This is a genomic window from Vibrio floridensis (assembly GCF_021852965.1).
GTDB classification, from domain to species: Bacteria; Pseudomonadota; Gammaproteobacteria; order Enterobacterales; family Vibrionaceae; genus Vibrio; species Vibrio floridensis.
Window position 1 is genome coordinate 288358 of the sequence record NZ_JAKGCY010000004.1, and the last position, 57671, is coordinate 346028.

General features: G+C 46.2%; 50 protein-coding genes, 4 tRNA genes and 1 other annotated feature (2 of these 55 only partly in view). Of the genes, 23 read left to right on the plus strand and 31 right to left on the minus strand.

The window, feature by feature from the left end:
* Positions 1–1704, plus strand: the 3' portion of a protein-coding gene (locus LZU85_RS09530) for a methyl-accepting chemotaxis protein (protein ID WP_237286950.1). Its footprint begins 309 nt before the window's first position; only the last 1704 of its 2013 coding nucleotides appear in the window; the start codon falls outside the window, past its left edge; its stop codon occupies positions 1702–1704.
* Between the two features lie 175 nt (positions 1705–1879).
* On the opposite strand, the gene LZU85_RS09535 is transcribed toward LZU85_RS09530, so the two are convergent.
* From LZU85_RS09535 to LZU85_RS09550, 4 genes are all read right to left on the minus strand, one after another.
* Positions 1880–2494: an EAL domain-containing protein gene (locus tag LZU85_RS09535; RefSeq protein WP_237286951.1), complete on the minus strand. Its 615-nt coding sequence runs from the start codon at positions 2492–2494 to the stop codon at positions 1880–1882.
* Positions 2495–2581: 87 nt separating this feature from the next.
* On the minus strand, positions 2582–2950 hold the full coding sequence (locus tag LZU85_RS09540) for a response regulator (protein ID WP_176297221.1): 369 nt from the start codon (positions 2948–2950) through the stop codon (positions 2582–2584).
* Positions 2951–3544: a hypothetical protein gene (locus LZU85_RS09545; RefSeq protein WP_237286952.1), complete on the minus strand. Its 594-nt coding sequence runs from the start codon at positions 3542–3544 to the stop codon at positions 2951–2953. It abuts the gene before it with no gap.
* A 169-nt stretch (positions 3545–3713) separates the two neighbouring features.
* Positions 3714–6203, minus strand: coding sequence for a bifunctional diguanylate cyclase/phosphodiesterase (locus LZU85_RS09550; RefSeq protein ID WP_237286953.1), 2490 nt, complete (start codon positions 6201–6203; stop codon positions 3714–3716).
* A gap of 169 nt (positions 6204–6372) precedes the next feature.
* Between LZU85_RS09550 and LZU85_RS09555 the strand changes: the two genes are divergently transcribed.
* Positions 6373–7281: a 1-aminocyclopropane-1-carboxylate deaminase/D-cysteine desulfhydrase gene (locus LZU85_RS09555; RefSeq protein ID WP_176297219.1), complete on the plus strand. Its 909-nt coding sequence runs from the start codon at positions 6373–6375 to the stop codon at positions 7279–7281.
* Between the two features lie 90 nt (positions 7282–7371).
* Positions 7372–9135 carry a SulP family inorganic anion transporter gene (locus tag LZU85_RS09560; protein WP_237286954.1) on the plus strand — a complete coding sequence of 588 codons (1764 nt, stop codon included), beginning with the start codon at positions 7372–7374 and terminating at the stop codon, positions 9133–9135.
* Positions 9136–9227: 92 nt separating this feature from the next.
* On the opposite strand, the gene LZU85_RS09565 is transcribed toward LZU85_RS09560, so the two are convergent.
* The 7 genes from LZU85_RS09565 to nrfB all read right to left on the minus strand — a co-directional run bounded on the left by LZU85_RS09565 (position 9228) and on the right by nrfB (position 14594).
* On the minus strand, positions 9228–9404 hold the full coding sequence (locus LZU85_RS09565) for a hypothetical protein (protein WP_176297217.1): 177 nt from the start codon (positions 9402–9404) through the stop codon (positions 9228–9230).
* A gap of 103 nt (positions 9405–9507) precedes the next feature.
* The gene (gene nrfF, locus LZU85_RS09570) at positions 9508–9945 is read right to left on the minus strand and encodes a heme lyase NrfEFG subunit NrfF (RefSeq protein WP_176297216.1); all 438 of its coding nucleotides are present in this window, start codon (positions 9943–9945) and stop codon (positions 9508–9510) included.
* The gene (locus LZU85_RS09575; RefSeq protein ID WP_237286955.1) at positions 9926–10447 is read right to left on the minus strand and encodes a DsbE family thiol:disulfide interchange protein; all 522 of its coding nucleotides are present in this window, start codon (positions 10445–10447) and stop codon (positions 9926–9928) included. Before LZU85_RS09575 ends, nrfF begins: the two co-directional genes overlap by 20 nt.
* Positions 10428–12347 (minus strand): heme lyase CcmF/NrfE family subunit, encoded by a 1920-nt coding sequence (locus LZU85_RS09580; protein ID WP_237286956.1) that lies wholly within the window; start codon positions 12345–12347, stop codon positions 10428–10430. The genes LZU85_RS09575 and LZU85_RS09580 overlap by 20 nt, the downstream gene beginning before the upstream one ends.
* A gap of 13 nt (positions 12348–12360) precedes the next feature.
* Positions 12361–13317, minus strand: coding sequence for a cytochrome c nitrite reductase subunit NrfD (gene nrfD, locus LZU85_RS09585; protein ID WP_176297214.1), 957 nt, complete (start codon positions 13315–13317; stop codon positions 12361–12363).
* A gap of 1 nt (position 13318) precedes the next feature.
* Positions 13319–14005: a cytochrome c nitrite reductase Fe-S protein gene (nrfC, locus tag LZU85_RS09590; protein ID WP_176297213.1), complete on the minus strand. Its 687-nt coding sequence runs from the start codon at positions 14003–14005 to the stop codon at positions 13319–13321.
* A gap of 1 nt (position 14006) precedes the next feature.
* Positions 14007–14594: a cytochrome c nitrite reductase pentaheme subunit gene (gene nrfB / locus LZU85_RS09595; RefSeq protein WP_237286957.1), complete on the minus strand. Its 588-nt coding sequence runs from the start codon at positions 14592–14594 to the stop codon at positions 14007–14009.
* A gap of 451 nt (positions 14595–15045) precedes the next feature.
* Here nrfB and nrfA point away from each other — a divergent pair, with 451 nt between their 5' ends.
* Positions 15046–16470 carry an ammonia-forming nitrite reductase cytochrome c552 subunit gene (nrfA, locus tag LZU85_RS09600; protein WP_206625157.1) on the plus strand — a complete coding sequence of 475 codons (1425 nt, stop codon included), beginning with the start codon at positions 15046–15048 and terminating at the stop codon, positions 16468–16470.
* A gap of 63 nt (positions 16471–16533) precedes the next feature.
* Here nrfA and LZU85_RS09605 read toward each other — a convergent pair whose 3' ends face one another.
* From LZU85_RS09605 to gyrA, 3 genes are all read right to left on the minus strand, one after another.
* A complete protein-coding gene (locus LZU85_RS09605; RefSeq protein WP_206625156.1) occupies positions 16534–16764 on the minus strand; it encodes an NrfF protein in 231 nt (76 codons plus the stop codon).
* A gap of 302 nt (positions 16765–17066) precedes the next feature.
* Complete coding sequence (locus LZU85_RS09610; protein WP_237286958.1) at positions 17067–17708, minus strand: TPR domain-containing protein; 642 nt, start codon at positions 17706–17708, stop codon at positions 17067–17069.
* Positions 17709–17854: 146 nt separating this feature from the next.
* Positions 17855–20566, minus strand: coding sequence for a DNA topoisomerase (ATP-hydrolyzing) subunit A (gene gyrA, locus LZU85_RS09615; RefSeq protein WP_237286959.1), 2712 nt, complete (start codon positions 20564–20566; stop codon positions 17855–17857).
* 289 nt (positions 20567–20855) lie between these two features.
* Between gyrA and ubiG the strand changes: the two genes are divergently transcribed.
* A complete protein-coding gene (gene ubiG / locus LZU85_RS09620; RefSeq protein ID WP_237286960.1) occupies positions 20856–21563 on the plus strand; it encodes a bifunctional 2-polyprenyl-6-hydroxyphenol methylase/3-demethylubiquinol 3-O-methyltransferase UbiG in 708 nt (235 codons plus the stop codon).
* A gap of 55 nt (positions 21564–21618) precedes the next feature.
* Here ubiG and LZU85_RS09625 read toward each other — a convergent pair whose 3' ends face one another.
* Positions 21619–21762 (minus strand): hypothetical protein, encoded by a 144-nt coding sequence (locus LZU85_RS09625; RefSeq protein WP_237286961.1) that lies wholly within the window; start codon positions 21760–21762, stop codon positions 21619–21621.
* A 268-nt stretch (positions 21763–22030) separates the two neighbouring features.
* Between LZU85_RS09625 and nrdA the strand changes: the two genes are divergently transcribed.
* From nrdA to yfaE, 3 genes are all read left to right on the plus strand, one after another.
* Positions 22031–24313: a class 1a ribonucleoside-diphosphate reductase subunit alpha gene (gene nrdA, locus LZU85_RS09630; RefSeq protein ID WP_176297207.1), complete on the plus strand. Its 2283-nt coding sequence runs from the start codon at positions 22031–22033 to the stop codon at positions 24311–24313.
* 80 nt (positions 24314–24393) lie between these two features.
* Positions 24394–25527, plus strand: a complete 1134-nt coding sequence (gene nrdB, locus LZU85_RS09635) for a class Ia ribonucleoside-diphosphate reductase subunit beta (RefSeq protein ID WP_011080847.1) — start codon at positions 24394–24396, stop codon at positions 25525–25527.
* Positions 25527–25805, plus strand: coding sequence for a class I ribonucleotide reductase maintenance protein YfaE (yfaE, locus tag LZU85_RS09640; RefSeq protein WP_237286962.1), 279 nt, complete (start codon positions 25527–25529; stop codon positions 25803–25805). The genes nrdB and yfaE overlap by 1 nt, the downstream gene beginning before the upstream one ends.
* A gap of 102 nt (positions 25806–25907) precedes the next feature.
* On the opposite strand, the gene LZU85_RS09645 is transcribed toward yfaE, so the two are convergent.
* Positions 25908–27143: a CinA family nicotinamide mononucleotide deamidase-related protein gene (locus tag LZU85_RS09645; RefSeq protein WP_237286963.1), complete on the minus strand. Its 1236-nt coding sequence runs from the start codon at positions 27141–27143 to the stop codon at positions 25908–25910.
* A 159-nt stretch (positions 27144–27302) separates the two neighbouring features.
* Here LZU85_RS09645 and LZU85_RS09650 point away from each other — a divergent pair, with 159 nt between their 5' ends.
* The gene (locus LZU85_RS09650; RefSeq protein WP_176297204.1) at positions 27303–28226 is read left to right on the plus strand and encodes a DUF3943 domain-containing protein; all 924 of its coding nucleotides are present in this window, start codon (positions 27303–27305) and stop codon (positions 28224–28226) included.
* Positions 28227–28417: 191 nt separating this feature from the next.
* A complete protein-coding gene (locus LZU85_RS09655) occupies positions 28418–28930 on the plus strand; it encodes a glycine cleavage system transcriptional repressor (RefSeq protein ID WP_176297203.1) in 513 nt (170 codons plus the stop codon).
* A 60-nt stretch (positions 28931–28990) separates the two neighbouring features.
* Here LZU85_RS09655 and nspC read toward each other — a convergent pair whose 3' ends face one another.
* The 10 genes from nspC to uvrY form a co-directional block, all read right to left on the minus strand.
* Entirely contained in the window at positions 28991–30124 is a 1134-nt protein-coding gene (gene nspC / locus LZU85_RS09660) for a carboxynorspermidine decarboxylase (RefSeq protein WP_237286964.1), read from the minus strand.
* Between the two features lie 78 nt (positions 30125–30202).
* Positions 30203–31447, minus strand: coding sequence for a carboxynorspermidine synthase (locus tag LZU85_RS09665; RefSeq protein WP_011080853.1), 1245 nt, complete (start codon positions 31445–31447; stop codon positions 30203–30205).
* 15 nt (positions 31448–31462) lie between these two features.
* Positions 31463–34342, minus strand: coding sequence for a pyridoxal phosphate-dependent class III aminotransferase (locus tag LZU85_RS09670; RefSeq protein ID WP_176297201.1), 2880 nt, complete (start codon positions 34340–34342; stop codon positions 31463–31465).
* Between the two features lie 591 nt (positions 34343–34933).
* Positions 34934–35009 (minus strand) — tRNA-Gly (locus tag LZU85_RS09675).
* Between the two features lie 25 nt (positions 35010–35034).
* Positions 35035–35121, minus strand: a tRNA-Leu gene (locus LZU85_RS09680).
* A gap of 60 nt (positions 35122–35181) precedes the next feature.
* Positions 35182–35257 (minus strand) — tRNA-Gly (locus LZU85_RS09685).
* 3 nt (positions 35258–35260) lie between these two features.
* Positions 35261–35334, minus strand: a tRNA-Cys gene (locus LZU85_RS09690).
* A gap of 266 nt (positions 35335–35600) precedes the next feature.
* On the minus strand, positions 35601–36158 hold the full coding sequence (gene pgsA, locus LZU85_RS09695; RefSeq protein WP_176297554.1) for a CDP-diacylglycerol--glycerol-3-phosphate 3-phosphatidyltransferase: 558 nt from the start codon (positions 36156–36158) through the stop codon (positions 35601–35603).
* A gap of 46 nt (positions 36159–36204) precedes the next feature.
* On the minus strand, positions 36205–38037 hold the full coding sequence (gene uvrC, locus LZU85_RS09700) for an excinuclease ABC subunit UvrC (protein WP_225485959.1): 1833 nt from the start codon (positions 38035–38037) through the stop codon (positions 36205–36207).
* Between the two features lies 1 nt (position 38038).
* Entirely contained in the window at positions 38039–38683 is a 645-nt protein-coding gene (uvrY, locus tag LZU85_RS09705; protein WP_011080857.1) for a UvrY/SirA/GacA family response regulator transcription factor, read from the minus strand.
* A 356-nt stretch (positions 38684–39039) separates the two neighbouring features.
* Here uvrY and LZU85_RS09710 point away from each other — a divergent pair, with 356 nt between their 5' ends.
* Positions 39040–41409, plus strand: coding sequence for a DNA polymerase II (locus LZU85_RS09710; protein ID WP_237286965.1), 2370 nt, complete (start codon positions 39040–39042; stop codon positions 41407–41409).
* A gap of 21 nt (positions 41410–41430) precedes the next feature.
* On the opposite strand, the gene LZU85_RS09715 is transcribed toward LZU85_RS09710, so the two are convergent.
* Positions 41431–43533, minus strand: a complete 2103-nt coding sequence (locus LZU85_RS09715; protein WP_237286966.1) for a PTS sugar transporter subunit IIC/EAL domain-containing protein — start codon at positions 43531–43533, stop codon at positions 41431–41433.
* Positions 43534–43682: 149 nt separating this feature from the next.
* Positions 43683–44450: a nucleotidyltransferase family protein gene (locus LZU85_RS09720; protein WP_176297550.1), complete on the minus strand. Its 768-nt coding sequence runs from the start codon at positions 44448–44450 to the stop codon at positions 43683–43685.
* A 233-nt stretch (positions 44451–44683) separates the two neighbouring features.
* Between LZU85_RS09720 and efpL the strand changes: the two genes are divergently transcribed.
* Positions 44684–45250, plus strand: a complete 567-nt coding sequence (efpL, locus tag LZU85_RS09725) for an elongation factor P-like protein EfpL (protein WP_176297549.1) — start codon at positions 44684–44686, stop codon at positions 45248–45250.
* Between the two features lie 3 nt (positions 45251–45253).
* A complete protein-coding gene (locus tag LZU85_RS09730) occupies positions 45254–45574 on the plus strand; it encodes an HI1450 family dsDNA-mimic protein (protein WP_176297548.1) in 321 nt (106 codons plus the stop codon).
* A gap of 47 nt (positions 45575–45621) precedes the next feature.
* On the opposite strand, the gene rluB is transcribed toward LZU85_RS09730, so the two are convergent.
* The 3 genes from rluB to rnm form a co-directional block, all read right to left on the minus strand.
* Positions 45622–46602: a 23S rRNA pseudouridine(2605) synthase RluB gene (rluB, locus tag LZU85_RS09735; RefSeq protein WP_176297547.1), complete on the minus strand. Its 981-nt coding sequence runs from the start codon at positions 46600–46602 to the stop codon at positions 45622–45624.
* A 166-nt stretch (positions 46603–46768) separates the two neighbouring features.
* Entirely contained in the window at positions 46769–47389 is a 621-nt protein-coding gene (locus LZU85_RS09740) for an L-threonylcarbamoyladenylate synthase (protein ID WP_176297546.1), read from the minus strand.
* 30 nt (positions 47390–47419) lie between these two features.
* Complete coding sequence (gene rnm, locus LZU85_RS09745) at positions 47420–48301, minus strand: RNase RNM (RefSeq protein ID WP_237286967.1); 882 nt, start codon at positions 48299–48301, stop codon at positions 47420–47422.
* A gap of 85 nt (positions 48302–48386) precedes the next feature.
* Here rnm and trpL2 point away from each other — a divergent pair, with 85 nt between their 5' ends.
* The 10 genes from trpL2 to LZU85_RS09795 all read left to right on the plus strand — a co-directional run.
* Positions 48387–48512, plus strand: coding sequence for a tryptophan operon leader peptide (trpL2, locus tag LZU85_RS09750; protein WP_237286968.1), 126 nt, complete (start codon positions 48387–48389; stop codon positions 48510–48512).
* Positions 48459–48561, plus strand: a sequence feature (Trp leader region). (Overlaps the previous gene by 54 nt.)
* A 128-nt stretch (positions 48562–48689) precedes the next feature.
* Entirely contained in the window at positions 48690–50255 is a 1566-nt protein-coding gene (locus LZU85_RS09755) for an anthranilate synthase component 1 (RefSeq protein ID WP_237286969.1), read from the plus strand.
* 2 nt (positions 50256–50257) lie between these two features.
* On the plus strand, positions 50258–50836 hold the full coding sequence (locus LZU85_RS09760) for an aminodeoxychorismate/anthranilate synthase component II (RefSeq protein ID WP_038940268.1): 579 nt from the start codon (positions 50258–50260) through the stop codon (positions 50834–50836).
* A gap of 18 nt (positions 50837–50854) precedes the next feature.
* Positions 50855–51853 carry an anthranilate phosphoribosyltransferase gene (gene trpD, locus LZU85_RS09765; RefSeq protein WP_176297542.1) on the plus strand — a complete coding sequence of 333 codons (999 nt, stop codon included), beginning with the start codon at positions 50855–50857 and terminating at the stop codon, positions 51851–51853.
* Positions 51854–51858: 5 nt separating this feature from the next.
* Complete coding sequence (gene trpCF, locus LZU85_RS09770) at positions 51859–53289, plus strand: bifunctional indole-3-glycerol-phosphate synthase TrpC/phosphoribosylanthranilate isomerase TrpF (protein ID WP_419795966.1); 1431 nt, start codon at positions 51859–51861, stop codon at positions 53287–53289.
* A 75-nt stretch (positions 53290–53364) separates the two neighbouring features.
* Entirely contained in the window at positions 53365–54555 is a 1191-nt protein-coding gene (gene trpB / locus LZU85_RS09775; RefSeq protein WP_237286971.1) for a tryptophan synthase subunit beta, read from the plus strand.
* The gene (gene trpA, locus LZU85_RS09780) at positions 54555–55361 is read left to right on the plus strand and encodes a tryptophan synthase subunit alpha (RefSeq protein ID WP_237286972.1); all 807 of its coding nucleotides are present in this window, start codon (positions 54555–54557) and stop codon (positions 55359–55361) included. Before trpB ends, trpA begins: the two co-directional genes overlap by 1 nt.
* Before the next feature lie 339 nt (positions 55362–55700).
* Positions 55701–56963 (plus strand): dicarboxylate/amino acid:cation symporter, encoded by a 1263-nt coding sequence (locus LZU85_RS09785; RefSeq protein WP_013572100.1) that lies wholly within the window; start codon positions 55701–55703, stop codon positions 56961–56963.
* Between the two features lie 184 nt (positions 56964–57147).
* Complete coding sequence (locus tag LZU85_RS09790; RefSeq protein ID WP_026130799.1) at positions 57148–57390, plus strand: hypothetical protein; 243 nt, start codon at positions 57148–57150, stop codon at positions 57388–57390.
* A gap of 130 nt (positions 57391–57520) precedes the next feature.
* Positions 57521–57671, plus strand: the start of a protein-coding gene (locus tag LZU85_RS09795; RefSeq protein ID WP_237286973.1) for a septation protein A. Its footprint extends 413 nt past the window's final position; the window shows 151 of its 564 coding nt (coding positions 1–151); its start codon is at positions 57521–57523; its stop codon lies beyond the right edge, outside the window.

Consider the following 57671-nt stretch of genomic DNA (forward strand, 5'->3'; position numbering starts at 1 on the left):
GACATCGAGAAGATGGATAAAATTTTATCATTAACGAATGACTATGTTGCTCAGGTCACAACCAATGTCTTCGGTAAATACTCTCCAGACCAAGAAAGAATGGCGAGAGATAAAATTGCCATGCTAAACAGAAATGTCGGAGCGCCTTTAGAAACCTTACTCGATACCGCAAAAGAACAAGAGTTTTCCGATGCCTACAACACCACCGATTTAGCGGAATCACTCAACGATGACTTACCCGGCGTGCGCTACTACCTTGAGTTAATCGATGAAGCGGGTGATATGCTTGCCTCACTCAACAGCTATATGATGGGCGAACCTGATGCACAAGCCGCATTTGCCAAGGATGCAAAGTCATTTTCCGAGTATTTGCAAGCACTCAAGCCATTAGAGCAGAAACCCAATGAACTAAGAGATATTAACCAAATAGAACAATACTATTTGGAAATCGTTAAAGTGGCTCAAGAGGTGTTCGATGGTTACAAACCAAGTGATAAGTTTGCAGCAATCGACTTACTAGGGCAATTGAAAAAATCACATATCAATGTCCTTGAAGATATTCTCGATGGCTCTTCTCAAGAAGAAAAAGATGACGCCGTATGGGCACTTGGTGTTTTAAATGACAACATGAATACGATCATAGTCTGGTTAAGTATTAATGTTGTCAGTGTAGTGATCATCGGTGCGTTTGTTGCTTGGTGGCTAACCAACAGCGTCAAAAAGCGGATCAATTTACTCGTGACGAAAGCAAGAGCGATTGCAGCAGGAAATTTATCCACTTCAGCGATTGCAGACAATAACGAAGACGAGTTAGGTGATCTCGCAAGCGCGATTGATGAAATGCAGATTTCGCTGCGCAATGTGATGTCTGATATAGCGTCTGTAGCAACAGAGGTCGCGAGCAACACACAAACCGTTGATGCCATGAGCCGAGAAGTAGCAAGTGGTATTCAAGAGCAAGCAGATAAAGCCACGTTGATCGCAAGTGCCGTTGAAGAGATGACGGTAACGGTTAAACAAGTCGCCGATCAAAGCCAAGAGGCCGCGGCAAGCGCTCGAGTCGCCGGAGAGGAAGCAACCAATGGTGGAAAATTGATGCAAGAAACGGTCAATGGCATGAATAGGATTTCCTCTGTGGTCAACGAAACGGCCGAAACCGTGGATAGCTTAGGTAAACGTGGGGAAGAAATTGGCAATGTGATTAAAGTGATTAACGACATTGCTGAACAAACTAACTTACTCGCGCTGAATGCAGCCATTGAAGCAGCAAGGGCGGGAGATCTTGGCCGCGGGTTTGCAGTCGTGGCGGATGAAGTGCGAGGCCTTGCTGAGCGCACCTCGAAAGCAACCGAAGAAGTGGGTGGTTTAATTACCTCGATTCAACATGAAACGCGCCAAGCGGTGGAACGGATGAGCGAAGGCACGCAACTTGTTGCCGAGGGAGTAAATCTTTCTAACTCTGCCGGGCAGGCTCTCACACAAATCGTTTCTCGAGCACAAGATGTCAACCACATGATTGAAATGATTGCCAACGCGGGCAACGAGCAAGCTACTGCCACCGCAGAAATGTCCCGCGATATCAGCACCATTAGCCAAATCGCAGACAACTCGGTCCGTTCCACTCAGGATGGTGCCAAAGCGGTCAACTTGTTGTACAAAAAAGTCGAAGAGCTTGAAGCCGTGGTTGCGCGCTTTAAACTCTGATTCTGGTTCACGCTAACTAAAAAGGATAAAGGCGCATCCGCGCCTTTATCTTTTTCGTTGTGCCGGTAACTAGTAACTAAATGTTGACCACATTGGGTGTTCGGTTAACGCAATCCACAGTGTGACTACCAGTCTATCCCTGCGGATCTCGTCAATGGAGTCAGGATAGGATTGATCAGTCCATTTGATGCTGCAGCACGTAGGCAATAAAATCGTCTTCAGTCAGTGGCTTGCTGAAGTAGAAGCCTTGAATGCAATCCACTTTTTTTGCTCGTGCATAAGCCAGCTGTTCACGGGTTTCTACCCCTTCGGCAACCACCGGCTTGTTAAGGTTCAACGCCAACGAGACTATCGAGTTAAACACCGTCTGCAGACGACTATCGTTGACCACTTCCGCCACAAATGCGCGATCAATTTTAATTTCATCAAAGCTCAGACGACAAAGATAACTCAAACTGGAAAAGCCGGTGCCAAAGTCATCTATGGAAATACGAAAGCCTAGTGTTTGCAGCTGCTCAAGCACTTGATTGACATAGTTGAAGTTATCTATCAAGGCAGACTCTGTTAACTCCAATTTAATCTGTGCTGGCGAGAGCCCCACTTTATTAATCTCTTGCTGAATTTCGTCAACAAAATCGACATTGAGAATCTCCACCACACTGATGTTGAGGGCAAACACCATCTTCAACGTATCGATACCTTGCTTTTCTAACGTTTTCACCACGCGGCTTAAACGTGACACGTTGAAGCGCGTTAACTGTTCAATCATGCGATTGAACGAGTTCTTCATAAATCTGCGTTACTTCGTAAATGGTGATGCAGTCAGGTAAAACAAATCTCTTCAGCGCCATCAAGCGACTCCCTGCATCTTGATTTCTTAGTCCATTAAAAAGCGCGATACGACGGACAACATCTGTTCTGGACGAAATGGCTTCACCAGCCACGCTTTTGCCCCCGCTTTCTTACATTCTTCCATCAGATATTGCTGCGTCTCGGTAGTGAGCATCACGATGGGCGTAAAACGGTACTTGGTGTGCTGCTTGACTTGTTTGATGAAGTCGATGCCGTTCATGTTTGGCATGTTGACGTCACTAATGATCAGATGGATTCGCTCGCCGTTTAAACGTTCCACCCCTTGCACGCCATCTTTTGCTTCAATGACGCTAAACCCAGCTCCCGTTAGCGCAATACTCACCACTTGTCTGAGTGACTCCGAATCATCGACGATTAAAATGTTTTTCTTCATTTATTTGCCCTGCTCATGAAACACAATGACCTCCCCTCCTTCTGCCCATGCAGAGGATGCGTTTTCGGTTCGATTCGCGATGTCATTGAGACGCTGTTGTAACTCAACGCAGTGTTGCTGCCATTGCTGTTCATTCAATGTCGGTGAAGCGTGTTGATATTGTTCTGAAAGGTCGAGCACCCCTTGCTGGAGTTGATGACAGGTGTCAGCAAACTGCAGCAAGGTAATCAGACGGTTTTGATGTGCTTGTATTTCGTCAATCTGTGTAGGATTTAATGAATAAGGTGGATTTAGCGAAACCAGCGGTGACGTACATTGATTAATTGTTGTTAGTAGCTCAGCCACTGCAATTTCAGAGAGATCGATCGAACGTTTAAGCTGCTGTTGTTGAAATGGGATCATCGAATGCCGTAACCACTGCAGCTGTTTTCCTTCTACGTCATGTTCTTTCCTATCCTGAGCAATCAGTACTGTGATGACCATCGAAGCGATAAGCGCACTCATCGCAGAAAGCAGGTTGAACCCAACCATCAGAGATATCACCAACCAATTTGCCAACGCTATCTTTGCCAACAATTTGAGATGCGCGGTCATAGTCCACCATTAAATTGATATGCTTATAAATAGCCTAGCGTATAAAAACTAGAGTGGCAGAAAATTTGCCTGCGGTGTCGATGGATGAGATGGTTAGGGAGTGCAATAAAGAAAGACTGCGAGATCAACTTAGATGCAAGAGACCTAGCAGCCTTGTCATTGGCGAAAATCAAACCGGTGTGTCGACTGTCGATAATTCCGCGAGTGCGCTTAAGGTTAGTGGCTTGTGGAAAAGGTAGCCCTGCAGACGATCGCAGCCTAACTGATGAAGACGAATCTGTTGTTCCACCGTTTCTACCCCTTCTGCCACCACCGCGATACGATTGGAATGGCCAATCGCCACGATGGTTTTAACCAAGCTTTCGCTTTGCTCGCTACTGAGCATGTTATTGACAAAAGAGCGATCAATTTTGATTTCACTGATAGGTAGAGCGTTGAGATAGCTGAGTGACGAGAAACCTGTGCCGAAATCATCAAGAGAAATGTGAAATCCCAAATGACGGAGTTCCTCTATGATGGGTTTGACATTATCTAGCTCTTCGATAAACACGTTTTCGGTCACTTCTAAGGTGATCAAACGACTATCCATATTAAATTCGCGCGTTACGCAATAGACGTCATTAACAAAGCCTTTCTGAATAAGCTGCTTCGGCGATATGTTAATTGACACCGGCAAGGTCCTACCTGTCATTTTCGATAACCACTTCATGTCAGAACAGGCTTTTCTCAACACAAAATCACCAATAGTCAATATTTGTCCTGAAAGCTCAGCAATACGGATAAACTTCAATGGCGAAACCGAACCTAAATAACCATTTGTCCAACGACACAATGCTTCAACGCTTTCTATTTCCCCAGTTCTAGGGTTCACTTGTGGCTGATAGTAAAGTTCAAGCTCTTCTCGCTCAATCGCGTACTTAAGCTCATCTTCCAACAAGAAATCATACTGAACCTGTTCATTGATGCTCTGGTCATAAAACATCACCTGTCCCTTGTGATGCATCTTCGAGCGGAACAAGACAATATCTGCATTGCCGATCAACTGCTCCGCATTGTCGCCATCTCTTGGATACATGGCGACACCGATACTGCATGAGGTGGACACTAATGCACCGTGCAAAATAAAATGTTCCCTTAACGAACTACGCACGCTTTCCGCCAGAACTTCCGCTTGTTGATGGTTCTCGATATCACCAAAGCAGAAAACAAATTCATCACCACCAAAACGGGCAACACTGTCGGTTGGACGCAATAGGCTACTAAACTTCTCCGCAACTTTAAGTAACAGCTCATCCCCCACTTTATGACCGTGTTGGTCATTGACCTTCTTAAAGTTATCGAGATCGACAAACATGACCGCAAGGTGCTTGCCCGTTTGCTGGCAACGCTTCATCCCCGTGACGATTTGTTCTTCCAGCAATGAACGATTTGGCAATTTGGTGAGTGAATCATGTTTCGCTTGGTACGAAAGCAGCTTCTGACTCTGTTCTAGTTTTTTGAAATCATGACGAATACGCTTCTGATATTGATTAAAACGTTTACCAATGTAGTGACTAACCGCGAGCGAAAGCGAGGCTAGGATAAATGCTAAAAGTAGACACAACGTTAAGATTTTAAACAACTCAGAACGGTTACGTTCTTTTAGTTCTCGAGCCTGTTTCGCTATAAACTTTTCAATTTCTGACAAATAGAGACCACCACCAATCACCCATCCCCATTCAGGCATGAGCTTGACGTAACTCATTTTCTCTCCATCAGCAACCTCTCTAGGAACATAGGCCGAGGTATAACGGACAAAGGCAGCGTTTGGCTGGTCGGTTTGACTCAGTTCATTGAGAAATAGCTGAACGAGATCTGGTTGATTGATGTTGACTAGACTCCGATCGATATGGGCGATCGTTTCCCCCTCTAAATTGAGGACAAAAATATAACCATTGCGATCAAAACGGAACTCAGACAGCCATTGGAGCATGCGTTTTTGAATGTAGGCTTCTACATCAACAACGTATTCCCCTGTACCGATAAACCAATCGTAGGGAGCAAAATGTTTCGCGTAGCCGACTTTTTGAAATTCCTCTTTGCCATAACCTGGCTTTTGAAACCACCAACTTAGGAAGGTCCCGCCATCCGTTGAGGCGCGTATCTTTTTAATCATATCTTGGGCGACAAAACTACCTTGGGCATCTTGCATTCCCAACACGGATGTTTGCTCTAACTCTGGACGTAAAGGGTGCATGATTGCGGTGCCATCCATCCGATAGATGAAATAATAACCTCGCCCTTCGTTGAAACGAACATCCCTTAGTGCGTCCATCACCAGTTGGATAACGTCACTTTGCGGAAGGTCGATGTTGGCATTGTAAATGCTTTGAACAATCTGATACGCCTCCAGAGTCCTCGCTTTGACAGACTCTTTAAGAAGAGGGAGGGCTTGACTACGCTCATATTCAAGCTGTTGGTAAACACTTTCTACTTGCCTAGCCACATCCGCTTTTTGACTGTCGGTAAAGTCCTGTCGCAGAATGTCCACCAGTTGATGTGTTCTAGTATTGTTGCCACTCACAACCATCACCACCAGCACCAACATAAAAATCGTGACAATACCTAGCGGAATGATGCGTATAAGCCGCAGTATTTTTTGATCTGAAATCGAATGCACGTTTCCTAACGCTCCAGCCTTAACGTTGTATGCAATAAGCCGATGAAGTATCCCTATCTCTTTCGTCTTAGTGTTGAGACTTTTTTCTCTAACGCTTAAAATCGCATCGGTTTATTTTCCAACTTATATTTTTTAGTTATTTTCTTTTAAGTCAATAACATCACACGTTATGAATATTGATAACAGTCCTATTACTCAACATTGCTACGCGGGTCATACCTTTTATCTAAAACGCGATGACTTGTTGCATTCTCATTTCACGGGTAATAAGGCCCGAAAATTCATGCAGTTATTATGCATGGATTTACCTCATGTCAATACATTGATCAGTTACGGCTCTGCCCAAGCCAACTCCCTGTATTCCCTCGCAGCACTCGCTCGCATTAAAAAGTGGCAACTCGAGTTTTATGTTGATCATCTTCCTGAATGGCTCATAGAACGCCCACAAGGCAACTATCGCGGTGCATTGGAGCTGGGTGCTAAGATCATCGAAGTCTCTAAGCTTGCGCCAACGTTTCATCCTCGCGACTACATTGATCATGTTCGTAAGCCTGATCCACACTGTTACGTTGTGCCTGAAGGTGGGCGCTTTGCGTTGGCAGAGGAAGGCATTAAACAACTTGCCCTTGAGCTGTTGGCTTGGTCTCGCTTTGAACCCAAGCAACAATTTGCCGTAGCATTACCCTCAGGTACGGGTACGACCGCCTTGTATCTGCACAAGTACCTCAAACCGCATAACATCGATGTTGTCACCTGTGCGTGTGTCGGTGGCGACGAGTACTTAACGTCACAATTTGCCGAACTCGGTGAACCAGATCATCCCACTATTCTTACACCAACAAACAAGCACCATTTTGGAAAACTCTACCAAGCAGACTATGAGATCTGGCAATCGCTGCTCAAGCAGACAGATATCGAATTTGATCTGCTTTATGATCCATTAATGTGGCGCTGCCTTTTGCCTTGGTTAGAACAACATCCAGATAAAACGTTACTCTATGTCCATCAAGGCGGATTGCTTGGCAATGAATCGATGCTGCCTCGTTATCAACGTAAATTCCCACCAAACGGTAATTAAACAGAGATGCCCCTCAAATTACTCACAAATGTTACAAAAATACGCTGTATACTTTACAGCAACTTAACCCCATCTCATTAGGGCATCTCGTTGGCAAAAATATTATTTTCGCAGTGGTTTCCTGGATTTGTCTCACTGAAACAGTACCAGAAAGAGTGGCTAGTCGATGACATTCGCTCAGCCTTTTCCGTTGTTGCCGTCGCGCTTCCCGTTGCGATCGCTTACGCACAATTAACAGGCGTCTCTGCTATTGTGGGACTTTACTCCTGTGTTCTACCTATGCTGGTTTACGCTTTGATGGGCACGTCTAAACAGCTCATTGTCGGCCCTGACGCTGCCACTTGTGCGGTGATTGCAGCGGTGGTGACACCTCTCGCTGCTGGTGACCCGACGAAACACTGGCAATTGGTTATGACCATGACGGCGATGACGGGAATTTGGTGTGTTTTGGCCAGCCGTCTGAAACTTGGCATCCTCGCGGACTTTCTCTCTCGCCCCATTTTGCTCGGCCTGCTCAACGGTGTCGCCTTAACCATTATTGTTGGCCAGTTTGCGAAAGTCGTCGGCTGGAAATATGAGCAGCGTTACCTACTGGAGCGTTTATGGGAAGCGCCCCAGCGTCTCGCAGATTTGCATTGGCCAACGTTACTCCTCAGCCTTGCAACTGTGGTGGTCTACTTACTGACCAAAAAATTCAAGCCAGCATGGCCTGCTGCTATGTTGGCAATTTTGGTTACCACGGCATCAGTATGGTTACTGCGTCTACAAGAAATAGGCGTATCAGTGGTGGGGATCACCCAAGGTGGATTTCCTAACTTTCAAACACCCGAGTTCGATCTCGGCGTCACGCGTGAGTTGGTCGTACCTGCGCTCAACCTCGCCATGGTCAGCTTTGTGAGTATGATGTTGACAGCACGAAGTTTCGCCGCCAAGAATGGCTATGATATCGATGCCGATAAAGAGTTTCGCGCGTTGGGGTTTGCCAATCTCGCTTCCGCATTTTCACAAGGTTTTGCCATCAGTGGCGCGGATTCTCGTACTGCAGTGAACGACGCAAACGGCGGTAAGTCTCAGTTGGTGTCAATCATTGCAGCGATTACCATTGCGATCATCGCAGTGTTTATCTATCAGCCGTTGCAGTTCATTCCTATAGCTTCACTCGGCGTTGTTTTGATTATCGCTTCGCTATCCCTACTGGATTTGAAAGGTATTTGGACGTTACGGAAACGTGATAAAGACGCTTTTTACCTCGCGGCGATCACCTTTGTTTCAGTGTTGGTGGTTGGCGTGATTCCCGGCATTACTTTGGCAGTGCTATTGGGTCTCTTCCAATTTTTGCGTATCGTTATGCGCCCGAGCGATCAACTCCTTGGCCTTGATGAAGAAGGCACCATTCGAACAGTAGACAGCACAGGAAAAGCCTCTCCAATTCCCGGAATGGTGATATATCGTTTCAACTCGCCACTCACCTACTTTAACGCCCCCTATTTCAAGCGTCGTCTTCTTGAGCACACCGAGCACAGCAAAGATATCGGGTGTGTTGTTGTAGACGCGGTATCGAGCTTTACCCACTTGGATTTAAGTGTGATGGCCACACTCTCGGACGTTCATGAAACTTTGAAAAAGCGAGGCATACGTTTAATACTCGCCGGCCGAAAACGAAGCCTTCGTCAATGGTGTGAGGTGTCCGGGATCAGTACCACTGAAGGGGGTATTTTACTGCGTGCCGATATGTACCTTGCGATAAAACTCAGTGGCTGCTATCTCAGTGCTGTAGGTGAAGGACAAGTTCCAAACGTGCAAAGAGAACCCGATCTGGAAGAACCACCTAAACCTATTCCGGAAGTCGCTTAATACAAAGACAAGACTTCCGATTTAACTCACCTTGGCACACAAATGAAAAACCCCAAACACAGTTTGGGGTTCCAGATAAATCGCTATATCAATCAATGCGTTTGGCTTTTCTTCCACACGACGAGCTCTATCCAAATCGCTTCTAGCTCGCTGATTTCCTCTTCAGTCAAAAGCGCCAAGGTTGACGTGGTGTGAGACGCTGCACTTGATTGCAGTGAATAAATTTGCGAATAAAAATCCTTTTTTAATTGCGTCTTAATTGTATCCACTCTGATTACCTATCAGTATCTCGCGATTAATTCATATAATTTTCAAAAATGATAACAGCTTGCATGATAATTGCACAATTAATTGCTTATTATGGAATAATTGTCACATTCTTTTTGTGTGAATATTTCGGATCGAAATAACAAAGAAAATGATCAAAATAACGACAGGAAAGATCCAAAGTAATAATGTACTGCTATTTATTGGCGGATTATATAACACCATATTGCCATATCGGCTGGTCATAAAGTCCACCACTTCTTGATCGCTTTTCCCATCATTTATTTGGCGATACACAATAAAACGCAGATCTCGCGCCACTTGCGCATTCGACTCAAGCAGATTCTGATTCTGGCATTGGGGGCAGCGCAATTCCTTGGATAAACGTATTGCTCTCTCTTGCAGCTCGACACTATGAAACTGAAACAAATCAACGTGATTAGAGCTTGTATTCTCGTTCTGTGCCTGACTAGAGAAAGAGACAAAAGCAATGAATAAGACAATCCATGTCGATAATAACGTTCTATTTAAAATACGTAGCAAAATGTTTATTCCACTGTTTTTGATCTAATTTACCTCGAAATTTGATCATTATTTCCCCATTAGGGTTTATTAAGTAGGTTTCCGGAGTGCCAATCACGCCAAAATCGATTGAGACGATCCCGTTTGGATCATAAATCACCTTGGAATAAGGGTTACCTTCACTTTCCAAATAGTCCAACGCTTCTCGCTTATTATCACGATAATTTAAGCCAATCACGTCAATACCCTGCTGTTTAAGCGACATAATAAACCTATGCTCATCTCGACAAATCCCACACCAAGATGCCCAAACGTTCATCACACGGTATTTTTCGGAAATAAGATCTTGCGTTGTGATCGTATTCGCCGAAAAAAGATCTTTTGCGTCAATATTGGGCAAGGGAATCACAGTGGCAGGCGTTGTGTGACCAGCATTTTGTCGTTCAATGCCCAATACGGCGGTAAACGTAACGATACCGACAATGCTCACCAATACAAGCAACTTAATAACTTTGTTGTTCACAGTAGCGCTCCACCCTAACGCGTTGCTGAACTGGCTGCAATGCAGTGGCCACCGCAGCAACAACCATCAAACCGCCTAGCCAGATCCACCAAATGTAAGCACGGTATTGGATCTTCAACGCATAGGCTTTGGGCCCGACTTTCTCACCCAGAGTCAGGTAGTAATCTCCATGCCAAAAAGACTTGATAGCGGGCTCTGTCATGTTCATAACCCTCACCGGATAATGCCGTCTTTCAGGCAACAATTGAAATTGCCTATCGGCAAGGATGAGTGAGACCGACGCTCGCTCTGCGGTATAGTTTGGTCCAATGGACCAGTCAATACCCTGATAACGAATGGAAAAGCCATCGAACTGATGGTACGAGTTAGGTTCCACACGAACATTTCGTTCAAACGAATGTTGGGCATTCATCATCGCGCCCAGGCACACCAATGCAATACCAATATGAGCAAGCACCATTGGCAGTTTTTGTCGCCTCTTCGTTGGTGGCATAACAAACAATAACCGAAAGTGGCTGGCAATCACCCAGGTCGTAACACACCAGAACAACAAAGTCATTGGCACCCATACCTGCACTTGCAGCACATAGAGCATGGCACCGAGTACAGCGGAGACCACAAACTCCGTCAAAACGCGTTTGCGGCGCTGAAACAGGCCTTGCTGCCATTTTAGTAGCGGCCCCCACCCCATTGCTAGCAGCCCTAAGAGGCTTAATGGCGCAATCATCGTATTGAAATACGGAGCGCCCACTGAGATGCTCCCAAGCCGCAGCAGCTCATAAATCATTGGGTAGAAGGTGCCAAGGAACACGGTACTGGTTGCGATCAGTAACAATCCCATCGCCACCAGCGTAAGGTATTGGCGACTTAGCCAATGGGTAATGCCTTTAGCGCGAATGCGATCACTTTTGAGGATCAATAACGCAAAAGTGAGTAAAAAAATGAACGCCATGACCAGCAAAAGAACAATACCTTTGGTTGGATCCACGGCAAACGCATGTACCGATGTCAAAATCCCCGAGCGGACAATAAAAGTACCGAGAACACTGAAACCGAAGGTCAAAAACGCGAGCATATAGCTGGATTTATTGACCCCACCTTGCCGCTTTGATTGAACAAGTGTGTGTAACAAGGCGGTTGCTGTTAACCAAGGTAGCAAAGAGGCATTTTCAACCGGATCCCAGAACCACCAACCTCCCCAGCCTAGTTCATTGTATGCCCACCAAGAGCCGACAATAATGCCTAAGGTGAGAAAGCCCCACGCAACCATCGCCCAGTCACGGCCTGCCTGAAACCAATGATGGATGGCCGATGGCTGTAACAACGCCGCTACGCCCAACGCTAGGATAGAAGCGAAACCGACATAACCAAGGTACAGTAGAGGAGGATGCAAAATGAGCCCAACATCTTGCAACATTGGGTTGAGATCGCGTCCATCACTGGCCAGTGATGGCGCGTACTCGAATGGGTTCGAGGTTAACAGAGTAAACCAGGCGAAAATGGCGGTAAGCACGAGCATTACCGCAATATAATCCGCTTTATACTGCGATGAGAACTCATCACGAGATCGAATCAAGCAAGCCCACAAACTTAAGGTGACGACCCAAAACAGCATCGAGCCTTGATGTCCTCCCCAACTTGCCGCAATTTTAAAGATCACGGGTAATTGGCTGTTGGAATGGCTTGCCACATAAGCCAATGCGAAATCATCGGCAACAAAAGCAAGAATCAGATACAACAAGGAAAAAGCAGAGCTGAGCGCCACTAAATACCCACAACCCAACATTAATGCGAGGGGTGTTTGCTTCGATAACAGTCGATTCATGGCATGCAATATCACTGCGAAGCTACTGCCGACTGCCGCAAAAATCAGGCAAATTAGGCCCAGTTCTGCCTCCATCTATACTCCTTAATTAGACAACCGTCATCTGGCCAGCGTACAAAATAAACGTACGCAGCATCAAAACGCCAACCATGCTAAGTGTCGTGACCACAAAAATATAAGCATGTTTATGCCTCACTTCGGCTGGTACTAACCAGTTGAGTGTCAGCGGTAGCAACATACCAATCAGCACCACACCAACCCAAAACCACTGCGCCCAAAATCCACCAGAGATAGCATTCCAAGCCGCCATTTCTGCTTGTCCACCCGCAAAGATCAACCCAGTAAAGAAGGTGACCAATACAAACAACTCAAACAAGACCACAGGACGCTCAAAACCATGTACCCAACTGACACTTGGATCTTTCACTGACTCTTTAAACACCAAAATACCGAACATCAAACACGCGGCAGCGCCTGAAGACAAACTGGAGAAAAGAAACAGCAGTGGCAACACCGGATTATTGAGCATCGGATAGGTTTTCAATGCAGACAGGAGGAAACCCGTATAAGCTGCGAGCACTAACGCCAAAAAGGCTAAGAACCACTCGATGCTGTTTTCAAAACGCTTGAACCAGGTCAACAAGCCATCAACAAAGGTCAACTTATCACCGAGAAAATCAACGATCGTTTTCTGAAAGATAATCCCAATCCAAACAAACAACACAGCCATGTACACTTGGAAGAGAATAACCCCCATCGACATAACGGAAGTTGGATTGTAGAAAATCATGATCTTCCAAAACTCAAGAGGTTTGGTTAAGTGGAAAATCAAGATCGTTAAACCCGAAATGATGCCAAACGGCGCCAGCCAAGCCATCGCTTTCATGATGCCATTTTGTGCTGGATCGCCGACAATCACCTTGCGTTTTAAGTACACAGTGATCATCACCGCTCCTGCAGACATACCGGCAAGGAAAAGATAGATCGCAATGATCCAGTCCCAGACCAGAGAATCAAAGTGGAATGCAGATTCAAATCCGTTCATGCTACACCTCCCCTTTTTGATGTGGGATTTTGAATAATTTGGGTTTCGTGCCTAAGTGCACTTTATCTCGGTAATAGACCTTGTCAGTCAATACTCGATTCACGTCACTTTGCGGATCATTTAAATCACCAAAAATCAGTGCCTTAGTTGGACAAGATTCCACACAGGCGGGTAGTTTGCCTTGAGCCAAATTGGTGTCACGACAGAAATTGCATTTGTCGGCCGAGTGATCCACTGGGTTAAAGAAGCGCACTTGATAGGGACACGCGGCAAGGCAATAGCCGCAACCGACACATTTTTCTTTGTGTACATCCACGATGCCGGTTTTTTCATCTTTGTACGCCGCACCGGTAGGACACACGTAAACACAAGGTGGGTTTTCACAGTGTTGGCAAGATTTACGGGTGAAACGGTAATCGACATTCGGGTACTCACCGTGCGGCTCACTGCGTATGATCTCCAATCGACTCACACCTTCAGGAACCTTATTCACTTCTCGGCAGGCATCGGTACAAGCCGTACATCCGATACAGGCGGTCTCGTCGTGGATCATGCCATAACGAGTTGCTTGGCCCTTATCCTCTTCCGCAAATGCTAAGCGCCCAGTCACCATAGAAGTGCCAGCAATGCCCGTTGTCATGATCAACGCGCCACCACCAGCAAGGAAATTTCGTCTTGAACAACTCATATTACCTCTCCTCTTCTTTCTGGTTAAAGTCAGAGTGGCAATCCACACACATCTTAATTTTCTCTTTACGCTCCAAACCCAACACTTTGGCTTTATTGGCATGAACATCATGACAATTCGAGCAAGTTAGATTTTTCGCGTGCACATCATGGGTCCAGCTATCTGCTTGTAGATACTGAGGTTGGTGACAGTCGGTACAAGCGCTGTTGGCTTTCAGAATAGCACTGGTGTCCATGAACACTTTTTCCGTACCTTGTTTAGATTGCGCAGAAGAGTATTTAGTAACAAGGGGGGCGCCCTCTCGATGGTCTGGTCCAATGTTGTTGTGACACTCCGTACAATTCACTTCTCGGCCGAGTATTTTATGCGCATCTTCACCATGAGAACCGGACAACGTTTCCTTCGAGTCCTTATGACATTGAACGCATTTGTAATCAGGGTCACGGATCAGTTCGACTTGGAATCGCGACGAGTCAGTGGCTTCTGTGGCTACAGAAGTGTCTGCTATCGCTGAGAATGAATAGCCATAGAAAGAGAATGCGAGAATAGATTTCAGCATTATGACTATGGCCAATTTTATATTGCCCATTTTATCCTTTCCTTATCCAAATAATAATTGAGAATCATTTTCAATTATTTCTCTGGTGATAAATTAATTCCTTCGAAATAACAAAATTATTCCAAATGACATCAATTCTTATTTCGGAAAAGCCACAACGCTATACCTAAAGATAATCATACAACTACTACTCTTTAGTAGTACCTAATATTTGCTTAAAAAGAGATATTAATCACCCTATTTACTCTTTGTTGTTAAGCTAACTGTTTGAGTTAAAAAACAATAGAACTACCCCTTTAGGGGTATATTGAATTTATCGTGACAGCGGTCACCTGCCTAAATTGATCTAAGACAATGAATATATTTTCGCCAATTCTTTTCTAAATGTTACTGACCTAATATAAATATCAGATCTCCAATTCTTATTTGGATATAGCAAACTCACAACGCTGCTAATTAAAACGAATATGGAGATAACACCGTGAGCATAAAACACTGGATGGCTTCCTCAGTCTCAGTGACTGCCCTTGTGATGACAGCATTGCTGAATATCACTGCAGTCTCTGCAGAAGAAAAAGGACTGGTTGATCCGCGTAACGACGCGTTTGAACAAAATCACCCCGATCAATATCACAGCTGGAAACAAACTTCCGAAAGCGTTGAAATCGAAGATGCCTTAGCAGAAGACCCGAATATGGTGATTCTTTGGGCAGGCTATGGCTTTGCCAAAGATTACAATAAGGCTCGTGGTCACTATTACGCGCTCGATGATGTAAGACAAACGCTTCGTACTGGCGCACCACAAGATGCAAACTCAGGCCCAATGCCGATGGCTTGCTGGAGCTGTAAGAGCCCAGATGTTGCCCGTGTGATCGACGAACGTGGTGAAGATGGCTACTTCGAAGGCAAATGGGCTCGTTTAGGTACTGAAATTGCTAACCCTATTGGCTGTGCTGACTGTCACGATACCCGTAGCGAAAAGTTCAAAAATGGCGAACCCGAGCTAGCGCTGACACGCCCTTATGTAGAACGCGCTTTCCAAGCGATCAACAAACCGTTTGAGCAGCAATCTCGCTTAGATAAACAAGCATCAGTTTGTGCTCAGTGCCACGTTGAATACTACTTCACTGGCCCAACCAAAGCCGTCAAATTCCCTTGGGATATGGGTACTGGCGTACAACAAATGGAAGAGTATTATGACGCTCTAGGCTTTGCTGACTGGACGCATGCGGTTTCTAAAGCACCCATGTTAAAAGCGCAGCACCCCGGTTTTGAAACCTGGCGGGACGGTATTCATGGCAAAAATAAAGTGGTTTGTGTTGATTGCCATATGCCAAAAGTGAAGAAAGAAGATGGCACCGTCTACACTGATCACAAAGTCGGTAATCCTTTCGATCGTTTCGAAGATACTTGTGCGCAGTGCCATACCCAGAGCAAAGATCAGCTGCGTGAGATTGTCTCTACCCGCAAAGCACAAGTACTAAACATGAAGTTGACTGCTGAAAAACAAATCGTTGCGGCTCACTTTGAAGCGGGAGCAGCGTGGAAAGCTGGCGCTACTGAAGAAGAAATGAAGCCGATTTTGCAAGATATTCGTCATGCTCAATGGCGTTGGGACTATGCAATCGCATCACACGGCGTCCATATGCACGCACCTGAAGTAGCACTTGAAGTGTTAGGTACAGCAGTGGATCGCGCAGCAGATGCCAGAACCAAACTTGTTCGTCTCCTTGCCAAAAAAGGCATCACCGAACCAGTTCAAATTCCAGACATTTCCAGCAAAGCCGCGGCACAAAAAGCGCTCGGTATGGATATGGAGAAAATGAACGCCGAGAAACAACACTTCTTAAAAACCGTTGTGCCTGACTGGGATAAAGCCGCAGCAGAACGTGAGTCTAAATACTAGCCAAAGTACAATTAACCAAAAACGTCAGCCTGAAGGCTGACGTTTTTATTTATCGATTGTTGCTTATTCTGGTTTGAACATTTCAAGCAACCCTGCGGCGTAAAAAGTTTCTGTCTGGATATGCGCAATCATGAAAATCAAAAGAATCAACGAAAATCCATAGTTAAAACGATTGGTTACTTTGACTTTCGTAACCTCACATCCGTTACTGGCTGCTTTTAATCCAACTAAAACAAACGGATAAGCAATGAGCATTGCCATAATGATCGTAAGATAGGTTGAGAGTAATTCCATCCTGGTCACCTCCCTATAAGAATACTTCCATATATACCTTAAACAGTACCCTAGCAGCTTAGCGTTACAGTTCGCGTTCAGGCCATCTGTTTAAACACAGCAAACTCTTTGCTTAGAGTGAGTAAGCCAAACAACAACGTTTCTGACGCTTGTGCCAAGGAGTTACCTGAGGAGGATAGCAGAGTTGGTTAGGAAAATGGTCATATGGCAGCACTCAGTTTCAAAAATACCGAAACGCATCCCATGTTTGGCAACATTTACTTGAACAACGCTAATTAATGTATTGCTTAGCCACAATACGCTTAACGAGTTGAAGTTTGCATCAATGCCTTGGCTTGATCAATGGAACGGATAACCGATTCTCTGTCCAATTTAGGATCATTAGAATCCAGCAAATAGGTCCATGTATCAATCGCTTGCTGAAAACGAAAAGAGATAAAATGATCATTCGCGAGCAGCGATAAGGCGGCTTCATTGTAAGGTTCAAGTTGTAAGGCTTGCTCAAGCAAAAGGCTTACCTCACCACTCATTTGCTGAGATCCAAGGTAGTACAATGCGGTTGCTTTTGCCGCAAGTTGAGTAGAGGAAGGGTGCTCGGTCAGCTGTATTGCATAGTCGAAACAGATCAAAGCAGCATCCAACTCTTTATTGAGCAGATACCCTTGCCCAAGTTGAAACCACAACCCCGCATCATTCGGATTCTCTTTTAATTGAACTTGCAGTTGCGCCATCAAATCCTCTGCCGTCATGCTCTTGAACATCGCATTTTCTGGCTTTGGTTCAGGACGGGGGCTCTGCAGTACACCATAGGTAATTACAGCGCCGATCATCGTTAATAAGCTAAGTAAATACCATTGTTTCGCTGCCCATTTCGCGGCCGCCATCCAGATACTGATCAAAAAAAACAGCATCATAATTATCGCGATAATTAACCAGCTATCCATATGATTATCCTTTAGAAAATGAGCGGTCAGCTTAGCAAACTTTTTAAGCAACTGCTTTGACCCATTGCCAACTTCCTATCGACAAAAATGAAAAAAAGCCAGATAGTTTGCACTATCTGGCTTTGTTATGTCGTTGCTAAGCAAGATTACTCTTGCTCGGCTGCGTCATCGTTGTCTGCTTGAGGATCTTGTGCCTGAGATACTTGCTCAGTCGCTTCCGTTGCGTCCGCTTCTTCGCCTTCTGGCAACTCAGTTTCTTCAACTTCATCAATGCGCTGTAAGCCCACAACCGATTCGTCTTCTGCAGTACGGATCAGGGTGACACCTTGAGTGTTACGACCCACTTGGCTCACTTCCGCCACACGAGTACGTACTAGTGTACCAGCGTCCGTGATCATCATGAATTCGTCACCGTCTTCAACTTGAACCGCGCCAACAACACTACCGTTACGCTCAGAAACCTTAATAGACACAACACCCTGAGTGCCGCGGCCTTTGGTTGGGTACTCTGAAAGCACAGTACGTTTACCGTAACCGTTTTCAGTCACAGTAAGGACATCGCCGTCATTCTTCGGTACGATCAGTGACACAACTTGATCGCCATCAGCGAGTTTCATACCACGAACACCTGCCGCGGTACGGCCCATAGGACGCACGCCTTTGAACTTGATCTCTGGCTGACCGTTCTCATCAAGAACTGGGTTACCATTTTCATCCAGTACTGGGCTCTCTTCTGCTTCTTTGAAGCGCACCACTTTACCAAATTTAGAGAACAGCATGATTTCGCTTTCGCCGTCAGTGATATCAACACCAATCAGCGAATCTTCATCACGTAGGTTCACAGCGATAAGACCATTTGCACGAACGTTGGAGAATTGATCAAGTGAGGTCTTCTTCACCGTACCATCGCCAGTTGCCATGAAGATAAACTTGTCAGCACTGAACTCTGTTACCGGTAGAATAGCCGTAATACGTTCGTTTTCTTCCAGCGGTAGTAGGTTCACAATTGGCTTACCACGAGCCGTGCGGCTTGCGAGAGGCAATTGGTATACTTTCATGCGGTAAGTCTTACCACGCGTTGAGAACAACAAAATGTTGTCGTGCGTGTTCGCGACCAATAGACGTTCGATGTAATCTTCATCTTTCATCTTGGTTGCGCTCTTACCCTTACCACCACGACGCTGTGCTTCGTAGTCGCTTAGAATTTGATACTTAACATAACCTTCGTGAGACAGTGTAACAACGACGTCTTCACGAGCGATCAACTCTTCCAAATCGATATCGTGAGTCGCAGCGGTGATCTCTGTACGACGTACATCGCCAAAGGTATCACGAACTGATTGAAGCTCTTCACGAATCACTTCCATCAAACGTTCAGTGCTTGCAAGGATATGCATCAACTCTTTGATTTCGTCTAATAGCGCTTTGTACTCGTCTAGGATCTTCTCGTGCTCTAGACCTGTCAGTTTATGTAGGCGTAGATCAAGGATCGCTTGCGCTTGGGTTTCCGTTAGGAAGTACTGACCATCACGGATGCCATATTGAGGTTCAAGCCAATCTGGACGAGCAGCATCTGTACCCGCACTTTCAAGCATGGCAGCCACGTTGCCAAGATCCCAACCACGAGCCACTAAGCCCGCTTTCGCTTCTGCCGGGGTCGCTGCGTTGCGGATCAGTTCGATGATTTCATCGATGTTCGCAAGAGCCAGCGCCAACGCTTCAAGGATATGGGCACGATCGCGAGCTTTCTTCAGTTCGAAGATAGTACGACGAGTGACCACTTCACGACGGTGATCAACGAAGCACTTCAACATCTCTTTCAAGTTGAATAACTTTGGCTGGCCATTATCAAGCGCAACCATGTTGATGCCGAAAGTCGTTTGCAGCTGAGTTTGGGCGTAAAGGTTGTTTAGAACCACTTCACCCACTGCGTCGCGCTTACATTCAATCACAATGCGCATACCGTCTTTGTCCGACTCGTCGCGCAGTGCACTGATGCCTTCTACTTTCTTATCTTTCACTAGCTCAGCGATCTTTTCGATCAAACGAGCTTTGTTCACTTGATATGGGATCTCAGTAACGATGATGGTTTCTTTGCCATTCTTCTCGACTTCGATTTCCGCTTTTGAACGCATGTAGATTTTGCCGCGACCAGTTTTGTACGCGTCAATAATGCCTTTACGTCCGCTAATCAAAGCAGCCGTAGGGAAATCTGGACCAGGAATGTAATCCATCAGCTCATCAATCGTGATGGCTTCGTTATTGATGTATGCAAGGCAGCCATCAATCACTTCCGTCAAGTTGTGCGGAGGAATGTTGGTCGCCATACCTACTGCGATACCGGAAGAACCGTTGACCAGCAGGTTTGGAATTTTCGTAGGAAGAACCGCAGGGATCTGTTCTGTACCGTCATAGTTTGGTACATAATCCACGGTTTCTTTATCTAGGTCAGCCAAAAGCTCGTGGGCGATTTTCGCCATGCGAACTTCGGTATAACGCATTGCTGCCGCGGAGTCACCATCGATCGAACCAAAGTTACCTTGGCCATCGACCAGCATGTAACGTAGCGAGAACGGTTGTGCCATACGTACGATGGTGTCGTATACCGCACTATCACCATGAGGGTGATATTTACCGATTACGTCGCCGACGACACGGGCAGATTTTTTATATGGTTTATTCCAGTCGTTGCCTAGTACATTCATCGCGTAAAGCACGCGGCGGTGTACTGGTTTTAGGCCATCACGCACATCCGGAAGAGCACGACCCACGATTACGGACATCGCGTAGTCAAGGTAAGAACCTCTTAGCTCATCTTCAATGTTTACGGGCGTGATCTCTTTAGCTAGATCGCTCATAGAGCCATTATCCCTCTATTTTCTGATCGTATGTACAATACGTGTAAGGTGCAAAAATATAACACACAATTCCCTAGTTCGGCATCACTTTCCCCGCCCTTTTATCAGGTTGTGACCTCGGTTGAGAATCAATCGCAGAGAAATTGCACATTTTTTGTCTATGCTGCTGATAAAGGGTGTAATTTTGACCAGTTCAGCACAAAAAGTCGTTTCTCTATGGAGGAAAAAAGTGAAGGCGTTATAATGCCGTCCTATTTTCAAGGAAGCAGAATCATCCAGAGCAGCGCTTATGACTAAAACACAAAACGTTGACCCAAACGAAATCAAAAAATTCGAAGACATGGCTTCTCGCTGGTGGGACTTGGAAGGTGAGTTTAAGCCACTTCACCAAATCAACCCGTTGCGTCTGGATTACGTACTGTCAAAAGCAGATGGTTTATTTGGCAAGAAAGTGCTCGATGTCGGCTGCGGCGGTGGCATCTTAGCCGAAAGCATGGCAAAAGAAGGCGCTATTGTAACGGGATTGGACATGGGCAAAGAACCCCTTGAGGTTGCTCGCCTGCATGCGCTTGAAACGGGTACCAAACTCACGTACATCCAAAGCACCATTGAAGATCACGCTGCTGAAAATGGGCAAATGTATGATGTTGTGACATGCATGGAAATGCTAGAGCACGTTCCCGACCCACTGTCTGTGATTCGTTCTTGTGCCGCACTGGTTAAGCCTGGTGGTCACGTGTTCTTTTCTACCTTAAATCGCAATATCAAATCGTATCTGTTTGCGATTGTTGGCGCCGAGAAACTCCTGAAAATCGTTCCCGAAGGGACACACGACCATAACAAGTTTATCCGTCCTTCTGAACTGATTAAGATGATCGACCAAACCGATTTGTGTGAACAAGGCATCACTGGGTTGCACTACAACCCTCTGAGCGACACCTACAAATTAGGGCACAATGTTGATGTCAATTACATCGTTCACACTCAGAAGTTTTAAAGTAAAGTGAATGTTATTTTTAAAGGCAGTAGCACAAAACTACTGCCTTTTTTAGCTAAAGCATGCACGTTTTTTGTGCTGGCGATTCCATTTTAATCACGCCGTTTTTCGCATACAAAAGCGCATAAAGATCAAGAAAAATATTTTCGTTTGCGGTTAAGAATAAACCAATCCAAAAAACACACTTTTCTTCATCCAAGTGTGCTCTTTTCTCATCGGTAAGTGTCTACTTACAGTTTTTTGTAATTTTGCAAGTTATCCACAAGTCATCCAGAGACTGTGCCTTGAAAACCGATGCCAATAGCACTATCTTGTAACCCGAAAACAATAGTACCCCTATATGTTGTGTTTGAACTACAATATGTAGATAGACTTTGATCACAAAGCCACGAAGAAATTTACAGTCGTTTCAATAGAAACACTCAAAAATAAGGCTTTTATCAGTTTTGTTAGGGAAAGAAAGCAGAATGAACCAACAACTTACCGTCACTAAGCGTGATGGCCGTAAAGAAAACATCGACCTAGAGAAGCTCCATCGAGTAATTACTTGGGCTGCCGAAGGCCTAAATAACGTCTCCGTTTCACAAGTAGAACTGCGCGCTCACATTCAGTTTTATGACGGCATCACGACAAGCGATATCCACGAGACTATCATCAAATCTGCTGCTGACTTGATTTCTGAAGAGACGCCAGATTACCAATATTTGGCGGCTCGTCTTGCGGTCTTCCACTTGCGTAAAAAAGCATATGGTCAATATGAGCCACCAACGCTGTACGATCACGTTGCACGCCTCGTTGATATGGGCAAATACGACAAGCATATCCTTGAAGATTACACCAAAGCAGAGCTCGATGAACTGGATGCGTACCTTGATCACAAACGTGATCTCGATTTCTCTTATGCGGCAGTAAAGCAGCTGGAAGGTAAGTATTTCGTACAAAACCGCGTAAGTGGCCAAATCTACGAAAGTGCACAGTTCCTGTACATTTTGGTAGCTGCTTGCCTATTTGCAAAATACTCAAAAGAGACGCGTCTAGATTACGTTAAGCGCTTCTATGATGCGACATCGACCTTTAAGATTTCGCTACCAACGCCAATCATGTCTGGTGTGCGTACACCGACTCGTCAGTTCAGCTCATGCGTTCTGATTGAATGTGGTGACAGCTTGGATTCGATTAATGCGACAGCAAGCTCTATCGTACGTTACGTTTCTCAACGTGCGGGTATCGGTATCAACGCTGGTCGTATTCGTGCTTTGGGGTCTGAAATTCGCGGTGGTGAAGCGTTCCACACGGGTTGTATTCCGTTCTACAAGTACTTCCAAACTGCCGTAAAATGCTGTTCTCAAGGTGGCGTCCGTGGCGGTGCAGCAACGGTGTTCTACCCAATGTGGCACGGCGAAGCTCGCTCACTCATGGTACTGAAAAACAACCGTGGCGTTGAAGAAAACCGTGTCCGCCACATGGATTACGGTGTTCAGTTGAACAAACTGATGTACCAACGTCTGGTTGAAGGCGGTAACATCACGCTGTTCTCTCCGTCAGATGTACCTGGGCTTTACGATGCGTTCTTCGAGAACCAAGCGGAATTTGAACGTCTGTATGTGAAATACGAAAACGATCCGTCAATTAAGAAAGAGACGGTAAAAGCGCTAGAGATGTTTACCTTGCTCATGCAAGAGCGTGCGTCTACTGGCCGTATTTACATTCAGAACGTGGACCACTGTAATACACACAGCCCGTTTGATGCGGAAGTGGCACCAGTTCGCCAATCAAACTTGTGTCTGGAAATTGCGCTGCCAACCAAACCGCTTGCGAACGTTGAAGATGATTCAGGCGAAATCGCGCTCTGTACCTTGTCTGCTTTCAACCTTGGTGCAATCAACACACTTGACGATCTAAAAGAGTTGTCGGAATTGGTGGTGCGTGCTCTGGATGCACTGCTTGATTATCAAGATTACCCACTACCAGCGGCGTACAAATCAACGATGAACCGTCGTACTTTGGGTGTGGGTGTGATCAACTACGCTTACTACCTTGCCAAACACGGTGTGAAATACTCAGATGGCAGTGCCAATGGTTTGACTCACCGTACGTTTGAAGCGATTCAGTACTACCTATTGAAAGCGTCGGTTGAATTGGCGAAAGAACAAGGTAAGTGCCCACTGTTCCACGAAACCAACTATGCAAAAGGCTTAATGCCGATCGACACGTACAAGAAAGACATCGATTTGATCTGTGATGAACCCCTTCATTACGACTGGGATGCACTGCGTGCTGAGATCATGGAACATGGTCTACGTAACTCGACACTCACCGCGCTAATGCCTTCTGAGACCTCTTCTCAGATTTCTAACGCGACGAACGGTATCGAGCCACCACGTGGTTATGTGTCGGTCAAAGCATCGAAAGACGGTATTTTGAAGCAGGTTGTGCCTGACTTCATCGAGTTGAAGAACAACTATGAGCTGTTGTGGAACATCGGCTCAAACGATGGCTACCTACATCTTGTTGGTATTATGCAGAAGTTCGTTGACCAAGCCATTTCGGCAAACACGAACTATGATCCTGCTCGTTATGAGAGCGGCAAAGTACCAATGAAGAAGCTGCTTCAAGATTTGCTCACCGCGTACAAGTTTGGCGTAAAAACGCTTTACTACCATAACACCCGTGATGGCGCGAAAGATGAGCAAAAAGACGCAGTTCAACCACAAGATGACGATTGTGCAGGCGGCGGTTGTAAGATTTAATCTTCCCCACTCATAATCGAAACCAATACAGACTATCGAATGCCTCCCCTGTAGGGGAGGTTAAAAGGAATTGAGGCATCATGGCTTACAGTACTTTTAACCAAACTAAAAATGACCAGCTCAAAGAACCGATGTTCTTGGGCCAATCGGTTAACGTTGCACGTTACGACCAGCAAAAGTTCGAGATCTTTGAAAAGCTGATCGAGAAACAATTGTCTTTCTTCTGGCGCCCAGAAGAAGTCGACGTGTCAAGCGATCGCATTGACTACAACAAACTGCCTGATCATGAGAAGCACATCTTCATCTCAAACTTGAAGTACCAAACGCTGCTTGATTCGATCCAAGGCCGTAGCCCGAACGTGGCACTGCTTCCGTTAGTTTCTCTTCCTGAGCTAGAGACATGGATTGAAACTTGGTCTTTCTCTGAAACGATTCACTCTCGTTCTTACACGCACATCATTCGTAATATCGTCAATGATCCAAGTGTCGTGTTTGATGACATCGTCGAAAACGAACACATTCTTAAGCGTGCGAAAGACATCGCGCACTACTACGATGATTTGATTCAATTGACCAACGACTACCACCGCTTTGGCGAAGGTGAGCACGTGGTGAATGGCGAAACCATTAAAGTTAGCCTGTATGAACTGAAGAAAAAACTCTACTTGTGCCTGATGTCCGTTAACGCGCTCGAAGCCATTCGCTTCTACGTGAGCTTTGCATGTTCATTTGCTTTCGCAGAGCGTGAGCTTATGGAAGGCAACGCAAAAATCATCAAGCTGATCGCTCGTGATGAGGCCCTGCACCTTAACGGCACTCAGCACATGATCAACCTACTGCGCAATGGTCAAGATGACTTCTCCTTCATGCAAATTGCAGAAGAAGCGAAGCAACAGTGTTTTGATCTGTTCAAAGAAGCGGCTGAGCAAGAGAAGGAATGGGCAGAATACCTATTCAAAGATGGCTCAATGATTGGCCTGAATAAAGACATTCTTTGTCAGTACGTTGAATACATTACCAACATTCGTATGCAAGCTGTTGGCCTTCCAGTGGCGTATCCGAATGCAACCTCGAATCCAATTCCTTGGATCAATGCTTGGTTGTCTTCTGACAACGTGCAAGTGGCACCACAAGAAGCGGAAATTTCCTCTTACTTGGTAGGCCAAATTGACAACGAAGTTCACTCTGACGATTTTGAGGGCTTTGAACTCTAATGTCAAAAATCCGCATCAACAAACTACGCAGCATTGAATCCAATCGATCCAACACCATTTTGGAAACGATGGAACAAGCAGGGTTGCAACCAGAATATAACTGTCGTGACGGGCACTGTGGTGCATGTCGTTGCAAGCTTGAGTCTGGCGAAGTGGAGTATGTGGGTTTTGCCATGGCCTATACGCAGGGCAATGAGATTTTGCCGTGTATCTGCCGCGCGAAAACAGATGTGGTATTGAGTGACGTCAATTATGTCCTAAAAGAAAAACGTGCTTAGTCTTTTTTGACCAAGAAACAAAGAGCCAGCAAAAATATGCTGGCTCTTTTTCTTTCTGTGTGGACGTGTGAACAAAAACAAATCGCGCTTAACTCACCATATTTATTTCACTAGACTGCTCGGTACAAACATTTCTTTGACTTTCGTGACGGAAAAATAGTCCCCAAACATGGGTTTCTTCTCTAAATAACGACGCAATACATCCACCGCGACCGTGCTGATCACCTTATTCGCTTCCTTTCGCGCATACTCACGATTTAACTCTAGCACCATCCCCCACTCACCACCGTGCGATGATAAAGCCACAGAGAATTGTTTTCCGTTGAGTTTACCGGTCACCAAAGCAAGGTCTGTCGCGCATTTTTCACGCGTCGCACCCGCTAAAGCAAAAGCTGCAGCAAGCGGATTACTGTGATCGATGGTCTCACTGCCTTTGGCCGAAAGCACCCAGCCATGACCACTCTGCTCCGCAATATTCTGCTCAGATTGCAGCCAACTGGTTAAGTAACCATAGCTGCTCTGCTCTGCCGTCGCTAAAGTTAAGTCTTTCTCTTTCAACATATGGCCAATGTGTTCTAGCATCGGCTCGTCCACGCTCACTACGTTACTTTCCAGTAATTTGTAGATCAATTGCATCACTTTGACGCGCTCATCAAGGGCATCTTTTGGTCCAAACAATTTCACTTCAATAAATGGCAAACTTGAGCGGTAACCTAACTCGTAGCCTTGTGGCAATTTCAGTGCGTCTAACTTGTCAGAAATTCCCGACTCAGACAGCCCAAACGTATACAACCGGCTACATTGATACGCTTCATTGTTTGGCCACTGGACTTTGAGATCCGGCAAAATCTGCGTTTCCACCATGACTTTAAATTCACGTGGAACACCCGGCGTGAAATAGAACAGGGCATCATTGATGTGCATCTTGAAGCCGCAAGCCGTACCGATCGGGTTGTCTACAATTTCGGCTGTTTCAGGCAACATGGCTTGCTTGAGGTTGCTGTCTGGCATAGGGCGATTGCGCTCACGGTACATCTCTTCCATGCGAGTTAACCACGCTTTAAACAGCACAATTTTGCATTCGGCGGCTTTGGCTGCCGCTGCCGCACTCATATCATCCGTGGTTGGCCCTAAGCCACCATTAACGATGACCACATCATTGTTAAAGCTCAGCATAAGTAGCTCTTCGACCAAGGCATTCATTTGATCCCCGACCGTCGAACGCTTAGTCAGGGCAAAACCTTGCTCATACATCACGCTTGAAAGCCAAGCAGCATTGGTATCGACAATGTCACCGTGAAGGACTTCTTCACCCGTACTCAACATAGCAATTTTCACGAATCAAGTTCCTTAAAATATGTAGCCTTACTCTCTCTTGGAGCAGTTCAGCTTGAGTTAGACCGAACTTATATGCCAATTGTTTCGGCTAAATGACGGATTACTGTTCCCATATCCCCGACTTTAAGGGATAATTGTGAACTTGATCATCTAACCACAATGTGGAGACCCTTTGTGTCAAAGCAAATCTTAAAAACTACAGTTTTAAGCGGACTCATCCTGAGCGCTTCTGCATCTGCTTCCGAACAATATGACTTCAGTAAGCACATAGATTTTTCTTACACCACAAACTGTCTTCAAGAGTACTGCGCTAACGACAACCTGTATAGTTACAAGTCTACTCCGATGCTATCTTTAGATGAATCGAACAACGAGTTGAATCTAGACGCAGGTAAGCAACCTAAGCACTACATTGTCCCGCAAGATAAAGACTGGGACTATTTGATGGGCCAAACTTACACAATCCTTGGTCTGAGTGTCGCGACAGTTGGTCTGATGACCTTACTGCCTGAGAGTATCACCAAGTGGGATGACGAAGCGCGCAACCTTAGCAATTTAGGTTCAAAATGGAAAGACAATGTATCAGATGGCCCTATTTGGGACAGAGACGAGCATTTCTTAAACTATGTCATGCACCCATATTTTGGTGGTGTCTACTACACTGCTGCACGCCACGCCGGATACAATGAGTTCGAATCGTTTCTCTACTCTTCTGTTATGTCTGCCTTTTTTTGGGAATATGGCGTCGAAGCGTTTGCCGAAATTCCATCTTGGCAGGACCTTTTCATCACACCATTCTTCGGTGCGGTAGTCGGTGAAATCATGCTCGAAACTGAGCAGAACATTATCGCCAATGGTGGTGAAGTGCTCGGCTCAGCGACCATGGGTGATGTTTCCTTGTTTTTCCTCAACCCTGTAGGCCATATTCATTATTGGGTCACTGATGCGTGGGGAGGAAGTGCCGAAGTGAATTTCGTCTCTAACCCTTGGTTTGGCAATCAAGATGCCGCAAAGTTTGCTTTAGACTCAGGCTACGCATACGACAATCAGTTCTACGGATTTGATTTCAAAGTCACATTTTAAGCCACTTCTTACATAGAGCGACCATCCGGTCGCTTTTTTGTGTCCGAGGATTGAATTTGTCACTCCACTTTAAGGATTAATTAAAAAACTTGACCTTAGTCAAACCTAGCCAGCATCGATAGCTTCTACACTGAACACAGAAAGATTATTTCTTTGAATCAACAAGTTGCTTGATGTGCTAGGGGGAAGTTATGAACAGTCTATTCATCGTTAATTTCGTTGGCAGAGCCTCGCCAACAACAATCAAACAGTTAGCGGCGATCACTCATGAAAATGGGGGAAAATGGCTCATCAGTAAGGTTAACTTCATTGAAGACCAAGTGGCCGCAGTGATTAAAATTGACATGCCATCACAGCACGTTCAAACCGTTAAAGATGCCTTCAGCTCTCACCCAGATTTGATTGTTCAGTTTGTTGATTCAGATTCAACTGCTCACGACAAAGAAACCATCTTCCAACTTCGTCTCGACTCGAATGATCGTGCCGGTATTGTCAATGAGATTACTCACGTGCTTGACAATCAAGGCATCAGCATTCTTGATATGGACTGCCAACGCGTATTCATTGCTGGCGGTGGTGGTGTAAGCTCGAGTTTATTTACCGCTAATATGGCGATTAAATTACCTGTCGAGCTTGACATAGAAGACGTCGCCAACGAGCTAGAATCCTTGAGTGAAGACACTCGCGTGATTATCGAGTCTTAACAAACAAAAAGAGCAGCCAACTGGCTGCTCTCCTCTATTATCTTATCTATATAACCGGACTTACTGTACCGACCATAGAGATAATGTACGCTTGAAGTCTTCGTAACCAAACTCGTTGAGTTTCTGAATCTCACCATTGGTGCGTTCACAGTATACGGAAGGCATCTTCAAACCGTTGAACCAGTTCAGTTTCACCATGGTGTAACCTGCACTATCAAGAATGTGCAGACGCTGGCCAACTTGCAGAGGCTGGTCAAACTTAGCCACACAGAATTGGTCACCAGCCAAACATGAACAAGAACCAATCACGTACTCATGTTCACCATTTTCTGATGCTTCAAGCACTGATGCTGGTTCTTTGTAGATCAGCGTATCAAGGCGGTGTGCTTCTGTTGCTGAATCCACAATCGCCGTTTTCATGCCGTTTTCAACCAAATCCACCACCGTCACAACCAAATCGGTTGTTTTAGTGATGATTGCTTCACCTGGCTCTAAATACATCTGTACGCCGTGCTTCTCAGAGAACGCTTTCAGCGCTAGACCCAGCTTTTCTACATCGTAACCTGGCCACGTGAAGAACACGCCTCCACCCATGCTGACCCAATCAAGTTTGTTGAGATAAGCACCGAAACGCTCAGAGATGGAATCCAGTAGCGCGATGAAGGCGTCCACATCTTTGTTCTCACAGTTCATGTGGAACATCACGCCATTAATGCTATCAAATACCGCCGGATCAATATGATCAGCCTGTACACCTAAGCGTGAGAATTGGCGAGCAGGGTTTGCCAAATCTTGGTTTGCGTAACTCACACCCGGGTTCAAACGCAGACCGACAGACGCTTTGCCTTCAACGATATGACGGTGCGCAGCTAACTGAGACTGTGAGTTGAAAATGATTTTATCGCACAGATCCGCGACTTCACGAACATCATCTTCGCTATAACCCACACTGTAAGCGTGTGTTTCGCCACCAAACTTTTCATAACCTAGCTTCACTTCGAACGGGCCTGAGCTCGTCGTACCGTCTAGGTAAGGTTTGATGATGTCGAATACACCCCAAGTAGAGAAGCACTTCAGTGCCAATACCAATTTAACCCCAGAAATTTCTTTTAACTGCTTAGCAATCTCTAGGTTTTGGATCAACTTTGCTTCGTCAATCATGAAAAATGGTGTTTTCAATTGCTCTTTGTTCATATTTATCATCACTTTAACTGAACAAAGCCGGTGCAACGCACCGGCTTGAAGATAGGACTGAATAATACAGCGAAAGGCTTACTTCAGTGTATGAATCGTTGGTTGACCAGGAGCTAGCTCTAGCACATCCCAATCCAAGCCGATAGCTGGCATGGTTTCTAGGAACGGATCTGGATCCAACTGTTCCATGTTGAATACGCCAGCCTCAGCCCAAGCACCGCGGAAATACTGCAGTGCAGCAGTAATCGCAGGAACACCTGTGGTGTAGGCAATTGCTTGGTGCTCGACGTCTTTGTAAGCGACTTCGTGGTCTGCGTTATTGTAGATAAACACGCTACGCTCTTTGCCGTCTTTCTTACCTTGAACCCAAGTACCGATACACGTTAAACCGGTGTAACCTGGAGCCAAAGACGTTGGATCTGGCAGCATCGCTTTCAATACTTGCAGAGGCTGAACCACCGTACCGTCATGGAGTGTTAGTGGCTCTGGACTCAACAAACCAATGTCACGCATGCAGTTGAAGTAGTTTAGGTAACGATCACCAAAGCCCATCCAGAATTCAATGCGCTTAGCAGGAATGAACTCTTTCAGCGAGCGAACTTCATCGTGCGCCATTGAGTACACTTTGAAGTTGCCACATTTCGGGAAATCAAACTCTAGCATACGAGTGTGGCAAGGAACGCGCTTCCACTCTTCATTTTCCCAGTAGAAAGAATCCCCTTGGATTTCCAATAGGTTCGTCTCTGGGTCAAAGTTGGTTGCAAATTTCTTACCGTGATCGCCTGCGTTGATGTCCATCACGTCAATGGTGTCGATCTCATCAAATAGGTGCTTCACTGCATACGCAGCGAAAACAGAAACAACACCAGGATCGAAACCTGCACCAAGGATACCCGTGATGCCCGCTTCTTCGAACTTAGCACGGTATTTCCATTGCTCGTCATAAGCTTCTGGTACTTGCTGACCTTCACTACATAGATCAACCGCTACCGATGTATCTAGGTAAGACACTTTCGCTTGGTAACACGCTTCCATAATGGTCAGGTTTACCCAAGGAGGACCTGCATTGATAACCAAATCAGGTTTTACTTCCTTAATTAGTGCAACCAGCGAGTCCACATCGTCAGCATTCACAGCACGAGCTTCAAGTTTCTTACTTGAATCTTTCAGGTTGTTACGACCATGAATCGACTCAATGATCTTTTCACACTTGTCTAAAGTGCGAGAAGCGATAGTAATGTCACCTAGAACATCGTTGTTTTGTGCTGCTTTGTGTGCAATTACCCAGCCTACGCCGCCTGCACCAATTTGTAAAATTGCCATAGTTTTCCGTTACCTTTATTGCGCTAGCTCAGCCGCTAGAGTGTTGATTTTAGATAGTAAAGATTCAAAATCTGACATCTTCAGACATGGGTTAAGAATCGTGAATTTCAGCGCTGTTTTGCCATCTACGATTGTTTCACCCAGGACTGCCACACCGCGAGTCAGTGCCTCCAGTCTCAGCGTTTTATTCAACTCATCCAGATCCGAACCTAGAGTGGAACGGAACAAGACAGTGGATAGTGAAGGTTCAGCCAATAGCTCGAAGCCTTCTGTATTACGCACTAAGTCCGCCACCTCAAGTGTTTGACCTAGAATGTGGTCGTACATCGCGCCTAGCGCTTTCGGACCTACGTTTTGCATCGTCATGAAAACTTTCAAAGCGTCAAAACGTTTAGTGGTTGCGATCGATTTGTCCACCAAGTTTGGCAGTTCGTCGTGTTCGCGGTTTAAGTAATCGGCATGGTGCAACAAGAACTTGAAGTTCTGCTTGTCGTTAACAAGCACAGCACCACAACTGATTGTTTGATAGAACAGTTTGTGGAAATCAACACTCACTGATTGCGCACGCTCCACGCCTTTCAAGCGCGCTTTCTGACTGCTCAGAATCAGAGCACCACCGTAAGCACCGTCAACGTGCATCCACAGATCGTGTTTTTCTGCCACGTCCGCGATGGTGTTCAAATCGTCAATCGCACCGTGGTCTGTCGTACCTGCTGTACCCACGACAGCAAATGGGATCAAACCTTCAGCTTTCGCCTGCTCTACCGCGGCTTCCAGCTTAGTCACATCCATTGTGCCATTTGAGTGTGCATCGATGGTCATAACGGCTTTTTCGCCCAAGCCCATCCAAGAAGCGGATTTTTGCACTGTGAAGTGCGACTTCTTAGAACAGATAATGCGCAGTTTGTCAGCGTAATCTGGAAGACCAAGCTTCTGGATTGAGTGACCACTCAACTTGTCTGCAATCCAATCACGAGCCAGCATTAGGCCCATTTGGTTGCTTTGAGTACCGCCACTGGTGAAGATACCGTCTGCTTTCGCACCCAACTCATACTTGTCGCACAGCCAGTTAATTACTTTCTGTTCAACGTAAGTAGCTGATGAAGATTGATCCCATGAATCCATTGATTGGTTCAGTGCCGCGATCATTGCTTCTGCAGCCACCGCTGGCATTAGTGGTGGCGTGTGCAAATGCGCGATACAGTCAGGGTGCTGAGTAAAGATAGAGTTCTTAACAACGAGCTCTGTTGTTTCGTCGATGATCTCTTTTAGAGGCGCGTTTTTGTTGTCTAGATCAACCGCGTAAATCGCAGATTCTAACGCTTTCGGATCCATACCTGAGTACGGTGCATCCACTTCTTCAAACGCGTCCTTTAGTGCCGCAGTAGTGTGGTTCATCACCGAGGCGAACTCTTTACTGCCGTTTACACCTGTGTGGATAAAGTGTTTTTTCCACTCGGCATTTTCTTCAACAGCTTTCAAATTGCCACCGGCAGCGAGAATCGCTTCTTCCAAAATGCGTAGGGCAAAATCAAGCTGCTCAAAAGAGATGATCAGAGGAGGAAGGAAACGGATAACCGAACCGTCACGACCGCCTTTCTCGACCATCAAACCGCGCTCTAGCGCAGCACGTTGAATGGCAAGAGTCAATTTTCCATCAGAAACAGGCTCACCAAATTTGTTCAGTTCTGTGCCTGGCTTACGGATCTCGACACCAAGCATCAAGCCTTTACCACGAACTTCCGCAATACAATCCACGCGTTGTTGAATTTTTTCTAAGCCGTGACGTAGGTACTGACCTGCCACATTTGCGTGTTCAACAAGGTTATCACGCGTGATAATTTCAAGCGCTTTTGCACCAGAAACCATCGCGAGCTGGTTACCACGGAAGGTACCTGTGTGTTCACCCGGACGCCATGTGTCATGCTTTTTGTTAATCACTAGTAGCGACATTGGTAGACCACCACCAATGGCTTTAGATAGACACAATACGTCAGGAACAATGCCCGCTTCTTCAAACGCGAAGTGATAACCTGATTTGCCGACGCCACACTGGATTTCGTCGAAAATCAATAGCATACCGTGTTCGTCACAGATACGACGAAGTTCACGTAACCAAAACGCTGGAGCAGGGATGACACCGCCTTCACCTTGAACAGGCTCAACAATGATTGCTGCAGGTTTCATGATACCCGCCTCATCATCGTTAAGAAGACGTTCGATGTAGCGGATACTCGCTTTTGCACCTTCGTCACCACCCAGCCCAAACGGACAGCGTAGGCTGTATGGGAAAGGCATAAAATGCACATCCGACATCAAACCAGTACGACGAGCCTTGGTGTTCAAGTTACCCATCATACCCATGGTACCGTTAGTCATACCATGGTATGCGCCGCGGAAAGCAAACATGGTGTTGCGACCTGTGGTTTGTTTCGCCAGCTTGATGGCCGCTTCAACAGCGTCCGCACCAGATGGGCCACAGAACTGGATCACACAGTTGTTGCCGAGCTCTTCAGGTAGGAAGGCTTTCACTGATTTGATGAAGTGGGTTTTTGCTGTCGTCGCAATATCCAGAGTTTGGTACGGGAGACCAGAATCTAATTGCTCTTTTAGCGCTTGATTGATTTCCGGGTGGTTGTAACCCAAAGCCAACGTACCCGCACCAGCAAGACAGTCCAAAAAGATTTGACCACGAGTATCTTCCACTAAACAGCCATAGGCTTGCTTAATAGCGATGGGCAGACGACGTGGGTAAGAACGTACTTCTGACTCGTGTTCAGCCTGATCAAGTAACACTTGATCTGGCGCTAAATCATAGATTCCCTCAACAACAGGAACTTGAGAAGAAAAAATTGTCGCGATAGTTTTCGTATCGACTTCAAAGGCGGTGCTCATACATTTTCCCTTGAAATAAAAAAAATGATTCTCGCCCCCTCGCGCACTCAGCAATTCTTAGTACGTGTTCGGGACATGACCAAGCCTTCCGATTAACGTCAAAACAACGGGTACGGAATAGCAACCATCTAAAAAAATGGTGATAGCGTCGGTCTTAAAATCAAGGCTCGGTAATGCTTCTGTTTTGCAAAACAGGGCATTTAGGAAGTATGAAGCTGATTAATGAGAGATTATTAAAAAAGTTCAACGTTGGGTTTCCCATTTACATGCCGCTGCTTAAGCAACATTAGTATCCCGTCTATCGACAAAAGGTTTTATCGATACCTACCCTACGCAGTGTCACAATCAGCTTGAATGGTCACTACGCGTGTCCCCCAGAACTACCGTCCGAGATTGCGCGCGAATTTAGCACAATAAGAAATCAACTGGCAACAAGTTTTACTAATAATTTTGCCGATTAGCTCGCACTATGAAACACAACAACAGAGCGGAACAAAAAGAAACGAGAGGAAACAATGCTACGCGGGCGACATCAGCCTCAAGAATTGGTGAAAACAAAAAAGCTCAGCATTGCTGCTGAGCTTTCATGTTTGGAGCGACACACGAGGTTCGAACTCGTGACCTCAACCTTGGCAAGGTTGCGCTCTACCAACTGAGCTAGTGTCGCATTTGTTCTTACGAACGAAATTAAATGGTGCCCCGGGCCGGACTTGAACCGGCACGACTCGAAAGTCGAGGGATTTTAAATCCCTTGTGTCTACCAATTTCACCACCAGGGCACACAAAACTTGTTACGGCCTTCGCCATCTCGATATCGCTTAACGCCATATCTTTAAATTTGGAGCGACACACGAGGTTCGAACTCGTGACCTCAACCTTGGCAAGGTTGCGCTCTACCAACTGAGCTAGTGTCGCAAATGGAGGCGCGTCCCGGAGTCGAACCGAGGTCCACGGATTTGCAATCCGCTGCATAGCCCCTCTGCCAACGCGCCTTACATGACCTTTAAGAAGCTTTCCTCTCTTGGGTACGGGATGCATTCTACCCATTCATCAGATCGAGTCAACACTATTTTTTTGTTTTTTAAATCGTTTGAGCACAAAATGTGCTAAACACTGCAAATTGCTTATTTTAAAGGCAGCTTTTATCTAAAAAGAAGAGAAGATAGTTAGAATAATCCTAAGCTTGCGTCGTCTGCTCTTGGTAAACACTTAGGAATTTCAAGCATAAAAAAACGGGCTTGCGCCCGCTTTCTCTGTATTAGTGATGTTCTTCATTTAATAGGTCATCTTTCGCAGCCGTCAAATACTGCACCATCGACCAGTATGTTAAGAAAGTGGCAATGTACAATGCACCAAAGCCTAACCAGATCATCCAGTCGTCATAACGCCAGATTAGTACCCAAAGCGCAAACATTTGACTCACGGTTTTTACCTTACCCACCCAAGAAACCGCAACACTGGCTCGCTTACCAATTTCTGCCATCCACTCACGCAGTGCTGAAATGATGATTTCCCTTGCAATCATGGTCACGGCTGGAATCGTTACCCAGATGGAATGGTAATGTTCGGTAATCAAAATCAAAGCGGTCGCCACTAGTACTTTATCCGCCACTGGATCAATAAACGCACCGAAACGCGACGTTTGACCGAGTTTTCTTGCTAGCATCCCATCAAGCCAATCGGTAAAACCGGCAACCCAAAACACCATTGCCGCAGCAAAAGGAGCCCATGAATAGGGAAGATAAAACGCTACGACAAACACAGGGATGAGAAATAATCTCATCAATGACAATATGTTGGGGATGTTCAAACGCATATTATTATTCTCTTACACTTTGCGCGCTAATGGTGCTGGATTTTCACTATTGTTTCAATGCTTGATAGATAATTTCTGCCAAAGAGTGACTGATGCCCGGCACTTTGGCGATTTCTTCAACACTTGCACGCTTGAGCTCTTGTAAGCCCCCTGTGTATTTCAACAGCGCCTGACGTCGTTTAGGCCCTACGCCTTCAATGCCCTCTAACGCACTCGTTTTACGCGTTTTTCCGCGCTTCGCTCTGTGCCCTGCGATGGCATGATTATGGCTCTCATCACGGATGTGCTGGATTAAATGTAGAGCCGGATCATCACTTGGTAGATGAAACTCATCGCCATCAACCGTAATCAAAGTTTCCAAACCTGGTTTACGAGTGACTCCTTTTGCGATGCCGATCATCACGGGCCGCTTCGGCCAATCTCCCCAGTATTGCGCGATGATTTCGTGCGCTCGATTGAGTTGCCCTTTACCACCATCAATAAAAATAATGTCTGGAATTTTCTCGACATCCAGTTGTTTGGCGTAACGACGCTCTAGAGCTTGCCCCATGGCTGCATAATCATCACCACCAGTGATTCCGGTAATGTTGTAGCGACGATACTCTTGCTTAACCGGGCCTTCACTGTTGAACACCACGCATGAGGCAATCGTGCTTTCGCCCATGGTATGAGAAATATCGAAACACTCCATGCGAGCAATCGAGTCCATCGCAAGAACGTCACGTAACGCCTTAAAGCGTTGATTAATCGTCATCTTATGATTGATTTTGGTCGTCATTGCCGTCAGCGCATTGGTATTGGACAATTTGAGGTAACGACCACGTGACCCTGATGGCGAGGTATGAAATTGTACTTTCCGCCCAGCGACATCACTGAGCGCCAACTGAATCGCCTCAACATCCGCAGCCAGTTCCTGATTTAGAATGATGCGCGATGGAATCGTCCGAGCTTCGTTGTGGCTCAAATAGTATTGCGTCAAAAAGCTATCAAACACTTCTTGCGCATTGGTGTTTTGAGGAATCTTGGGAAAATGACTGCGACTTCCCAGTACCTTACCTTGGCGAATCATCAAGATATGGATGCATGCAATGCCATTTTCTTGTGCAAAACCGAGCACATCCATATCTTCTTGGCTATCTTCCGAAACATATTGTTGTTCCTGAACGCGACGAATCGCTTGGATCTGATCACGAAATTTTGCCGCATCCTCAAACTTAAGTTGCTGGCTCGCAATCTCCATTTTTTGCACTAGGAGCTCTAGAACTTGGTTATCTTTACCTTGTAAAAATAGACGTAAGTAACCCACCAGCTCTGCATAGTCGACATCAGAAATGACGCTACTGACACAAGGGCCCGCACAGCGACCAATCTGGTACATCAAACAAGGACGCGTTCGGTTAGCATAAACGGTGTCTTCACACTGTCTCACCGGGAAAATTTTCTGGATCAAGTGCAAGGTTTCACGTACTGCACCTGAGTCCGGATAAGGTCCGAAATACTCGCCTTTTCTCTTCTTAGCACCACGATGCAGAGAGAGCCTAGGATGGCGATGGGCACTAAGGAAAATATAGGGATAAGACTTATCGTCTCGCAGCAGGACATTATACTTCGGCAAATATTGCTTAATGTAATTATGCTCAAGAATCAGCGCTTCCGTTTCGGTGTGCGTCACGGTCACATCAATTTTGGCAATATTACTCACCAGTGCTTTGGTTTTTTCGCTGTCAACTTTTTTGCGGAAATAGCTTGAGAGGCGTTTTTTGAGATCTTTGGCTTTACCGACATAAATAACAACAGCCTCGGCGTTATACATACGATAAACGCCAGGCTGATGAGTGACTGTCTTGAGAAAAGACACCGAATCAAAAATTTGAGTCACACTAGAGAGTCTCGGTATCTAACATTCCGTGGCGAATCGCCAAATGGGTCAACTCTACGTCACCATTAATCGATAGCTTGCTAAACAAACGATAACGATAGCTGTTGACAGTTTTAGGACTGAGATTTAACTGCTCAGAAATATCTGTCACTTTCTGACCTTTCGTGATCATCATCATGATCTGAAGCTCGCGCTCAGACAGATCCTTGAAAGGGTTTTCGGACGCAGGCGAAAACTGGCTTAACGCCATTTGCTGCGCAATTTCTGGTGAAATATAACGTTGCCCACTGTGGACAATACGAATTGCATTCACCATTTCATCTGGGCCAGCGCCTTTGGTCAAATAACCAGAAGCCCCCGCTTGCATCACTTTAGTTGGAAACGGATTTTCCGTATGAACAGTTAAGACGATGATTTTTACATCTGGATTAACACGCAAAATTTTCTTGGTAGCTTCCAAGCCGCCAATACCAGGCATGTTCATATCCATTAAAACGACGTCTGCATGATTGCTACGACACCATTTTACCGCATTCTCACCGCTATCAGCTTCTCCTGCTACGTTCATTCCACGGACGTCTTCAATAATACGTCGTATCCCTGTGCGAACCAGCTCGTGATCATCTACAAGGAAAACATTGATCAAACTTGTATCTCCACACTATTAATTGGCTCTGTTCCACATCAAGTGTGGATATCAGTACAGTTGCCTATATTACCGCATTTACTCTGAAAATGCCTTCTATGAATATGTGCCGAAACGCAAACTTTAGCAAGGACTTATTGGATGCGAGCGCAAATATCAAAGGTCACTCTAACAATTTTGTTTTTAAAAGGAGACACTTACTTCGGAGCAATCGCCAGGAATTTTATCTCCATCATATTTATCACGCTCTAGGCGTACAAACTTTAAGCAAACGTGCAAGAAAAACCACTTAATTTCACGCGTTTGAGTGACAATTTGCTAACATCAGGGCAGTTGTTCTTAATTGGAATTCGGATTTGACCATCACTCACGGTTTTGTCTTAACTCGACATGCACGCGATCGCTTTTCAGGCACTCAAATTGAACTGTGGCTCTCAACAGAAGATGGGCCGCACCAATTGCTTATTGATGGTGAGAAACCGGTTTTTTTCATCGATGATACTCAGCGTGAAGATGCCCAACGCTTAGCAAGTGAACACCATCCCGATGTTAAAGTGGAATTCAAACCTCTTCCATTGAAAGACTTCTCACACACCCCTATGGCAGCGTGTTACTGTCAAACCAATCGAGATGCTTATACCCTCTCATCATTACTTACTCAACACGACATTACGGTGTTGGAGTCAGACATTCGCCTTGCCGATCGCTACTTAATGGAACGCTTTATCCGCGGATCTTTGGCGTTTACCGGTACTTTTAAAACGCAAAATGCCCATGTTCAAGTCACCAATGCCAAGTGTCGGCAAGGGGATTACACGCCAACGCTTAAAGTGGTTTCACTCGATTTAGAGTGCTCAGAAAAAGGGATTCTTTATTCCATCGGTTTAGATAGCCCGATGGATAGCCGAGTGATCATGATTGGTGAGCCCGAAGCGGCCGACACACCCATTCAGTGGGTCCAAGATGAAAAACAATTACTGCTTGCTTTGATTGCTTGGTTTGAGCAATTTGACCCAGATGTTATCGTCGGCTGGAACGTCATTGATTTTGACTTTCGATTACTGCAAAAGCGCGCAGAGTGGCATCAGTTGAAACTGACTCTCGGCCGAGGCAACCAAACTAGCTATTTCCGCTCATCGAGCCAAAGCCAACAGGCATTTATTACCATTCCCGGCCGCGTTGTCCTAGATGGCATTGATACGCTTAAAACCGCAACGTATCACTTCCGCTCTTGGTCACTCGAATCGGTCTCAAGAGAACTATTGGGCGAAGGTAAAGCGATTCACAATGTGCACGATCGCATGGCCGAAATTAATCACATGTTTCGCCACGACAAGCCTTCCCTCGCGAAATACAACTTACAAGATTGCGTCTTGGTGAATCGAATTTTTGCTCACACTCACTTACTTGAGTACGTGATTGAACGATCTAAATTAACGGGCGTCGAACTTGATCGCGTCGGGGGCTCTGTGGCGGCCTTTACCAACCTCTACCTACCGCAACTGCATCGTGCAGGTTACATCGCGCCCAATTTGCAGCCTGAAAATTGGGTTGCAAGCCCCGGTGGTTACGTCATGGACTCACTGCCCGGACTTTACGATTCTGTTTTAGTGCTCGATTTTAAGAGTCTTTATCCATCGATTATTCGATCGTTTCTGATCGACCCACTTGGGTTAGTTGAAGGGCTTAAATTAGAAAGTGGCAAAGCGACTCACCAAGCCGTTCCGGGCTTTCGTGGTGGTCAATTTCATCGCACTAAACACTTCCTGCCCGAGATGATCGAAACATTGTGGCAAGCTCGAGATGTCGCGAAACGCAACAACGACAAGGCCTTTTCTCAAGCAATTAAGATCATCATGAACTCTTTCTATGGGGTGCTTGGCTCATCGGGCTGCCGTTTTTTTGATACTCGGTTGGCCTCAAGCATCACGATGCGCGGACATGAAATCATGAAGCAGACAAAACTGCTGATTGAACAACAGGGCTATCAAGTCATATATGGCGATACGGACTCAACCTTTGTTTCGCTCAATGGTCGTTTCGAGCAGCCAGAAGCCGATGCGATTGGTCGCCAATTGGTCAGCCTGATTAACCAATGGTGGAAGCATCATCTTGAGCAAGAGTTCAATTTAAACTCGATCCTTGAACTTGAGTACGAAACCCACTATCGCAAATTTTTGATGCCAACCATCCGTGGTGCCGAAACAGGCTCGAAGAAACGGTATGCAGGATTGATTCTACAAGGTAGCGAAGAGCGAATCGTGTTTAAAGGCTTAGAAAGTGCGAGAACGGACTGGACGCCATTAGCACAACGTTTCCAGCACCAACTCTATATGATGATCTTTCACGACCAAGATCCAACGGACTATGTGCGTGAGATGGTTGAACAAACTCGCGCGGGTGCATTTGATGATGAGCTGGTCTATCAAAAACGCTTACGCAGAAAACTCAGCGACTATCAGAAAAACGTCCCGCCTCAAGTTCGGGCGGCAAGAATGGCAGACGAAATCAATGAGCGCTTAGGGCGCCCACTTCAATATCAAAATCGAGCACGTATTGAGTATCTCATTACGCTCAACGGGCCAGAACCCAAGGAATACCAATCGAGCGCGATCGACTACCAACATTATGTCGATAAACAGCTCAAACCGGTTGCCGATGCCATTCTACCTTTTATTGGTAAAGACTTCTCTCAACTGTCGGATTCACAATTGGGCCTCTTTTGATCTGTTTTCCAGCACAAAAAACTAGAGTTTCTCTATCTCCACTACCGGCTTAATGTGATTGGCGTTTATGCAATATTGGACGAAGGATTTCAGTTGCAGTGAACGGCTGTAGTACCATCCTTGAATCGAAATGTTATCTTTGTGAGGAATGTGGTTCAATTGCTGTTGTGACTCCACGCCTTCAATCACCACATCCAAGTCAAGTTGCTCTGCAACCGAAAGCAAACTCATAAAGACCTTTTTCCCCTTATCATTATCTAAAGCCAACACAAACGAGCGGTCAATTTTTATCGCATCCACCTCAAATCGATTGAGATAAGACAAGGAGGAGAAACCAGTACCAAAGTCATCAATATAAACCGCCACACCCATTTGATGCAGCAGATTAAACGAATGAGCCAACACTTGTTCATCGACCAGTAACGTTTCTTCCGTAATTTCGATATGAACTTGAGACGCTACTGGAGAGAGAATGTGTTCAAGCTTATCCATGCATTCCAAGTCCGACAGAAAACTTGGCGTTAGATTAATACTAACGGGTACATAAAGCCCCTCACGATTCCAGTGCTGGATGTCTGCCACCACGGTTTTTAAAACCCATAGGTCTACATCCTTCATGAGTTCTGCTTCTTCAAGCCAAGGCAAAAAAGAGCCGGGATAGACCAAAGTGCCATCGGGTTCTATCGCGCGAATCAGCGCCTCACATCCGACGACTCGACCAGTTTGGTGGGATATCTGAGGTTGGTATTCCAGACAGAACTCTTTGCTACCAATATGTTCCAAGCGTTTCTCTACTTCTTGTGCACGACGAGCCCTATCATTGGCCGTTGCAATGGGATCATCTTTCAGGGTGTCAGCCTCTTCTCGTCTTCGCACATAAACCGTATCGAGGAAATCAATTTTGATTTCGCGGTTTCTGTAAAGGCGGTTTAGATTCCTAACGGCGGGATAGTAAATCAGCACACCAATAGCGATATTGAATAATTGCAGCATCACACCAGCCATATCACCGGAAGTGGCAAGCCATGCATTAATAATAATAGGCGCATTGAAAGGCACATTGGCACTTGGGATATCAATAATGCCACTTTGAATAGCGAGTAATGTCGTGATCACATGTACAACGGGTGTGAGGAAGAATGGCAAAAACATGCGTGGGTTGAGAATGATCGGCAAACCGAAGAGCAGAATTTCGTTTACGTTAATAAGACCAATTGGAATCGACGCTAACGCTATCAATTTCAGACTTTTCTGCTGAGCGAAAAGCAACATAGCGACCACCAACGAAAGTGTCGCGCCACTTCCCCCAATAAACACAAAGGTCCCCATCATCGAGAGATTCATTGGATACTGCCCTTCTCCACCAGCGATAAAGGTCGCGTAATTTAATGCGCTTGCGTGCTGAAGAAGATCAACCAATGGCAACAAAGCGTAGTAGCCATGAACGCCTAGAAACCACAAAACCGAGTTTAAGGCAGCAAACACGACACCGAACTCAAACGGTTGATTAGCATAATCCAAGTCAATTATCTGCAAATCACTACCAAAACTCAGTACATTGAAAAGAAAATAGTTAATGATGACAACAATAAAGGCGGTCAGCAGTGCTGGTAAAACCAAATTGAGTGACTCTTTGACCAACTTGCCACCACTATCTGAACTGGTAATCCGAAGCTGGGGTACATGCAGCAAATGAGCAAGAATGGGAACGGCATAGAGAGGAGTAACGATCGCCATCACAATATGAAACATCTTCAATGTTTCATCTTCTGGCATCGTTTCCCCAACAATCAAAAGAAAAATAATGGAGAGTAGCGCCATCGGTGGACGCGCGAGTTTCCACTGCATCGCTAAAACATAGGAAATCGTAGCCGTCATGAGGTAGGGAAAAAAACTGGCGATAGCATTGTGTACTTGATAAAGCGCATTGATCCAGCCGCTGCGCCCACCACCAATAAACTCACCCATACTGGCAAAAAAAAGAGCAAAAGCGGATAACATAAGGCACGGTATCAGCCAGATCATCCCCTCACGTATCGCTTGCAATGAAGGGCCGAGTGTTTTCGCCAATTTTCTGAGGTTTAGACCAACCGCAGCGACCGATAAGCTCGTTTGCTTGTCCATGAGCATGTCCTGTACTAACTCCACATTTATAAAGCTAGCACAGAACCGGCAACCTTCATTAGAATTTACTTAAGAAGATAAACTCGCTCTTATTGAGAGTCCGAATTTTTGTAGAACGCCAAAACCTAGGCGGACAAATTTAAACAGCGCTACCCTATCTTAAACTCTGTTTTTTGATACTGTTTCACCAGCCACTCACCGAAACCATCTAACAGCCCAAGAACAGAGCGCTTAGGAATAACTTTCCCTGACAATAGGATCGCAAGACGTCGCACTTCTACTTCTTTCTCAGGAAAATATCTGACGAAGTGACGACCACATTCTAACGGGTCATCATACCAATTCTGGTCTTTATACATCACCAACGAATAGCTCGCTCTTAGCAGCTTTTTGGCGATGATTTTTTGGGCTTGAACTTGTTGCTCAGCGGATGCCGCGCGAACAATTTTGTTGCGATACACTGCCAACCAATCTTCTACATCCATGTTCCAATGTTTGGCAATCTCCCAACTGGGTATGTATTCGCCGAAACACTCCGCTAAATCGCTACCATAAATGCAAACACAGCAATGCTTTAACATGAACCCCCAAGTAAATAGACTGTCCAGCGAGGCGATATCTCTCACCTCTGCCGTTTTGACCGACACGCCGCTCACTTGAGGAAAACTCTTTTGCACTCGCCATTTTAACGTGTTTAGCACAGTAGCACGCTGATCAGTAAAAGGATGATGTGTCACCAAAACTAAGTCGAGATTCGATTGACCTTCTTTTGCGGTTTTCCTCGCGACACTGCCATAGACATAAAGACTGTGTAGGTTGGTGCCTAGTGCACTTTTAAGACACATTAAGGCATCCCTGACGACAGGATCAAATGTGGGTTGAAAAGGTTGCTTGGGGTCAATAACAGCTAAAGTCATGAATCAATTAATAGAGTTGTATTTGGGGGAACGCCCAATCTTCGCCTAGCTCATACATGGAATCAAGCCCTCACAGAGAATACACAGCGCTCAATGACCACAGAGTCTCTAAAAGAGTACGATCTCGGGCGACAATTAGACAAGTTATTCATTGTGAGTACTCGCAAGTTAGCACAAGTTGGGTATATAATTCGGCGATTTTGAGCAACTCTAAAAACGCTATAGGAACAGATATGCCAAAGGCAAGTGAAATTAAAAAAGGTTTTGCAATCGAATCTAACGGCAAAACTCTTCTGGTTAAAGATATCGAAGTAACAACGCCAGGTGGCCGTGGTGGATCTAAGATCTACAAAATGCGTTGTACCGATCTAGCGACAGGCGCTCGCGTTGAAGAGCGTTACAAGTCTGATGACGTTGTAGAAACGGTCGAAATGAACAAAAAAGCAGTCTCATTTTCTTACGTTGACGGCGACGACTATATCTTTATGGATAACGCGGATTACTCACAATACGTATTTAAGCACGCCGATGTTGAAGATGATCTTCTGTTCATTAACGAAGACACACAAGGCATCCATATTATTTTAGTTGACGGCGAATCTGTGGGCCTAGAGCTTCCTTCATCTGTTGAACTTGTGATTGAAGAAACCGACCCATCAATCAAAGGTGCTTCTGCATCTGCTCGTACTAAACCAGCTCGCCTATCGACAGGTCTTGTTGTTCAAGTTCCTGAGTACATTGCAACGGGTGATCGTGTAATCATCAACACGGCAGAACGTAAGTACATGAGCCGAGCGTAAGTCATGGCGGATTTAATCTCTTACGATGATGCGATAGACGCCGCTTACGACATCTTTTTGGAGATGGCACCCGATAACCTTGAGCCAGCAGATGTCATTTTGTTTACTGCACAGTTTGATGATCGCGGTGCTGCTGAACTGGTTGATACTGGTGACGATTGGGCGAGCCACGTGGGTTTTGATGTTGACCAAGAAACGTATGCAGAAGTTCGCATCGGCCTTGTAAACGAAGAAAATGATGTGTTGGACGATGTTTTTGCTCGTCTACTGATCAGCCGAGATCCTGAACAAAAGTTCTGTCACATTCTCTGGAAACGAGATTAGCACCAACAAAAAAGGCTTGCCAATGGCAAGCCTTTTTAATAGTCATTTTAGCGTTGAGGCTTTGTTCGGCTACCCGATTGAGGACGACTACCCGCTTTACTTGGCTTACCACTACCGCTTGTTGGCGTTGCCGTTTTCGTCGGTTTACGTCTTGCCGCATTGTTACTGCGACCTTTTGGCGTACTCACTCGCTCTTCGTGACGCTTCACCGCACGACGAATTTTTTGGCTTCGTGCACGGTCACGCTTACGTGATGAGTTGTTCAGCTCAATCATGGTCTCTTTTTCCGGACGAAGCTCAACCAACTCACGCAGGTAGTTCACATCTTTCAGCTCAAGCTCCATCCAACCACCACGAGGCAGCTTCTTATCAAGATAGATGTCACCATAACGAACGCGTTTTAGACGGCTTACAGTACAATCTTGAGATTCCCAAAGACGACGAACTTCACGGTTACGACCTTCGTTGATCACCACGTAGAAGGTATGGTTCATGCCTTCGCCGCCCGTGTAAACGATATCTTCAAAGCGTGCTAAGCCATCATCGAGCTCTACGCCATTTACAAGATTACGGACTTTGTGTTCGTTGACTTCACCGAAAACGCGAACAAGGTACTCACGCTCAACCTGACGGCTTGGATGCATTAGGCGGTTTGCCAATTCACCATCAGTGGTAAAAAGCAGCAAGCCAGAGGTGTTCGCATCAAGACGGCCCACAGAGATCCAGCGAGAACCGCGAATTTTTGGCAGACGGTCAAATACAGTACGGCGGCCTTCTGGGTCGTGACGCGTACATAGCTCACCTTCAGGTTTGTAGTATGCCAATACACGGCAAATCACCTCTTCCTGAGCTTTTACGGACACAACATGACCATCGATGCGCACGACAGCCTGCTCATCTTCCAGTCGTTCGCCCAGTTTTGCGACAACACCGTTCACACTCACACGTCCTGATTTGATTAATGCTTCCAATTCACGACGTGAGCCATGACCAGCTCGTGCCAAAACTTTCTGTAATTTTTCGTTCATTTATCTACCTAAATTGTCGTCTTCTCAGACGTCGTTGTCTTACCAAGCTAGACCCGTTTTCAATATCGACCCGATGCTCGGAATCGGGCCGATAATTATAAGTGAAAAAAAAATCCAATGTAAGAGAAAAGACTCGTGTACGAGTGATCTATCTTTCCTCTAAAAATTATTCAAATGGCGTTGGGTCACCTGCGCCAATACGCGCAACAACCGCATCACCTTCACTAAAGTCAATCACCGTCGTTGGTTGCTCGCCCAAGTAACCCCCGTTAAGAATCACATCAACCGCGTGTTCAAGTTTATCGCGGATCTCTTCTGGATCGGCTTCCGTTACCTCTTTGCCTGGCAAAATCAATGATGTAGACATCAGTGGCTCACCCAACGCATCAAGCAGGTCTAGGGCGATACGGTTATCGGGTACACGAATACCTATGGTCTTACGCTTAGCGTTCATCAAACGACGCGGCACTTCTTTGGTCCCTTTAAAAATAAAGGTGTAAGGACCAGGGGTGTTGTTCTTTAACAAACGAAACGCCGTATTATCCACGCGTGCGTATATGGACAACTCTGAAAGGTCACGGCACAACAGTGTGAAGTTGTGTTTTTCGTCTAAGCGACGGATCTGGCAAATTCTGTCTAATGCTTGCTTGTTTTCTAATTGACAGCCCAACGCGTATCCTGAATCGGTTGGATACACCACCACTCCGCCATTTCGAATGATTGCTACGGCTTGATTAATCAAGCGAGCCTGTGGGTTTTCTGGATGAACGTAAAAAAACTGGCTCATGGTAATTCCTCATTATCGAACCTCTCGGCTCTATAGCTCAGGGGCATTCGTAGACACGGTTTGAGTTTTGTCTACCGGTTCTAAACCCCAATCTTTCCACACTGGTTCAACCCCCGCGGGTAACCAGAGGTTTCTTCCCAATTCCATCCACGGAGACGGATAATGAAAATCACTGCCTTGGGAAGCTAATAGTTTGTATTGTATTGCATAATCGGCCAAATTGCGCCTTTCTTGCTGCGATTGTTGTGGCTGCGCGACTTCCATCGCATCGCCACCAGCTTCGACAAACGCTTGTAACAAGCGTTTCAACCATTTCGCCGTCAAGTTGTATCGCGCTGGGTGTGCAAGCACCGCTTGGCCCCCTGCGGCATGAATGGCTTTCACTGCGTCATCGATTGAACACCAGTTTGGCGGGACATAACCCGGGTTGTTGCGAGTTAAGTATTTTTTAAACACCTGCTGCATCGTTTTGGCATAACCATTATCCACCAGCCATTTGGCAAAATGAGCCCGGGTAATCGGCGCGCCATCAGCGATTTGGCGTACCTCTTCGAGCACACCTTCCCGCGTCGCTTTTTGCAAACGTTGAGCAATCAGCTCAGCGCGGCTAACACGATGTTCTTGTTGCTGCTCAATCAGTTGATTCAGTGTCATGTTGTTAGGATCAACATTTAATCCCACGACATGGATGTCTTTATTCTGCCAAACCGTGGATATTTCAATGCCATTAATGATTTTAATTGGCAATTGCTTCTCATCGACATAACGATGTATTTCCGCCAACGCTTCTACCGTATCGTGATCGGTCACCGCGAGCACATCCAAGTTAAACGTAAGGGCTCGCTCGATGAGTTCTCGCGGTGAAAAACGACCATCCGAGGCCGTCGTGTGGCTATGTAAATCTATTCTCATATATTTGCTACTAGGGGGTTGACTTTTTACCCTTGCACTAGTTAACTAGTACACAAATACAAAGTACCTGACTATAGGGCCGACCATGTTACAAGAATTTAACCACAACCAGAAAGCGAAACTTGCTCTGCATAACGAGAATCTCAATGCAGCAGAGCTCGCTTGGTGGCGCACTTGGACAAGTTCTTGGTGGGCTAACGTGTACTTTTAATAAAGAAAATGAATCACACAAAGCCCGCTAACCATGCGGGCTTTTTATTTTGTTGCACATCTCACAATCAACTGATTAAACATTCATCAAAACGAACAAATTCTGCGTTGGGTGAACGTTTGCTTTGTGCGAGTATGTACAGCAGGAAGACAAAGAATTGAATAATAAGGAGGTCTTGTGAACAAGGCCATTAACATCACCACACTAGGACAGCTAGAGCTTCTGTCAACGACGGTTCCTTACCATTCGGATCCTACGCGCCTTTTTCACACTTTGTGTGAAAACAAACGCGATAGCTTATTGCTCGAATCGGCTGAAATCTATTCAAAACAAGATCTTAAAAGCTTACTGATTGTCGATTCTGCGGTACGTATGGTTTGCCATGGCCATGTCGTGACCATGACGGCACTCAGTAACAACGGCAAGAATCTGTTAACGCATTTGACAAAGAATGTCGCGAAAGAGGTTGAACATCAGTTTGATGGACAACAACTTACCCTCACCTTCACAAGCCCAGATGACCGACTCGATGAAGACTCTCGCTTACGTGAAGCCTCTAGTTTCGACGCGTTGAGACTGGTTCAACACAGTTTTGATTTGGCGGAAAAAGACAAGCACGCGATTTTTATCGGCGGTCTGTTTGCCTATGACTTGGTGGCCAACTTTGAACCACTGGGTGAAGCCCACGCGATAAATCAATGTCCTGACTATGTCTTCTATGTGGCAGAAACGCTGATGGTGGTCGATCACCAGACCGAGAGTTGCCATTTACAAGCAACGCTTTTTGCAGACGACTCACAAAAAGAAGTGCTAAATCAACGCATTGAACAAATACGCACCCTGTGTGCCTCCCCGAAAGCGCTACCAAAAGCCATTCATCTCGATGAGGTTGACGTCGATACCAATATCAGCGATGACGCCTTTTGCCAAGTGGTACGCGACCTAAAGCAATACGTCGTCAAAGGCGACATTTTCCAAGTCGTACCATCACGCCGCTTTACCCTACCCTGCCCGTCACCGTTGGCGGCTTATAAAGAGCTCAAAGTCAGCAACCCAAGTCCTTACATGTTTTACATGCAAGATGAACTCTTTACGTTGTTTGGCGCATCACCGGAAAGCGCGTTGAAATATGAAACGCACACCAATCAAGTGGAAATCTACCCCATTGCTGGTACTCGACGCCGTGGCAAGCGAGCCAATGGTGAGATCGATTTCGACCTCGATAGCCGAATTGAACTTGAACTTCGCACTGACAAGAAAGAAAACGCCGAACACATGATGTTGGTGGATCTCGCTCGAAATGATGTCGCACGCATTTCTCGCGCAGGGACACGCCACGTCGCCGATTTACTTAAAGTGGACCGCTACAGCCATGTGATGCACTTGGTCTCACGCGTTGTTGGACAATTACGTGACGATCTTGACGCACTACACGCCTACCAAGCGTGTATGAATATGGGCACATTAACGGGCGCTCCGAAAATTCGTGCCATGCAATTGATTCGTGATGTTGAAGGGGCTCGCCGTGGCAGTTACGGTGGGGCTGTCGGTTACCTCACTGGCGAAGGGACACTGGATACCTGTATCGTGATTCGTTCGGCTTACGTTGAAAACGGCATCGCACAAGTGCAAGCCGGTGCAGGAGTGGTCTTTGATTCCGATCCACAAGCCGAAGCCGATGAGACGCGCGGCAAAGCTCAGGCAGTCATCTCTGCCATTCAGAAAGCCCACAAGGAGTCGTAAAGATGGCGGACATTGTATTTATCGATAACTTCGATTCGTTTACTTACAACTTGGTTGATCAGTTCCGCTCTTTGGGCCACCAAGTCACGATTTACCGCAATAGTATTGCCACAGACACCATTGTAGACGCGATTGAGCAACTCGAGCGCCCAGTGGTGCTGCTCTCTCCAGGGCCAGGCGCGCCATCAGAGGCGGGCTGTATGCCAGAGTTAATTGCTCGCGTCAAAGGCAAAGTCCCAGTGATTGGCATTTGTCTCGGCCATCAGGCGATTGTGGAAGCCTACGGTGGCACCGTGGCAGGCGCAGGCGAGATCATCCATGGCAAAGTCTCGATGATGGAGCACCAAAGCCATGCGATTTATCAAGGGTTGCCATCCCCACTGGCTATTGCGCGCTACCACTCGTTGGTGGCAACACACGTACCGCAAACACTGACCGTAACCGCCGAAGTGAATGGCCTTGTTATGTCAGTGGTTAACGAAGAAGACAAGGTGTGCGGTTTTCAATTTCACCCAGAGTCCATCATGACGACACAAGGTGCGACGTTGTTAGCCAACGCGATTAATTGGGCATTAGCATAAGGATTGGGAGAAAAGATTATGGAAGCCATCATCAACAAACTGTATCAGCAAGCATCTCTGACAGAGCAAGAGAGCCAACAACTTTTCGACACCATTATTCGCGGCGAGTTAGACCCCATTCTTATGGCTTCAGCCCTAACCGCACTGAAAATCAAAGGGGAAACACCCGATGAAATTGCCGGTGCAGCCAAAGCATTGCTTGCCAATGCTCAGCCTTTCCCGCGTCCTGATTACGATTTTGCCGACATCGTGGGCACGGGTGGCGATGGCCACAACACCATCAATATCTCGACAACCGCTGCCTTTGTGGCCGCAGCCTGTGGGTTGAAAATCGCTAAGCATGGCAATCGCAGCGTTTCAAGTAAATCTGGCTCTTCCGATCTACTTGATTCATTTGGCATCAACCTCGCAATGAGTGCAGAAGATACTCGCTCAGCCGTCGATGATATTGGCGTTGCCTTTTTGTTTGCACCTCAATACCATAGCGGCGTGAAGCATGCGATGCCTGTGCGCCAAACCATGAAAACGCGCACCATCTTCAACATCTTAGGCCCTTTGATTAACCCTGCGCGCCCTAACATCGAACTGATGGGTGTATACAGCCAAGAACTGGTTCGCCCTATCGCAGAAACCATGTTGAAAATGGGCATGAAACGTGCCGCGGTCGTGCATGGCAGCGGCTTGGATGAAGTCGCTATTCATGGCGACACCTTGGTCGCAGAAATCAAAGATGGCGTGATTCACGAATACACACTCACCCCAGCCGACTTTGGCGTTAATACGCACCCATTGGAAGCGATTAAGGGGGGCGATCCTGAGGAAAATAAAGCCATCATCACCCACTTACTCACCGGAAAAGGGACGGAAGCTCAATTGAGTGCCGTTGCCGTCAACGTCGCCCTGCTCATGCGTCTTTTTGGTCATGAGGATCTTAAAGCCAATACGCAACAAGCGATCGACGTAATGAACTCTGGTAAAGCGTATCAACTGGTCGAAAAATTGGCTCAACACGCCTGAGGTTTATGATGACAAACAGCAACGAAAAACTGTCAGAACACGTTTCTCTACAGGAAGCACAAATGGCGGAAGTCCTAGCCAAGATAGTTCGCGATAAATACCAGTGGGTGGCCGAGCGTAAACACGCGCAACCATTGGCCAGTTTTCAAGCCACATTGACACCATCGGATCGCAGCTTTTACCAAGCCTTGCAGGGCCAACGCACGGTATTCATTACCGAATGTAAGAAAGCCTCCCCATCGAAGGGATTGATCCGTGAAGATTTCGACTTGGATTACATCGCGTCGGTGTACAACCACCACGCAGATGCGATTTCGGTACTCACCGATGAGAAATACTTCCAAGGCAGCTTCGACTTTCTGCCCCGAGTGCGTCAGCAAGTGCGCCAGCCTGTGTTGTGTAAAGATTTTATGGTTGATAGCTATCAAGTTTATCTCGCTCGTCACTATCAAGCCGACGCCATTTTATTGATGTTGTCAGTCCTCAATGACGAGCAATATCAAGCACTGGCGGATGTTGCCCACCAGTTGCAAATGGGTGTGCTGACAGAAATCAGTAATGATGAAGAGCTGGAGCGTGCGGTGAAGCTGGGGGCGAAAGTGATTGGCATTAACAACCGCAACTTACGTGACCTCACCACCGATTTGAATCGCACCAAAGTACTCGCGCCAACTTTGCGTCGCTTAGCACCAGAAGCGATTGTGATCTCGGAATCGGGCATTTACACCCACCAGCAAGTGCGCGATCTCGCCCAATACGCTGATGGCTTTTTGATCGGTAGCTCACTGATGGCAGAAAAAAACCTCGAGCTCGCGGTACGCAAAGTGACACTGGGTGAAAACAAAGTCTGTGGTCTTACTCATCCGGAGGAAGCCGCCAAAGCCTATCAAGCTGGCGCGGTCTTTGGTGGCTTGATTTTTGTAGAGCAATCCAAACGTGCTGTAAATATAGAGCAGGCAAGACTGACGATGAGTGGCGCTCCGCTCAATTATGTTGGCGTGTTCCAAAATCACCCCGTTGCCTTGGTGGCCGAAACCGCAAACCAGCTGCAACTGCATGCGGTGCAATTACATGGTAACGAAGACGCCGATTACATCGCACAACTGCGCCAGCAACTCAAAGAATCGGTTGAGATTTGGAAAGCCTATGGCGTGACCAAGCAAGCACCGACCTTACTCACTCAAGATGTTGATCGCCATCTTTTCGATGCACAAGTGGGGCAACAAAGCGGTGGAACAGGAAGCACGTTTGATTGGACTCTATTGGATGATCCAAGCCATATCATGTTGGCAGGCGGTCTCAATCCAGACAACGCGCAAAAGGCAGCAAGCCTTGGATGTTTAGGGCTGGATTTAAACTCTGGTGTTGAAGAAAGCCCTGGGAAAAAAGATCTAACGAAGCTGCAGCAAGCGTTTGCAGCCATCCGAAATTATTGATATTGATGATCTGAACCTGAGGTTCAGTGAAGAACAAATTCTGGCACATAGCCAAACACAATTAAGGAAGCAAACATGACTAAGTTAAATGCCTACTTTGGCGAATACGGCGGTCAGTACGTACCTCAGATTCTGGTACCCGCATTAGAACAGCTCGAGCAAGCGTTCATTGACGCCCAAGAAGACCCTGACTTCCGCAGTGAGTTTATGGGGTTACTCCAAGAATACGCAGGCCGCCCAACCGCACTGACGCTGACGCGCAATCTGACCAAAGGCACCAAAACCAAACTGTACCTAAAACGTGAAGATTTGCTGCACGGTGGCGCGCACAAAACCAACCAAGTACTTGGCCAAGCATTGTTGGCTCAGCGCATGGGCAAAAACGAGATCATTGCTGAAACGGGTGCAGGCCAACATGGTGTTGCCACTGCACTTGCTTGTGCACTACTGGGATTGAAATGCCGTGTGTACATGGGAGCAAAAGACGTTGAACGCCAAAGTCCAAACGTGTTTCGTATGAAGTTGATGGGCGCGACGGTGATTCCGGTGCACTCAGGTTCTGCCACACTAAAAGACGCGTGTAACGAAGCATTGCGTGATTGGTCGGGTAGCTATGAAACCGCCCACTACTTATTGGGTACTGCAGCGGGTCCCCACCCTTTCCCAACCATCGTACGTGAGTTCCAACGTATGATTGGTGAAGAAACGAAGAATCAGATCCTCGCACGTGAAGGTCGCCTACCTGATGCAGTGATTGCTTGTGTTGGTGGCGGCTCAAACGCCATCGGTATGTTCGCCGATTTTATCGAAGAAGAAACGGTTCGCCTAATTGGTGTTGAGCCTGCGGGCAAAGGCATTGATACCGACCAACATGGTGCCCCCTTAAAACATGGCAAAACTGGCATTTTCTTTGGTATGAAAGCGCCACTCATGCAAGATGAAAACGGCCAAGTCGAAGAATCGTACTCCGTTTCCGCAGGTCTCGATTTCCCATCAGTGGGTCCTCAACACGCTCACCTTAATGCCATTGGTCGCGCTGAATACGACAGCATCACCGATGATGAAGCACTTGATGCTTTCCAAGAGTTGGCAAGAAGTGAGGGTATTATACCTGCGTTAGAATCGTCTCACGCTTTGGCACATGCGCTGAAAATGGCCCGCAACAACCCAGAGAAAGAGCAGTTGTTGGTCGTTAACCTATCTGGTCGAGGTGACAAAGACATCTTTACCGTTCATGCCATTTTGGAAGAAAAAGGAGCAATCTAATGGACCGTTATCAAGCGACATTTGAGCGCCTCGCCGCGCAAAAACAAGGTGCCTTTGTTCCTTTTGTTACCGTGTGTGACCCTAACCCTGAACTCTCACTCAAGATCATGGATACCTTAGTTCAAGCGGGTGCCGATGCTCTTGAACTTGGCATTCCATTTTCTGATCCATTGGCCGACGGCCCAACGATCCAAGGCGCAAATATTCGCGCGCTGGATTCAGGCGCAACACCTGATATCTGTTTTGATTTGATCGGACAAATCCGAGCTAAATACCCAGATCTGCCGATTGGCCTGTTGATGTACGCCAACTTGGTCTATTCACGTGGTATCGAGAATTTCTACCAACGTTGCGCTCAAGCAGGCATTGATTCTGTGTTGATCGCCGATATCCCAACGAACGAGAGTGCAGAGTTTGTCGCGGCAGCCGAAAAGTTTGGTGTACATCCAATCTTTATCGCACCACCAACGGCCAGTGATGAAACACTAAAACAGGTTTCACAACTGGGTGGCGGTTATACCTATCTTCTCTCTCGAGCGGGGGTCACAGGAGCTGAAACAAAAGCCAACATGCCTGTGGGTGATATGCTTGCGAAACTAGAACAATTTAATGCGCCACCTGCACTGTTGGGCTTTGGTATCTCAGAGCCAGAGCAAGTTAAACAGGCTATCGATGCGGGTGCGGCAGGTGCCATTTCAGGCTCTGCAGTGGTCAAAATCATCGAAAGTCACCTCAATGAACCTGACGCGATGTTAACGGCACTGGCAAACTTTGTTTCCAACATGAAGTCTGCAACACAAAAGTAACGTGGTAGACATCTAAACATCTATGAGATCGATTTCTTATTCGCCACTAGAAATCGATCTTTTTTTTAACATTCCAACTCACTTCCATCTCGGCTTATAAACGACCAATCACTCAATAAAATGCCAACGTTATATAAGACCAAGCTATAGCAAACGTTTGCCTTCTGCTTAAAAAATTGTCAATCGTCAATAAAACGCCTGATATTCACACCCTCGCTTCTTATTCCATATTGCTAAATGTGAAATAAACGTGTAAAAATCTGATCGAATATTTATCCAAAGAACACTTTTTGTTCAGTGGGTAATTCTGGATTTTTAATATTTATTAGCACAGAGGTTATGGAAGTGTTAAAAGAAAAGAGTTTGTTACGCAACATTGGTGTGCAGGTTGTCATCGCCATGATCGTGGGTACTGCCGTTGGTGCCTTGATGGGTGATAGCGCCTCTATGTTTGCTCCACTGGGGGCCATCTTCATCAACTTGATCAAGATGCTGGTTATCCCTCTTGTTGCTGTTGCCCTAATTTCTGGCGCAGCGGGCCTAGGCAATAGTCAATCTGCTGGCAAGGTAGGTTTCGTGACACTAGGTTACTTCGGTCTAACATCTGCACTTGCCGTTGCACTTGCCCTGTTCATGGGTGAAGTCTTCAAGCCGGGCATGGGTATCGATGTTTCCGGTGTCGAAGGCATGTTCTCTGCTGAGTACGCTTCTAAAGGTGAACTTCCTACTTTTTGGGCTACCATCACAGGTATGATCCCAACCAACGTTTTCCAGTCACTTAATGAAGCCAACATCCTACAGATCCTCGTCTTCTGTCTATTTTTAGGTATCGCTATCTCTAAACAAGAGAAAGAGAAGCGTGAGCCAATCATGAATGGCGTAAACTGCATTGTTGATTCCATGGTTTGGATGATCAACAAAGTGATGGTCATCGCGCCTCTCGGTGTATTTGGCCTGATGGCAGAAGCCGTAGGTACGTTTGGTTTTGGCGCCCTGATGGTGGTGTTTAAACTGTTTGTGGTTTACGTTGCGGCGATTCTTATTTTTGGTTTCGTAGCTTACCCACTGATGATTCAGCTGTTTACTAAAACCTCTGCGAAGAAATTCATCAGTGCGATGAAAAAGCCACAAGCTGTTGCTCTGTCAACCGCTTCTTCAATGGCAACCCTGCCAGTCACCATGGATACCGTTGAGAAAGATCTGGGTGTTCGCAACTCCACCGCATCTTTCGTTTTGCCTCTGGGCGCAACGATCAACATGTCTGGTAACGCCATTTACTACGGCCTCGTCGCGATCTTCTTTGCTCAGCTATTCAACATCGATTTGAGCATGGGTGCCTACATTGCCATCATTGTGACCGCAACGCTCGGCGCAGTAGGTCAAGCAGGTGTTCCTGGTCCTTCTTTCCTCGTTGTTGCCGTCTTGCTCGCAGCGGGCATTCCAATCGAAGGTCTACCACTGTTGTTCGCTCTTGACCGTATCTTCGATATGATTCGTACCGCGCTCAACATCACTGGTGATGCAGCGTGTGCCGTCATTGTCGATGCACTGCTTGATGAAGAAAATGAAAAACAAGCTGAGATGAATAAGCAAGAAGCGTAATCGCAGTTTTTGCAAATTGATTCTCAAAACGGGGTGACCAATGCGTTGCCCCTTTTTTATGCCTGCAGAAAGCGCCAAAGGCGGCAAACTGAAAGTGGCACTCATATTGCTTCTTGCTCATAACCATCAGAAGCGTCAAATTCATCACGCAGTTTGTGCTTCGACGCAGAATGAGGACAGCATTATGACGTTACATCGACGCACCTATTATGGCCTTATCCATCATGGCATGAAGGCACTACTGTTAGACCGCATTGGCCATTTTACCGAAGATGAGTATCACCACTACCTTGGCATAACCACCGGCAAAACGACGTGCTTTTCAATGACCGACGACGAACTTGAGGTGACCGTTGAGAATCTCCGCACCGAAGGCTATTTGGAAGACATGAAACGTGTCATCGCCCAATTTCAGGGCGCGGTTTAAAAACGGAGAATCTTGGGAAGCCTTTGGGCTTCCTAACCCTCAAAGAGCCAACATTTACTTTCAAGACTTCACATTAAGCCAGTTTTGTTTAGACTGTGGGCAATGCAATCGACAGGAACATTTTTGCCACATGAAGCAAATACTTGATTTTATTCCTCTAATTATCTTTTTTGCCCTCTACAAGATGTACGATATCTATGTTGCAACAGGCGCTTTGATTGCAGCAACAGCCATTCAGATCGTTGTCACCTACGCCTTGTACAAGAAAATTGAGAAGATGC

Excerpts from the sequence above, each read along its gene's own strand:
- LZU85_RS09535 (WP_237286951.1), bottom strand. The coding sequence starts at position 2,494 with ATGAAGAACTCGTTCAATCGCATGATTGAACAGTTAACGCGCTTCAAC.
- LZU85_RS09540 (WP_176297221.1), bottom strand. The coding sequence starts at position 2,950 with ATGAAGAAAAACATTTTAATCGTCGATGATTCGGAGTCACTCAGACAA.
- LZU85_RS09545 (WP_237286952.1), bottom strand. The coding sequence starts at position 3,544 with ATGACCGCGCATCTCAAATTGTTGGCAAAGATAGCGTTGGCAAATTGG.
- LZU85_RS09555 (WP_176297219.1), top strand. The coding sequence starts at position 6,373 with ATGAATATTGATAACAGTCCTATTACTCAACATTGCTACGCGGGTCAT.
- LZU85_RS09580 (WP_237286956.1), bottom strand. The coding sequence starts at position 12,347 with ATGGAGGCAGAACTGGGCCTAATTTGCCTGATTTTTGCGGCAGTCGGC.
- nrfD (WP_176297214.1), bottom strand. The coding sequence starts at position 13,317 with ATGAACGGATTTGAATCTGCATTCCACTTTGATTCTCTGGTCTGGGAC.
- nrfC (WP_176297213.1), bottom strand. The coding sequence starts at position 14,005 with ATGAGTTGTTCAAGACGAAATTTCCTTGCTGGTGGTGGCGCGTTGATC.
- nrfB (WP_237286957.1), bottom strand. The coding sequence starts at position 14,594 with ATGGGCAATATAAAATTGGCCATAGTCATAATGCTGAAATCTATTCTC.
- LZU85_RS09605 (WP_206625156.1), bottom strand. The coding sequence starts at position 16,764 with ATGGAATTACTCTCAACCTATCTTACGATCATTATGGCAATGCTCATT.
- LZU85_RS09610 (WP_237286958.1), bottom strand. The coding sequence starts at position 17,708 with ATGGATAGCTGGTTAATTATCGCGATAATTATGATGCTGTTTTTTTTG.
- gyrA (WP_237286959.1), bottom strand. The coding sequence starts at position 20,566 with ATGAGCGATCTAGCTAAAGAGATCACGCCCGTAAACATTGAAGATGAG.
- ubiG (WP_237286960.1), top strand. The coding sequence starts at position 20,856 with ATGACTAAAACACAAAACGTTGACCCAAACGAAATCAAAAAATTCGAA.
- nrdA (WP_176297207.1), top strand. The coding sequence starts at position 22,031 with ATGAACCAACAACTTACCGTCACTAAGCGTGATGGCCGTAAAGAAAAC.
- nrdB (WP_011080847.1), top strand. The coding sequence starts at position 24,394 with ATGGCTTACAGTACTTTTAACCAAACTAAAAATGACCAGCTCAAAGAA.
- yfaE (WP_237286962.1), top strand. The coding sequence starts at position 25,527 with ATGTCAAAAATCCGCATCAACAAACTACGCAGCATTGAATCCAATCGA.
- LZU85_RS09650 (WP_176297204.1), top strand. The coding sequence starts at position 27,303 with ATGTGGAGACCCTTTGTGTCAAAGCAAATCTTAAAAACTACAGTTTTA.
- LZU85_RS09655 (WP_176297203.1), top strand. The coding sequence starts at position 28,418 with ATGAACAGTCTATTCATCGTTAATTTCGTTGGCAGAGCCTCGCCAACA.
- nspC (WP_237286964.1), bottom strand. The coding sequence starts at position 30,124 with ATGAACAAAGAGCAATTGAAAACACCATTTTTCATGATTGACGAAGCA.
- LZU85_RS09665 (WP_011080853.1), bottom strand. The coding sequence starts at position 31,447 with ATGGCAATTTTACAAATTGGTGCAGGCGGCGTAGGCTGGGTAATTGCA.
- LZU85_RS09670 (WP_176297201.1), bottom strand. The coding sequence starts at position 34,342 with ATGAGCACCGCCTTTGAAGTCGATACGAAAACTATCGCGACAATTTTT.
- pgsA (WP_176297554.1), bottom strand. The coding sequence starts at position 36,158 with ATGCGTTTGAACATCCCCAACATATTGTCATTGATGAGATTATTTCTC.
- LZU85_RS09715 (WP_237286966.1), bottom strand. The coding sequence starts at position 43,533 with ATGGACAAGCAAACGAGCTTATCGGTCGCTGCGGTTGGTCTAAACCTC.
- LZU85_RS09720 (WP_176297550.1), bottom strand. The coding sequence starts at position 44,450 with ATGACTTTAGCTGTTATTGACCCCAAGCAACCTTTTCAACCCACATTT.
- efpL (WP_176297549.1), top strand. The coding sequence starts at position 44,684 with ATGCCAAAGGCAAGTGAAATTAAAAAAGGTTTTGCAATCGAATCTAAC.
- LZU85_RS09730 (WP_176297548.1), top strand. The coding sequence starts at position 45,254 with ATGGCGGATTTAATCTCTTACGATGATGCGATAGACGCCGCTTACGAC.
- rluB (WP_176297547.1), bottom strand. The coding sequence starts at position 46,602 with ATGAACGAAAAATTACAGAAAGTTTTGGCACGAGCTGGTCATGGCTCA.
- LZU85_RS09740 (WP_176297546.1), bottom strand. The coding sequence starts at position 47,389 with ATGAGCCAGTTTTTTTACGTTCATCCAGAAAACCCACAGGCTCGCTTG.
- rnm (WP_237286967.1), bottom strand. The coding sequence starts at position 48,301 with ATGAGAATAGATTTACATAGCCACACGACGGCCTCGGATGGTCGTTTT.
- trpL2 (WP_237286968.1), top strand. The coding sequence starts at position 48,387 with ATGTTACAAGAATTTAACCACAACCAGAAAGCGAAACTTGCTCTGCAT.
- LZU85_RS09760 (WP_038940268.1), top strand. The coding sequence starts at position 50,258 with ATGGCGGACATTGTATTTATCGATAACTTCGATTCGTTTACTTACAAC.
- trpD (WP_176297542.1), top strand. The coding sequence starts at position 50,855 with ATGGAAGCCATCATCAACAAACTGTATCAGCAAGCATCTCTGACAGAG.
- trpCF (WP_419795966.1), top strand. The coding sequence starts at position 51,859 with ATGATGACAAACAGCAACGAAAAACTGTCAGAACACGTTTCTCTACAG.
- trpB (WP_237286971.1), top strand. The coding sequence starts at position 53,365 with ATGACTAAGTTAAATGCCTACTTTGGCGAATACGGCGGTCAGTACGTA.
- trpA (WP_237286972.1), top strand. The coding sequence starts at position 54,555 with ATGGACCGTTATCAAGCGACATTTGAGCGCCTCGCCGCGCAAAAACAA.
- LZU85_RS09785 (WP_013572100.1), top strand. The coding sequence starts at position 55,701 with ATGGAAGTGTTAAAAGAAAAGAGTTTGTTACGCAACATTGGTGTGCAG.
- LZU85_RS09790 (WP_026130799.1), top strand. The coding sequence starts at position 57,148 with ATGACGTTACATCGACGCACCTATTATGGCCTTATCCATCATGGCATG.